The sequence below is a fragment of the Actinoplanes derwentensis genome (genome assembly GCF_900104725.1).
Lineage (GTDB): Bacteria > Actinomycetota > Actinomycetes > Mycobacteriales > Micromonosporaceae > Actinoplanes > Actinoplanes derwentensis.
On sequence record NZ_LT629758.1, the window covers coordinates 4,292,501 to 4,350,171 of the forward strand.

Here is a 57,671-nt window from a genome sequence, read left to right on the forward strand (position 1 = left end):
GTTTCCGGGGGTTATCCCAAAGTCTGGGGCAGGTTACTCACGTGTTACTCACCCGTTCGCCGCTCGAGTACCCCGAAGGGCCTTTCCGCTCGACTTGCATGTGTTAAGCACGCCGCCAGCGTTCGTCCTGAGCCAGGATCAAACTCTCCAACAAAATCTTTGGAAAAGCGTCTCGGCAACAAAATGTTGCCAAAGGAATCCCAAACCCACTCTAATCAAAGAGATAGGCCGGGGTATTGCCATAATTGGCACTGGCTTATCAAGCACCCTGTTGAGTTCTCAAAGAACAACCGCACACCATCTCCGCACCGCTTTCGCGGCCCGTTGCCCGGGGCACTCGCTCTACTTTACCCGCCGTTTCCGCCGTGTCAAATCCGTGTTTCGCAACCGAATTCCACACCACAAAAACAGCAGACACCCAAAACCAACACGACCCGAAGATCGCCTGACAAAGCTTAATGGGTTTCCCCCAGGACGGCCGCGCCGGGCCCTGGATCAGGTCCCGCTCGCTCGCCCGTCTCCCTGGCGGCTCGGTAAACATTACTCGCCCCGTCCAGCAACGCCAAATCGGGGTCCCGCGACGGCGATCACACGAATAAATCGTCCAATTTCCTCAGATTCCGTAAGTGCGGAGCCGGGGAGGGCAGAGAGGAGCCGGGGAGGGCAGTAGGTAGCGGCGAGAAGAGGGAAAGCAGGATCCAGCGACAGGCAAGGCGAAGGGAGCGGGCGGGGGCGAAAAGGATCAAGCGGCGGAGGCGGCTGGCGGGATTGCCGCGACGACCGGCGGAATCAGGCCTGTCGCAGGGCTGCGCGGGCGTGCGCCCAGGGCATATAACCGACGCATGCGCACTGATGAGCTCGCCGATCTGATCGCCGAGGTTCCCGGCACCGAGGTGACCGCGGTCCCGGGCATCGTCACGGTGCACGTGCCGGCGATCGGTGACACCGCCCGGCTGCTCTTCCGGGATGTGCTGGACGCCTATGAGGTCGCGGTGCCGACGGGTGCGCCGGCCGTCCAGGTGGATATCAAGCGCGGTCGCGAGTCCCTCCCTTTGATCATCACGGTGGATGACGTCGTCTTCTCCCCGGTCTACGCGGATTCGGTGGTGGATCCGGAAGACGAGTTGCTGGTGCCGGCCATGCCGGGAATGCTCGGCTATTCGGAGATGCACCGGGACGTACGCGCGCTGGGCAAGGCGATCGATGATCCCGCGGTGGAGTTGGACCCGGAGATACTGGCTGCCACGCTGCTGGCGCATCGTTGTTTCATCGCCGGGGCGGTGCGGGTCGGGTTGTGGCCGGTGCGGGTGGCGGCCTGGTGGGAGTACACGTCGGCACGGTCGGCCAAGCAGATCCGGATGGCGCGGTTCCGCCCCGACGAGGATTGGGACCGGCTGATGGCCGACGTGACGGAGGCCCGGCGGCAGACGGAACCCGCCGAGATCTGAGTTCAGCCGGGATCTGAGCGCACCGGCCCGGAGGCGCCCGTCGGATGCCGGGACACGACATCCTGAGTGCATGACGACAGAGCTGCGCCGGATCTTCGACACCGAGGCTGATCGGTACGACCGGGTCCGGCCCACGTACCCGCCGGAGATCTTCGAAGATCTCGCGGCCGCCGGTGCCCCGCCTCCGGCGAGTGTCCTGGAGATCGGCCCCGGCACCGGTAAGGCCACGGTGCCGTTGGCGGAGCGCGGTCACCGGGTCACGGCGGTCGAGTTGGGCCCGGCGCTGGCTGAGGTGGCCCGCCGTAATCTGGCGGCGTTTCCGCGCGTGTTGGTGGAGGTCTGCGCGTTCGAGGAGTGGCCGCTGCCGGTGGAGCCCTTCGACGTGGTGCTGGCGGCGACGGCGTTCCACTGGATCGACCCGCGGGTCCGGATCGAGAAGTCCGCGGACGCGCTGCGCCCCGGTGGTCTGCTGGCGACGGTGACGACGCATCACATCGCGGGCGGTACGGCCGGGTTCTTCGCGCGGGTGCAGGAGCACTACGAGCGGTGGGATCCGAAGACCGATCCGGATCAGCGGCTGCGCCCGGCTGCGGAGATCCCGGTCGACGACGCGGAGATCCTGGAGTCGGACCGCTTCCAGGCGCCGATCTTTCATCGGTACGAGTGGGACGCCACCTACTCCACCGGCGAGTACCTGGATCTGCTGCTGACCTACTCCCCCACCCGCTCGCTGTCACCGAGCCGGCGGGCGGCCCTGCTCGCGGCGATCGGACGGCAGATCGACGAGGACCACGGCGGCCGGATAGTCAAGCGTTACCTGTCTGAGCTACGGCTAGCCCGCCGCGGGTAGACCGCCGCGGGCCGGCCGGAGACAGGGGCGTCACTGCACCTGTGGGGTGTAGTGGGTGGCCTCGTCGCCTTCCAGGATCCAGCTCTTGGTGCCGTCGGTGCTGTAGGGGACGTCGCCGGCGACGGTCACCCGGTGCAGTTTGCGGGGCAGGTCGCCGTAGTCGTCGGCGGCGTAGTGCTGGGTGCTGCGGTTGTCCCAGACGACGATGTCGCCGACCTGCCACTTGTGGCGCAGCGTGTTCTCCGGCCGAGTCACGTAGTGCTGGAGCAGGCGCAGGAGGTCGCGGCCTTCGGTCTTGGACAGGCCGATGAGGCCGACGACGAAGTTGCCGATGAACAGGTTCGGCACGCCGGAGTCCGGGTTGACGCGGACCACCGGGTGGGCGGTGCGGTAGCGGGTCGAGGTGAAGACCTTCTGGTACGCCTCGACCTCGGCGGAGAGGAATTGGGGGTGCTCCGCGTAGTCGTACTCGTTGGAGTGCTCGGCGAACAGGCGGCCGGCCAGGATGCGCAGGTGGTCGGGCAGGTCGGAGTAGGCGGCGGTGTTGGAGAAGAGGGTGTCGCCACCGTAGGGCGGGATGACCAGGCTGCGCAGGGTGGTGGCTTTCGGCGGGGCGACCACGAAGGTGACGTCGGTGTGCCAGGCGTTGGCGCGGGCACCGGGGCCGGCGGCGACTTCGAGGACGTTGGCCTGGCCGTCGACGGACGGGACGGTCGGGTGGGCGAGCGTGAGGGTGCCGAAGATCGAGGCGAACCGCTGGTGCTGGTCGTCGTCGAGGTGCTGGCCCCGGAAGACGAGCACTTTGTGGGCGACCAGGGCGTCGTGGATCTCGCGGGCGCTGGTCTCGGTGATCTCCCGGGTCAGGTCGACTCCGGAGATCTCCGCTCCGATCCGGCCACCGATGCGGGTGATGTCGATGCTCATTACGGCTCCCTACGGTTGCTTCGCCTTGCCTGCAACGTAGGTCGCGCGCGTTACACCGTCACCCATTTCCCATAGAGTGAGGGGGAAATAACCACTGATGAGGGGCCCGTGCCCCTCATCAGTGGTTCAGAACGTCACTCGTCGTCGCCCTCGAAGGCGTCACCGATCTCGTCGAAGACCTCGCCGGCCACGTAACCGGCGGCCAGACCACCGGCGACGCCCATAGCCATGCCGCCCATGCCGGAGCCGTGGTGGCCGCCGCGACGGTAGTGGCCGTGGTGCCCGGGCTGGCCGTAACCGGGCTGCTGGTGCCCATAACCCGGCTGACCGTACGGCTGGCCGTAGCCCTGCTGGGGGTGGCTGTAACCCGGCTGCGGGTGACCGAAGCCGGGCGCCGACTTGCGCCGGTCGACCGCCTGGCGCACCCAGCCGTCGACGACCTGACGCCAGTCGGTGGTGTCCGCGTCGGCGTGCGACACCGTGTACCGCCCGTAGGTGTCGTGGCCCTGGGTGAACAGGCCGCCCCGCTTGTCGAATTCGAGCACGACCTCGACCTGGTGCGGGCTGGTCACGAAGGTCAGCTCGACCTCGTTGATGCCGGCGGACGAGAACTGCTGGGGCGGGAAATACTCGATCTCCTGGTAGAACGGGAGGGTCTGGTGGACGCCGTAGATCTGCCCGTACTCCAGGTCGGCGGACTTGAAGTGGAAACCGAGCTGCGCGAACGCGTCGAGGATGCGCTGCTGGATGGGCAGCGGGTGCACGTGGACCGGGTCCAGGTCGCCCTTGTCGATGGCCCGGGCGATCGCGACCTCGGTGCGGACGCCCATCACCATGCCACGGAGGTTCTGCCCGTACACCGCGGTGATCGGGGTCTCCCAGGGCATGTCGATGCGGAACGGCAGGGCGAGACGCTGGCCCTGGGCCAGGCGCATCGGGCCGGTGACCGGGATCCGGAGGAAGTCGCTGACGGCCGAGTAGTCACCGCCGCCGCCCTCCACCTCCATCCGGGTGACGAGGCCGAGGGTGATGTGCTCGATGTCGGCGTCCTGGGTGCCGCCGATCAGGTTGACGTTGCCGGTCAGTTGAGCGCCCGGGTAGGTGCTGGGGTTGGACAGCACAGTGTCCACACTCAGCCCGCCGACTCCGAGGGCGCCGAGCAACTTCTTGAAGACCACGTTGTTCTCCCGCTACAAACTCAATGTGCCTTGGAAAACTAGCAACGACCGCTGAGGGAACGCTGAGAAATCGCAGGTACCACACGATCTCGCCCCATGAGATTACGACGATCGTGCAAGGTCACGGCTTGCGGCCGACCGCCCCGTACATCGAGACCTCGGCGGGGGCCGGGCGGGTCTGCTGCTCGGGGCGCCACTCGCTCATCGCCACCACGCCGGGATCAATCAGGTCCAGGCCGTCGAAGAAGCCGCTGAAGACCGCGTGGTCGCGGGGCCAGGCGTCGACGGCGCCGGAGGCGAGCATCGCGTCGTAGCGGGCGCCGACCTCGGGTGGGACGAAGTCCTTGGTCGAGTTGGTGGCGACCAGGTAGCTGCCGGGGGCGGCCGCGTCGAGCAGCTCGCGGACCACCTCACGGGCCTTGCCGTCGTCCGGGATGAAGTGCAGGACCGAGATCAGCAGGATGCCGACCGGGCGGGACAGGTCGACGGTCTCCTTGAGGTCGGCCGAGCCGAGGATGTCGCCGGGATCGTTGAGGTCGCCGTCGACGTAGGTGGTGACGCCGCCGATCATCAGGGCCCGGGCGTGGGCGAGGACCATCGGGTCGTTGTCGACGTAGGCGACCTTGCACTCGGCGGCGATCCGCTGGGCCACCTCGTGGGTGTTGTCCGGGGCGGGCAGGCCGGTGCCGATGTCGATGAACTGCCGGATGCCGGCCTCGGCCAGGTGCCGAACCGCCCGGTTGTGGAAGGCCCGGCCCTGACGGGCGGTGGTGCGGACCGCCGGATAGGCGGCGGCGATCATCTCACCGGAGTCACGGTCGACCTGGAAATGGTCTTTGCCGCCGAGCCAGTAGTTCCACCGGCGGGCCGGTGACACGGTCTTGGTGTCCACCTTGGGCGGGGTGTCCTCGCTGGTCACGGCGGTTGTCCTCCGGTTCCGGGAGCGCTGTCGGGCCGGACCCATGGTAACCGTACGGGCACTGTCCGGCTGCCCTGCCTGTTCCACTTAGGACCACTGCTCTTCCGCCGGGCTCCCGGTCCGGCATATTCTGCGCGGGCCATGGCCACCATCGCGCCGCCTTACCGGCCCTTCTCCCCCAGTCTTCCGCCGATCGACACGCCGCACCGTCACGGCGGTTCAGCCGTGGCGGTGACGCTGCGGTACGCGCCGCTGGCGTTCCTGTTGCGCCGCCGTACGCCGGTGCTGGAGATCGACGGGCAGGGGGTTCCGGCGCACTGGGGGCGGGTGGTGCAGTCGGTGACGATCGGTGAGCATCACGTGCATGTCCACGTACCCCGCCCGGCGAAGGTGTCGGCTCGTGGCGGTGCTGCCGAGACCACGGTGATCGCGCTGTCCGGCCGGACCGTGGAGCTGGAGTACCGGGCTCCGCTGCTGTCGTTGCTGGGCGGGGCGATCGGTGTTCCCCCGCAGCGGCATCCGGGTGTGATCGGGGCGTGGATCCTGCTGGCCACGGTGGCGGTGCTGGTGGCGTGCGGCTGTGTGGGCCTGATTATGAACGCCGGTTGACGCCGGGTTCGGGTGGTCAGCGGAACCCGGGGCGAGGCACGATGGCCGCCCCGGGCCGACGCCGGCGGGCGATGGCGATTCCGGCGTCGGCGGGACGGTCGAAACCGTCACAGCTGTCCTCCGGTTCCATCTCGATCAGGTCGAGCAGGTCGGGCCCGGAATGCCCGGTGTCGACGGTGCCACCGATCAGCCCGAGAGCGGCGGCACAGTTGCGCCCGTAACCCTGGACCATGCGATCCACCCGTGTCGGGTGCCCGCATCGCCGGCACGGGCGCATCCTGTCCGGCAGCGCTGCTTGAACCATCCCCCGATTGTCCGGCATTCCCGGGCCCGCGGCACCCCGGTCAGCTCTCGCCGACCGCCTCGGCCAGTTCCTGCTTGTTCATCCGGGAACGACCGGGGACGTCCTGTTCCCGGGCCAGATCGTAGAGTTCGCGGCGGGTCGAGGCGTGTTCCGGCAGCCCGCCGGTGGTGGCCTCGGCGAAACGACGGCCCATCTCCTCGCGCTCGGCCGTGTCCAGCCGGCCGGCGAGGACCGGGAGAAGATCTTCTTCCTCTTCCTGCACGTGGTGGCGCAGCTCGCCGGCGATCGCCGCGATCGTCCCGTCGTAACCGGGGTCGTCGCTGTCGCCGCGCAGCAGTGCGGTGAGCATCTCCTCGACCTGGTGGTGTTCGGCGGTGCCGTCCCGGACCTCCTCGCCCGCTTCGGCGGCCAGGTCGCGGATCCGTGGATAGACGAACGCCTCCTCGGCCTCGGAGTGCGGTAACAGCAGCCGGGCCACCTCCTGCATGATGGCCGCCCGGTCGGCACCGTCCTGTTCGGCGCGGGTCAGCAGGTCGTCGACCTGGCGGTGCTGTTCCTTGATGATTTCCACGATGTCCGGCACGGTTCCCCCTCGATTGATCTGTTCAGGAGTGGGATACCCAATAAATCCGGATATAACGGGTCAACCGGCTGCCAGGAAACTTTCATCTTCCCGGCCGTAACCTTCTTGCTGACCAGGTGGAGAAGGAGTCAGAGTTGGAACCGTTCCGGATCTTCAGGATCACCGCGATCGCCGAGGCCTTCTCGTGGACCGGGCTGCTCGTCGGGATGTTCCTGAAATACGTCACGGAGACCACCGAGGCCGGGGTGTGGCTGTTCGGGAGGCTGCACGGGGGCCTGTTCATCGCCTACCTGATCGCGACTCTGTGGGTGGCGCGGGCCGAGCGATGGTCCCTGTGGCGGACCCTCTTCGGCCTGGCCGCGTCGATCCCACCGCTCACCACACTGATCTTCGAGCGCTGGGTGGCCAAGCGCCGCCCAGCTGCGGAACCGGCGGCCGCCACTGCCTGAGTTCCGCCGGTGGGGGCGTGTCTACCGACGCGCCCCCACCCCCTACCTCGCCGCGCGGGCCCGTGCCTGATCTCGGCGGCGGACCGGTGGGAGATCGCCGGTGGGCGGTGCGGTGACGACGCGGTTGGTGAGGCTGCCGATGCCTTCGACGGTCAGGGTCACCACGTCGCCGTCGCGCAGGGGCAGTGGGTCCGGGCGGCCGTTGCGGCCCCAGAGTTCGGCCAGGCAGCCGCCGTTGCCCACGGTGCCGGAGCCGAGTACGTCGCCGGGCACCACCACACTGTCCCGCGCCGCGTAATCGATCATGGTCTCGAAGGTCCAGCCCATGTTGCCGAGCAGGTCACGGCCGATCTCGGTGCCGTTGACCGTGGCGGTGCACCACAGGTCGAGGAAACCGTCGGTGTCCTTGCGGTCGTCCAGTTCGTCGGCGGTCACGATCCACGGGCCGAGGCTGCTGGCGAAATCCTTGCCCTTGGCTGGGCCCAGGTTCACCTGCATCTCGCGTTTCTGCAGGTCACGGGCAGACCAGTCGTTGAGGACCGTGTAGCCGAAGACCGAACCGCCGGGACCGGCGATCACCGCTACCTCGAGTTCGAAGTCGCGGGCCACCGAGCGGGCCGGGAACGCCACGTCGTCGTCCGGGCCGAGGATGCGGTGCGGGTTGGTGAAGTAGAAGGTCGGTGCGTCGTACCAGGCTTCGGGCACCCCGCCGGAGCCGTCGATGCTGCGCCGGACGCCGTCGACGTGCTCCTCGAACGCGACGAAGTCCCGCAGTGAGGCCGGCCGCAGCGGCGCGACGAGGCGCACATCGCTCAGCGACACCGGATCGGTGGTGTCCGGCAGTTCGCCGCTCTCGATGATCGCCCGCATGCCGGGGCCGCCCGCGAACGGCAGCACCCGGCGGTCCTCCAGGAGAACGATCCCGGTCCGCTCACGGCCGCCGTGCCGAAAGGTCGCCAACTTCATACCGGCAGCGCCGTACGGTGGGCGGGGACGGTGGTCGTACTGTGCCTCCGGCCTGGTGTTGATGTCGAGCCTCGTGCTGGCATCGCGGTCCCCTTCCGCAGCGGGTGTGGCTGGGGATCACTGTTCCGGCCGGACCGGCGTCAGGGAACGTCGCATCGGTGATCGCTGCCATCGGTGCGGCTAATGGTGGGCGCCGTCGTCACACCGGGCCGTCATCACACCGGGACTCCCGGCAGGGCGCGGCCGGAGCCGTACGACGAGCCGGCCCGGTCTCGTTCCAGCCAGCCGGACTCGACCAGCATGCGGCGCACCGCGGCCACGTCGTCGGCGGCCGCCGCGATCCGGGTGTTGACCTCGGTCTCGGTGAGGACGCCGTCGACGGCCACGAACCGGGCGAACAGCTCGGCCATCTGCCGGGCCTTCTCGCTCAGCGTCGGGGGCAGACTGCTCAGCCGGCCGTGCGAGAAGTAGGCGCGGAGCTTCGGGTACTCCGCCAGCAGCGGTGCGATCGGCTGTCCCCGGTCCAGGGCCTCGGCCGCCTCGCGCAGCACGCCGTCACGTGCCCGGTAGTAGCCGTTGCCGGTGCCGGTGGCCACGCCCGCGCCGACCAGGCGGCCGAGCAGCTCGGCGACCTCCGGTTTCGGCAGGTCCAGGTGGATCGACATCTCGAAGATGGTGCAGCCGTCCTTCGCGTGCCGGGCCAACTCGGCGAAGGCCCGCAGCCGGACCGGGTGGGACAGCAGCATCAGGAGGCCGGCGGCGTGCGCGGTGTCAACGGACATCCCCTCACCGTAGGCATCCGCCCGCCGCGGGGCACGCCAATTTCGCATTGACTTAGTTCGATCGATGGGTGAAGCTGTGGCCACAGCACTGCCTTCGGGGTCACGCGGTGCGCGCGAGCACGGGCAGCTTGCGCGCAGTCCACCGCAGCCGGCCGTCCATGTCGACGGCCTTCGCTCAGGAGTGCTGAGTTCATGCGCATCAAGTTTCTGATCTCCGCGGTGGTCGCCGCGCTCGCCGCGACCTTCGCACTCGTCTTCGTGCCGTCCGGCCCGGCCGCCGCGCACGGCAACGTCGTCAGTCCCGCCTCCCGCAACTACGGCTGTTTCGAGCGCTGGGGCTCCGACTTCCAGAACCCGGCCATGGCCACCCAGGACCCGATGTGCTGGCAGGCGTGGCAGGCCAACCCGAACGCCATGTGGAACTGGAACGGCCTCTACCGGGAAGGTGTCGCCGGCCAGCACGAGACAGTCATCCCCGACGGGCAGCTGTGCAGCGCGGGCCACACCGAGAGCGGCCGGTACAACGCCATGGACGCCATCGGCGACTGGAAGGCCACGTCGATCGGCAACTCGTTCACGGTGTCGCTGTTCGACGGGGCCCGGCACGGGGCCGACTACATCCGGGTGTACGTCAGCAAGGCCGGATACAACCCGGTGACCACGGCTCTGAAGTGGTCGGACCTGCAACTTCTCACCACGGTGCCGAACACCCCGGCGGCACAGTGGACCCAGCAGCTGGCCAACGGCGTGCAGCAGGACATCCCGGTGAGCACGAGCGGGCGGTCCGGGCGGGCCGTCGTCTACACGATCTGGCAGGCCAGCCACTCGGACCAGTCGTACTACTTCTGCAGCGACGTGAACTTCGGCGGCACCACCTCACCGTCGCCGAGCACGTCGACTTCCCCGTCGTCGTCGCCGTCCACGTCGCCCTCGGCGTCTGCGTCTGCGTCTGCGTCGCCGTCCACCTCCACTCCGCCGGTCAACGGCTCCTGCGCGGGCACCCACGCGGTGACGTCACAGTGGTCGGGCGGCTATCAGGGCGAAATCAAGATCACTGCGGGGAGTACGGCGATCAAGAGCTGGATCGTCACCCTCACCTACCCCGGCACGCCTTCGATCGCGCAGGCGTGGAACGCGACCATCACCACCAACGGGAACTCGGTCCAGGCGACGAATGTGTCGTACAACGGCAGTGTGGCGGCCGGGGCCAGTACCAGTTTCGGGTTCCTCGGCTCGGGAAGCCCGGTCGCGCCGACGGTGGCCTGCGCGGCCACCACGTAACTCTTCCCCCTCCCGGTTCATCTTTGTTACAGTGCGGTTAATGGGAGCGCTCCCAGGTCTAGCCGTCCCCCGAGTCCAGAACGGAGGCCAGCCACCACCCGCGTGACCACCCCCGAAGGCCACGCAGTGCTGAACCTCAACCGGGACCGAGGCAGCCCCACCTCGCCCCGTCTCTCCGGCGGCCCGCCAACGCCCGCCGGAGACCCCGGCCATGGTCCCCGCCGTGACCGAGCGCATGCAGCGGCACCGGCAGCCCGGTGCCGCTGCACCGCGTTCCCCGCACCGGACCCACCGCGGTCACCGGATTCGCGTCACTGACACTCCGGGGACAGGGTCCCGCCGCGGCCGGGGATTCATGACAATGCATCTGTGCACATTCACGGGGAACTCCGGAACACCCTTGATGTCATCGCCGAACCCCGGGAGCGGCTGCCTGCCCGGCGAGCCGTCACGGCCGGGTGGGTGGCGGCGCTGGCGGCCGGCGGGTTCCTGCCGTTGCATCTGGTGTGGGCCGCCGGGATTCCGTTGTTCGCTGACCCGGAACGATTCGCGCGGTGGTACGCGAACGGCGGCGCGGCCTACCTGTGGGTGCTGAACGGGCTCGCCGTGCTGCCGGTGATTCTGGCGTTCGCACTGATTCAGCCGCGGGGGCTGGTGTTTCCGGGATGGGTTCCGGGGGTGGCAGGGCGGCGGGTGCCACGGTTGTTGCTCATCGTTGCGGGATACGCGCTGGTGGCTGCACTGAGCGGATACACGCTGTTCGCGTTCGTGCTCACCTTCGTTCAGCTGGGCGCGCCGGAGGAGATCTTCAACCCGTGGACCGGGGTCTACGAGTTCGTCCAGTTCACGGTGTGGATCGTCGCTCTGACGGTGGCCGTCCACTCCTACGACATCCGGACACGCTGCGACAGCCGGTGACGGGCGGCCCGGCAGCGGGCGTGGGAGACGGGGCGGGGCTATCTCAGTGCCAGGGTGCTGGTTCGGGGTAGCAGGCCGGAGTTGGCGACCCGGGCCGCCAAGGGGCCGGCCAACTGGGCGAACCGGGCGGCGGCCGGACCCAGGGACAGCCATGGGGCGACGGCCAGTTCGTCGGTTCGGGTTTCCAAGGCGGCTCGGGCCTCCGCGCCGGCGGGCGTCGCGGTGCCGCCAGAGGTCGTCCAGCCCCGGGCGGTCAGGCGGTCCAGGGCGGCCTGCCATTCGTCGGCGGTCCAGCCCCGGCTCGCGAGGACCTCGGGGGCGACGGCGCCTATCGAGGCGAACGACACCAGCAACTCGCAGGGGTCGAAACCCGCGGTCAGGGCGGCGGCCATGTGGCCGTCGCCGCGGTGCTCGCGCAGGATGGTCGCCGCCTGCCAGAGGATCAGGTGCGGTTCGTCGGGCCAACCCAGGTCCAGGTTCGCGGCGGCTAACTGCAGTGGCTCGATCACACGCCACATCGAACGAGATGGATTCATGGTCGCGATCCGACCATGTGCCGGGTCAGGATGTGATCCACCCTCGCTCAGGCGCTCTCCAGGACCACGGCCAAGGCCTGGCCGACGCCGATGCAGATGGCGGCCACGCCCCAGCGCTGGTCGCGTTCGCGCAGGACGTGGGCGAGGGTGCCGAGGATGCGGGCGCCGGACGCGCCGAGCGGGTGGCCGATGGCCAGGGCGCCGCCGCGGGTGTTGACGATCTCCGGGTCGATGCCCCAGGCGTCGATGCAGGCCAGGGACTGTACGGCGAACGCCTCGTTGAGTTCGACGGCGCCGACGTCGGACCAGGTGATACCGGCCCGCTGCAGGGCCTTCTCGGCCGCCTGGACCGGGGCGAACCCGAAGTCCTGCGGGTCGAGGGCGTGCGCGGCCCGGCCGGCGATCCGCGCGATCGGGTCGTAGCCGATCTGGAACGCCGCCGCGGCGGTGCCGAGCAGGACGGCCGCCGCGCCGTCGTTCAAGGGCGACGCGTTACCGGCGGTGATCGTGCCGTCGGGACGGAACGACGGTTTCAAGCCGGCCAGCTTCGCGGTGCTGCTGTCGGCCCGGATGCTCTCGTCCCGGTCGCCGAGGTCGCCGGCCGGCACCGTCAGATCCTGGTAGAAGCCGTCGGTCCAGGCCTTGTCGGCGAGGACATGCGATCGTACGGCGAACTCGTCCTGTCGTTCCCGCGAGATCCCGTACCGGTCGGCGAGCTGCTCGTTGCACTCCCCCAGCGACACCGTCCACTCGGCCGGCATCCGCGGGTTGACCATCCGCCAGCCGAGGGTGCTGGAGACCGCTTCGAGGTTGCCGGCCGGGAATCCGCCCGACGGTTTCGGCAGCACCCACGGGGCCCGGCTCATCGACTCGGAACCGCCGATCACCACGATCTCGGCCTCCCCGGCGGCGATGGCACGGGAACCGATGATCGCGGCGTCGAGGCTGGAGCCGCAGAGCCGGTTGACGGTGTTCGCGGGCACGCTGGTCGGCAGCCCGGCGAGCAGGACCGCCATCCGGCCGACGTTGCGGTTGTCCTCGCCGGCTCCGTTGGCGGTGCCCCAGTGCACGTCGTCGATGTTGGCGGGGTCGAGTTCGGAGGCCTTCGCGAGCAGGCCGGTCAGGGCGGTGGCGGCCAGGTCGTCGGGGCGCACACCGGCGAGCGCGCCGGAGTAGCGGCCGAACGGGGTACGGGCGGCGGCGTAGACGAACGAGTCGGTCACGGTGATTCCCCCAGAACCCGTTGAGCGATACGGAAAGCGGTGTTGGCGGCCGGTACACCGCAGTAGATCGCGGTCTGCAGGATCAGCTCCTTGATCTCGTCGTCGGAGAGCCCGTTGGTGCGGGCGGCCCGGACGTGCATCGCCAGCTCCTCATCATGCCCGAGAGCGATCAGGGCCGTCAGGGTGATCAGCGAACGGTCCCGGCGCTGCAGGCCGGGGCGGGTCCAGATCTCGTTCCAGGCGTACCGGGTGATCATGTCCTGGAAGTCGCGGGTGAACGGCGTGGTCGCGGCGGTGGCCCGGTCCACGTGCGCCGGGCCGAGCACCTCCCGGCGGACCGTGATACCGGCCGCCCGCTGCTCGTCGAAGTGCTGGTCCAGCAGGAACGCGACGACCTCGGGGCTCTCCGCCGGGGCCAGGTGGGCGACATCGTCGAGCACCACCAGGCGCCCGGTCAGAACACCATCGGCGATCTCCCGGAGGCTGTCCGGCGGGGTCGGCTTGTCGTGCGCCCCGGCAACGGCCAGCACCGGGGCGGCGATCTCGGCGAGCCGGTCCCGCACGTCGAACCCGGCGAGGGCCTCGCAGGCGCGCGCGTAGCTCTCGGCATCGGTCGCGCGCAGCGCCGCGATCAGCGGTTCCGTGCCGTTGAACCCCGGAGCGAACCAGCGCTCCCGCGATCCGGCGACCACCGCCTCGATGCCTTCGGCCCGTACCAGTTCCGCCCGGTCGTGCCAGGCGGGCGCCGCGCCGATCTTCGCGCCGGTACAGAGCAGCACCGCACCGGTGACCCGCTCGGGCGCGTCGAGCAGCAACTGCAGGCCGACCGCGCCGCTCAGCGAGTCCCCGGCGAAGCCGAACGACTCCCCCGGCCGGATCCGATCGGCCAGGGCGAGCACCTCGCGGGCCAGGTCGGCGACGGTGAACGCCCCGGTCGCCGGGGCGCTGCGCCCGTGGCCGGGCAGGTCCCAGCCGACCACGTGGTAGCGCCCGTAGAGCCGCCCGGCAGCGGCTGACCAGAGCGTTTGCGCGGTGGTCCCGATCGAGGGCCCGAGCAGCAGCAACGGGCGCCCTGGGGCGTCGGTGAAGGTGGTCGCGGTCAGCAAATCGGTCCCTCTCGGCGGGTTTTCCCGGCTCGGGCCAGGGCGGCGTCGATGATCTCGTCGGTCGCGCCCCGGTAGGGCTCGCCGGGGTCGGTGCCGACCGACCGTTGTTCGGCGTCGATTCCGGGGCGGGCGGCGGCCAGGTTGGCGGTCATCCAGGACTTCTCCACCTGGAGACCGGCCAGTAGTTCGGCGGTCTGCGAGCCGGCCGTGACGGTACGGCGGGCCACCGTCCGCAGAGTGGCCCACTCGATGTGCCAGCCGCCGTCGGGACGTTCGTCGACGGCCGCCGCCGCCCCCGCGTGCATGGTCGCGGCCAGGAACGGGGCGGCCAGGGCGGCCCGGCGGATCAGGATCGACAGGACCGGGTTCTGCTTGTTCGGCATCGCCGACGAGCCACCCCGCCCGGCGACGGTTCCCTCGGCCAGTTCGTGCACCTCGGGACGGGCGCCGACGAGCACGTCGTTGGCGATCCGGCCCCACGCGTCGGTGCAGGTCACCAGGGCGTCGGTGACGCCGGTCAGCGGGGCCCGGGCAGTGTGCCACGGGTCGCGGACCGGCAGGCCGAGAGTGCCGGCGGCGGTCTCGATCAGGCCGCGGACCGCGATCGGGGTGCCGGCCAGCGCGACCGGCGCGGCCAGGCTGCCGGCCGCACCGCCGACCTGCACGGGCAGGTGATCGGCGAGGGCGAGGCGGTCCCGGGCGTCCAGGATGCTGTTGAGCCAGGTCGCTGCTTTAAGACCGAAACTGATCGGTACGGCGTACTGGGTCAGAGTCCGGCCCGGCATCAGGGTGTGACGGTGCTCGGCGGCCAGACGTACCAAAGCCTCGATCTGGATCTTGCAGTCGTCCTGGATCTTCGCCACCGCGTCGCGCACACACAGGACCAGCCCGGTGTCGATGACGTCCTGGCTGGTCAGGCCCTTGTGCAGCCAGGACGCGGCGGCCGGGTTGCGGGCCTTCAGGCGTTCCCGGAGCAACCTGAGCAGCGGGATCAGCGGGTTGCCGCCGGCTTCGGCACCGGCGGCCACCAGCGGGACGTCGTCCGGGCCGATCAGGCCGGACAGGTCGTCGTGGGCGGCCGGTTCGGCGACCCCGTGCCGTACGAGCGCGTCCAGCCAGGCGGCCTCGGCCCGGACCATGGCCGCCAGCACTGCCGCGTCGGTGAAGATGTCACCGGCGCGGTCGTCGCCGGGCCACAGGAGGTCGGTCACCACACACCCCGTCGTCAGGCCCAGGCGTCGCGCAGGCGCGGATAGGTCAGGAAGACCGTCTCATCCTCACCCTGCAGGCGCACGTCGAAGACCAGGCCGCCGGGCTCACGGCTGGTGATCAGCGTCTGGCGGCGGTCCGGTTCGACCGCGCCGAGCAGCGGATCGGACAGCAGTTCCGGCAGGTCCGGCAGGTAGGCGCGGGTGAACAACCGGTCCATCAGTCCGCGGGCGAAGACGGTGACCGCGAAGAACGGGGCGGTGCCGGGTTCGGTGGCGCCCGGTTCCAGGGTGAAGAACTGGTAGTGGCCGTCCCGGTCGGTGGCGGCCCGCCCCCAGCCGGTGAAGGTCCAGCCGTCGCGGCGCATCGAACCGGGCTGCCGCAGGATGGCGCCCTGCGGGTCGGCCTGCCAGATCTCCAGGACCGCGTCCGGAACCGGATCACCGTTGCCGTCGCGGACGTGGCCGTGCAGCCGGACCGCCTTCGGGTTGCCCGGCGGCACCAGCTCGTTCATCGCGTCGTATTCCAGGCCCAGGTGGAAGAAGGGGCCGACCGTCTGACCAGGGACCGCGCTCATCAGTTGATTTCCTCGGTGTCGGATTCCAGCGGGGTGCGGTGGGTGCCGGTGAGCACCACGTCCCAGCGGTAACCGGTGCTCCACTCCGGTGTGGTCACCTCGTGGTCGTACTGGGCGACCAGCAGTTCCCGGGCTTTCGGGTCGGTGATCGACTGGTAGATCGGGTCCAGCGCGAAGAGCGGGTCGCCGGGGAAGTACATCTGGGTGACCAGGCGCTGGGTGAAGTCGGTGCCGAACAGCGAGAAGTGGATGTGCGCCGGGCGCCACGCGTTGAGGTGGTTGCGCCACGGGTACGGTCCCGGCTTGATCGTCTGGAACCGGTAGGTGCCGTCCGGGCCGGTCAGCATCCGCCCGACACCGGTGAAGTTCGGGTCGTGCGGGGCCGGATGCTGGTCCCGCTGATGCCGGTACCGGCCGGCGGCGTTGGCCTGCCACACCTCGACCAGCTGGTTCACGACCGGATGACCGTCGCCGTCCAGGACCCGGCCGGTGACCACGATGCGCTCGCCGATCGGGGTGCCGGCGTGCTGGATGGTCAGGTCGGCCTCGTCGACGGCGACGTCCCGGTGACCGAAGGCGGGCGCCCACAATTCGACCGACTCCGGGTCGATCAGGTACGCCGGCTGCTTGGGGTGCCGCAGGACGCTGCTGCGGTAGGACGGGTAGTCGAGTCGCGGCTGCGGTCCGCCCGGCTGCTGGGCCGCCGCCTCGATCTCCCGGTTGATGTCAGCTTGTGACGACTCCATGTTCACGCTCCGGACGCTAGGCGGTCGCCGGGAACTCGGCGATAAAGTTCTTCCGTTGAACGGAAGGAGGCCGGGTTGGGTGTCACCGTGACCTCCCGTGCGCTGGATCTGCTGGGCGCCTTCGACGGCGAGCACCGCAGCCTCAGTCTGACCGATCTGGCGCGCCGTGCCGGCCTGCCGCTCGCCACCGCGCATCGCCTGGTCGCTGAGCTGCACCGGTGGGGTGCGCTGGCCCGCGAGCCGAACGGTGAATACGTGATCGGCCGCCGGATCTGGCAACTCGGCCTGCTGGCGCCGGTGCAGAGCGGTCTCCGCCAGGCGGCTTCGCCATTTTTGCATGATTTGTACGGGACCACCCTCGCCACCGTGCACCTGGCCGTCCGCGACGGTCTCGAAGTGCTGTACGTGGAACGACTCGCCGGGCACGTGTCGGTGCCGGTGGTCAGCCGGGTCGGGTCACGGCTGCCGATGCACGCCACCGGAGTCGGCAAGGTGCTGCTGGCACACGCGCCCGAGGAGGTCCGCGCGGAGGCGCTCCGGCATCTGACCAGGGTCACCGCGTACACCGTCACCCAGCCGGCCCGTCTGCTCGAACAGTTGCGCCGGGTCCGGGCCGAGGGTTACGCCACCACCGGTGAGGAGATGAGCCTCGGCGCGTGTTCGGTGGCGGTTCCGGTGCGCAACGGTGACGTCGTGGTCGCCGCCCTGGGCATGGTGGTGCCGGATCTGCGCCGTCAACTACCCCGTCTGGTGTCGGCTCTGCAGGTGGCGGCGCACGGGATCGGCCGGACGCTGGCTTCCGTTCAATGGAATCAGGGTCTTGTGCCCCGGCCTTCCGGTGACCAACGCTGAGGGCATGCGAACCCAGGTCGCCATCATCGGCGCCGGCCCGGCCGGACTGCTCCTCGCCCATCTCCTCGCCCAGGGCGGCGTCGAGTCGGTGGTCGTCGAGACACGCTCGGAGGAGTACGTCTCGGCGCGGATCCGGGCCGGGATCCTGGAGCACTCCAGTGTCGAACTGCTGGAGTCGGTGGGGCTGGGCGCTCGGCTGCGGGCCGAAGGTGATCAGCATCGGGGCATCTACCTGCAGTGGCCCGGCGAGCGTCACCATCTGGACTTCGTCGACCTGACCGGCCGGAGCGTGTGGGTCTACGGTCAGACCGAGCTGCAGAAGGATCTGGTCGCGGCGCGGACCGCCGAGGTCTACTACGAAGTCTCGGACGTCGAACTGGATGCCGCGACCGGGCGGGTGCAGTTCACCGACAAAGCTGGACACGACATCGTCCTGGATGCTTTGCATATCGCCGGCTGCGATGGTTCGTTCGGGCCGAGCCGGAACGCCGTACCGGCGGCTCAGAGGTTCGAAAAGGTCTATCCCTACTCCTGGTTCGGGATCCTCGCCGATGTCGCGCCGTCGACCGATGAACTGATCTACGCCTGGCATCCGGAGGGGTTCGCGCTGCATTCGATGCGGTCGTCATCGGTCAGCCGGTTCTATCTGCAGGTCCCGAACGGAACCGATCCGGCGTCGTGGTCGGACGACCGGATCTGGTCCGCACTGGCGACCCGGCTGGGGCACGGGCAGGACGGGTGGAAACTCAATCCGGGGCCGATCACCGACAAGAGTGTGCTGCCGATGCGCAGTTACGTGCAGACGCCGATGCGGCACGACAAGCTCTTCCTCGCCGGGGACGCCGCGCACATCGTGCCGCCGACCGGAGCGAAAGGGCTCAATCTGGCGATCGCCGATGTGGCGCTGCTCAGTAGAGCGCTGATCTCCGGTGATGAACGGCTTCTCGCCAGCTATTCCGACGACGCGCAGCGCCGGGTCTGGCGGTGCACGCATTTCTCCTGGTGGATGACGACGATGCTGCACACCTCCGGGGATCCGTTCGACGCGGAACTCCAGCTATCGCAGCTACGCTGGGTCACCGGAAGCCGGGCGGGGTCCACCGGGCTCGCCGAGAACTACGCCGGTCTGCCCATCGGCTACTGACCTTTCCACTGCTTCCCGGTACGTACCCAGCGGCAGCGTGGACGGGCTGGCACCGGGCGGGACCTGACCGTTCGCCACCGCCGGTTCGCGAGCCAGCAGCCCCTTGCCCAAGGCGGCGACGGTCGCCAGGAGCGCCACGTTCAGGGCGCTCTCCCAGTCGAACGTGGTCACGTCGAAGACGCCCGCCACCATCGACCCGGCCAGCGACGCCAGGAACGTCTTCGCCAGCCGGGCCAGCAGATCCGGCCAGAACGCCAGATCCGTCACCCGCGACAGGTACTGCACCGCGGTCAGCACCAGTGAGAAGACGAACGCGCTCACCGCCAGCGTCAGCGAATACCGCCACGGCAGGTCGATGACCGTACCGACCCCGCCGGCCAGGAGCGTCGCGAAGAACACCTGACCGGCCGACCATCCGGCCCGCTCCACAAAATCAAGGACAACAGCACGCCATCGGGGTACGACCTCAGTCACCGCATCGACATTCCTCGCTCCGGCGAGCGTCAAACATCAGCCGATCGGATCAGTTCCCGGATCGCGTCCCCGATCCCCGCCGCAACCGCGTACCGCTGCGCCAGCCAGTCCAGAGTGAACCGGGCCGCCGCCACGTTCCCGCCGTACCCCGGCACCATCAGGTCCAGCGGCAGGTTGCGCGGCGAATAGGCCCGCTCCACACGGCGCGACGGGTCGAACGGATCCCGGTACGGAAAATCACCGCCGTCCAGCCGCAACAGGGCGATCACGTCGTCGACCGCCCGCCCCTGAATCAGCCGCGACGCCGCCAGCCGTTCCCCGCGCCGCTCCCAGTGCAGTCCGACGTAGAGGCTGACCAGCGCGTTGTTGAGGTGGAACTCCTCGGTGTGGAACGGCTCCCGCGGCACCGCGTGCCCCGACTCGGCGAGATCCTTCGGCGCGTCGTCACGCCGCCACACCACCCGTGCCCCGGAGAACGCCGTCTTCGCCAGCTCGGCGAGGGTGAAGACCCGGAAGTCGGCGAGCATGCCGTCCTCGAACAGCGCTTTGCGGCCGTTGCGGTCGTGCGAGAACAGGTAGGTGACCGGCGCCGGCAGCCAGTCCACCCGGTCCAGGTAACGCCACTTCGCCCCGTCGTCGACGACCACGAAGAAGTCCAGCCCGGAATGCTCGTCCAGCCGCCCCCGCTGCGCCCCACACGACCCGAGCCCCAACAGCCCGACCACATCCGTCCGAGCCGCGAGCGTGCCGGCGACCTCATCGAGCCTGCGCAGAACCGGTCCCATGAAACCTCCGCCGTCGATGTCGGTGAATCCCTGACGAGCATCACCGATCCACGGCCCCCACCCAAGCCCTGATGTCAGCGGGGACCCGGGAACCGCCCTCCCCGATCGGTACCACCCGATCTTGGCGACGCTCCGCTATGTTGCGGTGATGTCACTGTGACCGGAGGGTGTGGACGTGCGGCAACCTGGCGACACCACGATCGACATCGCGCTGGGCGTTCTGCTGGAGGAGAGCGCACTGCCCGAGCCGGATGATCTCGACGAGCCCGACGAGACCGGGCACGTTCCGGCGGCCGGCTACCGCGGGCGGCACACCATCTCCACCGGCCGGCAGGTCGCGCAGATCGGCAACGACGTGCTGCGCGCCGCCGCCGAAGCGGTCGGCTCCGAGGTGGCGCTCGTCGTCGGGGGCATCGTGGCCGGCATCGAGAGCCGTGTCCCGGCCGGAGCCATCGGGACCGATCCACAGTCGTACGAGATCGGCGATGTGGAACTGAAATTCGGCGTCAAGGCCACCCTCGGAGCGGGCAAGGCGGTGCAGGCCTTCTTGACGGCGACCGGCGAGGCCACGGTCGAGGTGACACTCAAGCTCCGACGACCACAGCCGAACCCCGGGTGAGCACCGTCGAGTGGGGGGTCGGCCGGCTGCTGACCCCGGCGGAACGGGCCACCTGGCCGGACGGGGTGCTGCGCAGCGCGTTCGCCGTCGGCGGTGGGCGGGTGCTCACCGCCTGGCACTGCGTCCGCGACATCGGCGGGACCGACGCGCGAATCTGGGTACGCCTCCAGCCCCAAGCCTCGGACCAGCGGTTCCTCGACGTCCCGGTCCGCTACCTCCGACACCACGCGGCGCTGGACGCGGCACTGCTCGTGCTGGACGAGACACGTGCCGCCGAACCCGGCCTCCGCGCCCGCCTCGACCGGGTCGCGTTGCCACTGGGCGCCGAGCCACCCGCGTACGCACCGGTCCGGGTCGTCGGATTCCCGGAACTCGACCCCTCACTGCACGCGGTGGCGATGACCGGGACGGTGGAATCCGGGGACCAACTGGTCGGCAGCCATCGGGTGATCCGGGTGTTCGTGGCGGCGCTCGGCGCCCGATTCGCCGAAAAACCCGCCGGGATGTCCGGCGGGCCGTTGATGTGGCAGGTCGACGGGGCCGAGCGGGTGGCCGGATATGTGACCGCCTACCCCAGCACGGCGGACCGGAAAGGGGCCCTCGGCGGGGCGGTGCTCTGCCGGCACGTCAGCGACCTCCGGGCCGTCTTCCCCGAACTGGCGGCCTCCCTCCCCGCACTGGCCACCCCGGCCGCCGAAAAGCCGATGCCACGTACGCGGATGTCGAAGCCGGACGAGATCACGTTCCGGGACGCGGCGATCGACGCGTTCCGTGGGGAACGAGACCTGGAACTGATGCTCTCCGACCTGGGCCTGCATCGAAAGGACTGGCCGGATCGCGGGCTGGGGCCGGTGGAAGCCTGGGATCGCGCGTTGCACGCGCTCGCGGACAGTGCGGTTGACGGGGGTCAGCTCGCGTTGTTGCGGCGGGCGCTCGATGCACGGCCGCGCAATCCGGGCTTCCGGGAGTTGGCCGCTCGATACTTCGAGCTGGTGTGACGGGGCATCCGGGTGACTGCTGTGGGAAATTCGACCGTCAAGAGGTGGGCCGCTGCCCACTTGGCCACGATCCGGGGCGGTCTACGGGGTGACCCCCAGGCCGTCGAGGCGGGAAGAAGCACGTCAGGCGAGATCGGCGCGGCCACGCTCACCCCGAGCAGCGGCACGAACGTGCTGGTCGGCCACACCGACTACGTGAACTCCATCGACTGGACCACCACCGGCACCGGGCAGGTTCTCCTCGCCACCGGAAGCGACGACACGACGGCCAGGGTCTGGGACCCCGACACCGGCGAAACTCTCACCACACTCACCGGGCACGCCAATATCGTCTGGTCTGTTGCCTGGGCAACCACCGGCACCGGACAACTCCTCCTCGCCACCGCCAGCGGAGACCGCACCGCCCGAATCTGGAACCCACACACGGGCGAAACCATCACCACCCTCGACGGGCACACCGGCACGGTCTGGTCCGCCGCGTGGGCGACCACCGACACCGGACAGCTCCTCCTCGCCACCGGAAGCGACGACGGCACAGCACGGATCTGGAACCCACACACGGGCGAAACCATCACCACCCTCGACGGGCACACCGGCACGGTCTGGTCCGCCGCGTGGGCGACCACCGACGCCAGAGAACTCCTCCTCGCCACCGCCAGCGGAGACAACACCGCCCGAATCTGGAACCCACACACCGGCGACACCATCACCACACTCACCGGACACACCAGCGCGGTGAACTCCGTCGCGTGGGCAACCACCGACACCGGACAACCCCTCCTCGCCACCGCCAGCGAAGACAACACCGCCCGAATCTGGAACCCACACACCGGCGACACCATCACCACACTCACCGGACACACCAGCGCGGTGAACTCCGTCGCGTGGGCAACCACCGACACCGGACAACCCCTCCTCGCCACCGCCAGCAGCGACGACACCGCACGCATCTGGAGCCCCCACACCGGAAACGTTCTGGCCACGGCTGAGCATCTGACGGCTGTCTGGAGCGTCGCGCCGCAACCCGGTAGAGGGGGCATGATCCGGCTCGCCACCGGCACTCAGGACGGCCAGGTATGCCTATTCGACCTGACATATGAGTTGAGCGCTTCGGTCCGCGGCGAAGAGGGCGGCCGCACGGCAGGCCCGATGGCAGTCATGCCCTACGGGCGACTCGGCCCGGTGCCGGCATCGAGCATTCGCGTCGGTGCGGGTGCAGAGAGCGTCCTGACCGGTCACACCAGCTTTGTGAACTCCGTCGCCTGGACCACCACCGACTCCGGACAACCCCTCCTCGCCACCGCCAGCAGCGACGGCACCACACGGATCTGGAACCCCCACACCGGCGAAACCATCACCACACTCACCGGACACACCGGCCGCGTCTGGTGCGTCGCCTGGGCCACCACCGACACCGGACAACTCCTCATCGCCACCGCCAGCGACGACAACACCGCACGGATCTGGAACCCCCACACCGGCGAAACCATCACCACACTCACCGAACACACCGACCCCGTCTGGTCCGTCGCCTGGGCCACCACCGACACCGGACAACTCCTCATCGCCACCGCCAGTGGTGACGACACCGCACGGATCTGGAACCCCCACACCGGCCACACCATCACCACACTCACCGGACACACCAACATCGTGCGGTCCGTCGCCTGGGCCACCACCGACACCGGACAACCCCTCATCGCCACCGGAAGCGAAGACCACACCGCACGCATCTGGAACCCCCACACCGGCCACACCATCACCACACTCACCGGACACACCAACACTGTGCGGTCCGTCGCCTGGGCCACCACCGACACCGGACAACCCCTCATCGCCACCGCCAGCGACGACCACACGGCACGCATCTGGAACCCACACACCGGCCACACCATCACCACACTCACCGAACACACCGGCCTCGTGCGGTCCGTCGCCTGGGCCACCACCAACACCGGACAACTCCTCATCGCCACCGCAAGCAGAGATAACACCGCACGCATCTGGAACCCACACACCGGCCACACCATCACCACACTCACCGAACACACCAACAGCTTTTGGTCCGTTGCATGGGCCACCCGGCCTGGTAGAAGCGATCAACGCCACCTGGCTGAGAGGGGCACCTTCCTAGCGGTCGGGTGTAGAGACGGCACCGTCTACCTTCACGAGATCATCGGGGTCGCCCCGGTCGCCGTTCGGCCGTTCGACGTCATGTCCGAAGCCCACGCCGATCGGGCACCAGCTCCCAGGGACGCGATCGCCGGTCTTGTCGGGCTGGGGCGTGGTGGGCTCTGGCCTCCGTTGGGGCTGGTGGCGGATCTGCTCGCGATGACCGGTGATCCGTCGTCGCGTGGGATGCTCAACGACTCCGGGCTGGCGGAGCTGGACGGGCATCCGTTCCTGCGCCGGGCCGCCGGCCTGAAGTGGCCGCCGGCCGCGCGGGCCGCTGTCGTCGGCCTGATCACCGCCCAGTTCGAGCACCCGGAGCGGTTTGCCCTGCCGGCAGCACATCTCGATGCCGCGGCCCCGGCGTTGCGGGCGGGTCGCGCGGTCGGTGGAGACCCGGGCCGGAAGCCGCGTATGGGGTCGGCCGAGGTGCGGGCGGCGCTCGACGCGATGCCGGAGCGGATTCTCGACCTGCTGATCATTCTCGGTCCGGAGGCGCTCTCGGCGGATCCGGCCATGGCGTTGCGGCTGTCGTCGCTCAGTGATCGGCTGCCCGAGCTGCCGCCGGAGGCGCTCACGGTGCTGGGTGGCGCCGCCGCCGGCGCGAATCCGGCGACGAACCGTGCGGTGCTCGCCGTCGCCGGGCGGCCCGCGGCCGGGGATGTCGCGCGCACCGATCCGCTGCTGGACCGGCACGGGCCGCCGCACCGGCTGATCCACTCGCATCTCGGCCTGCCCGGCCCGGTGCATCAGGCGCTCGCGGTCACCGAAGGGCTGTTGTACCGGCGGATTCCCGGGATCCCGCCGTCGGAGTGCGAGCCGACGGCGCTGGTCCTGGACGTGTCGCCGGCCACCTACGGACCGGTGGAGGTGGTGCTGCGGTCCCTCGTACACCTGGTGGTCAATGCTCTGTGGAAGGCCGGGGCCGAGCCGCTCTTCCTGACCGCGGATCCGTCGCTCCCGGCCGTCGTGCTGACGCGCCCGGGTCAGCTGGCTCATGTCTGGACGGCGCGTTCGCTCGCTCCGCCGGATCTGCACGCGGCCACGGCCGAGGCGCACGCCACCGGCCGGTCCGTGGTGCTGCTCACGCACCTGCAGACGGCGCTGGCCCAGCGGCTCCCGGGGACGGCCGAGCCGCACCTGACCGTTGTCACCACCCAGACACCGGGGATGCCGGTCACGCCGGTGCCGACCCATCCCCGGCACCACCATCTCGGTGCTCTCCCCACGGCGGACGAGCTGGTGGCGCTGGCGGCCGTCCTGCTGACCGGCGACCGGGGGACGACATGAGCGCCGCCGGGCCGACCTGGACTCCCGCGCTGCTCGCCGCGCCCGCCGGTAGCGGTGTGGTGTGCCGGCTGTGCCCGTTCCGTTGTGTCCTGCCGGACGGGCGTACCGGCGTCTGCGGGGTCCGCCGCAACCACGGCGGCCAGCTGCAGACCGCCACCCGGTCGGTCGCGGTGGCACATGTCGACGCGGTCGAGCGCAAACCGTTCTTCCACGTTCTGCCGGGCAGCCCGGTGCTGACCGTGGCCGGGCCCGGTTGCACCTTCCGGTGCACCTACTGCATCAACCACCGGCTCTCCCAGTACGGCCGGGACGACGCGAGTGGATGGCGCGGCGAGCCGGCGGATCCGGTGGCCATCGTGGCACGGGCGCGTTCGGCCGGAGCGGTGATCGGTATGTCGTACACGGAACCGTCTCTCGCTCTGGAATTGGCCTTGGAACTGGTCGAGGCGGCGGGGCCAGAGGGGATCCGGCTGCTGTGGAAGAGCAACGGGTTCCTCACGCCGGAGGCGGCGGACCTGGTCGCGCCGATCCTGACGGCGGTGAACATCGACGTGAAGGCGGACGACGAGCAGGCGCACCGCCGGCTCACCGGGGCGTCGCTCGGGCCGGTGCTCGACACCGTCGAACGGCTGCACGCGGCGGGTGTGTGGATCGAGGTCACCACCCCGTTGATCCCGGGCACGTCGGACAGCGCGGACCAGCTGGCCGGGATCGCCCGCCGGATCGCCCGGATCGACCGTGACATCCCGTGGCATCTGGCCCGGTTCTCCCCCGACTACCGGCTGACCGGACAGCCGCCCACCTCGCCGGAGGCGCTGGCCCGGGCCGTGGACGTCGGCCGGGACGCCGGTCTACGGTACGTCTACGTGGAACGCGCCCTGGGCGCGCCCGGACGGCACACGTCGTGCCTCACCTGTGGACACGTGCTCATCGAACGGGACGTCTGGGCGCTGGCCGGCATGACCTTGACCGACGGCGCCTGCCCGGAGTGCGGGGCGGGCGTCCCAGGCATCTGGAGATGATCATGTCCAACGAGGAACCGGAGTTCGTCTTCGTCCCGCATCTGCCCGATCTCATCGACGCGTCCGAGTACCCGGACCACCCCGACGGCCGGCTGGTCCGGATCGAGATCCGCAGCGACGGGACCGGGGTCGAGGTGCTCGCCGACGGGTTCCGCCCGGCCTGGGTGGAGCAACTGCTGGCCGAGGTCGGCGGCGGTCCCATCGACGAGATGCTCTGCGGATGACCGACGACGAGGTGCTCGCCTTCGAACTGGGGCACGAGGTCGGGATGCATCCGCTGTTCGGCGACGGGCGGACGGCCGGCGCCGGCATCACCACCACGCTGTCCCGGTGGCTGGGGCTGACCTGCACCACCTGCCGGCACACGTTCCGGGTCGGTGACCGGGTCGAGACGTCCGGCTGGGACGTGCGGCACCTGGATCCGGTGCTGAACTGCGGCACGCCCGCGGACCACGGTACCGGGGACGGCGAGAACGCCGCCGCGTTCGCTCGCGGGCTGCTGGAGGCATGGCCTGCCGCCTCGGGTGAGCCGGTCCGGCTGTCGGACGGGGACTGGCGGCTGCCGCGACGTGGCCCGGGCGGGGCCGGACCCACCTGCCCGGTCTGCGCGCATACCTTCCGCCCCGGCGACATGGTGATCGTCTGCCCGTGTGCCCGCCCGGTCGGCGCGTCCGGCCTGCCACCCTGCGAGCTCGCCGTCCACCGTGACCCGGTGAGCGGGCTGACCTGCTGGGACGACTGGCGACCGGACGGCCGGCTGGTCCGGTGCCCGATCACGCACGAGGTACCCGGGTGACCGACCGCTTCGCCCGGCACGCCGGTTTGCCCGGCTGGCGCCAGGATCTGCTCGGCGACGCAACCGCCGTGGTGTGCGGTGCCGGTGCGCTCGGCAACGAGGTCGCGAAGAATCTCGGCATGGCCGGAATCGGCCGGTTGATCATCTGCGATCCGGACACCGTGAGCCGTTCCAACCTCAGCCGCACCGTGCTGTTCCGGGAGAAGGACGTCGGCCGGCCCAAGGTCGAGGCCGCCGCCGAGGCTCTCGCCGGGCTCGCCCCGCAGTGTGCGGTGCAACCCCGGGCCGCCGGTCTCACCGCCGGGGTGGGGCTGGCCGAACTTCGGGACAGCTCGATCGTCCTGGGCTGTCTGGACTCCCGGCGGGCCCGGCTGGAGCTGCTCGGCCGGTGTGCTCTCGCCGACGCCCGGCTGGTCGACGGGGGCACCGGGCCGTGGAGCGGCGAGGTGCGGATGCGCGTCGACGCCGCCGAGCCGTGTTACGGGTGCACCCTGACCGCGCGGGAGCGGGCCGTGGGTGATCTGCCCACCGCGTACACCGATCTCTATCCAGAACGGGAGATGGCCGCGTCGATCGCTCTCACCGCGCTCGTCGGCGCCTGGATGACGACGGCGGCTCTGCAGATCGTTTTCGGGCAACCGCCGGACTATCGCATGCTCCGGATCGAAGGGCTGACCGGAACCACCGGGCCCGTCGCGCCACGGCTCGCGCCGGACTGCCCGCACCATCGTCCACTGGGGCCGGTTGATCTTCGCGTCCCGATCTCACCGGACGACACGGTCGAGGACCTGCTCAGCCACTTGCCGGACGGGTACACCCTGAACGTGTGGGCAGCATTCCCCGTCCGAACGACCTGTAGCGTCCGCGATGGCCAAACCCGTTACCATCGTGCCGCGAACGGGACACAAAGGAGGCACTGCATGCAGTGTGGAGCCGTGATCCGACCGGCATCGAGCTACCGGTTGTCCGACGCCGACCGCTCCGATCGGCTGTCCGGCCTCGGCGTCGCCCCGGGTGAGATCCTGCCCGCCCGGGGGCCGGACGGCGCCGTCCTCCTCGTGGAACTGGGCTCCGGCCGTGACGCTGAGTCCTAAGGAGCAGGGTCAGCTCCGTGGGGCGCTCATCAACGCCTACGGGTCACCACCGGCTGTCGTCCTGGCCGACATCGGCCTGCCCCCGGCAGTCATTCCGGCCGGCAACCTCGATCCGGTCACCGCCTGGCTGCAGATCATCCAGAACATCGCCGCGGGCGGCCCCGTCGACTTCCCGACGCTGATCGGCCGCGCCCTCGAGGACTTCCCGGTGAATCCGGTCCTGGTGGAGCTGCAGGGCCGATGCGCACCGCCGACGCCACCGCCCGAACCCGCCGCTGGGCCCGGTGAACCCCGCCGCGATCCCTACGGCGTCAGCACCAACGTCCAAGCGTTCTTCCTGGCCAGTGGCGAGGAGGAACGTCACGTCATCATGGCCAAACTCGGGGACCTGGAACCACGGTTACGGTCCGGAACCAACTCCACGATTCTGCTGGAGTTCGCCTCCACCGATGTGGAACGCGTGATGGCCATCCTGGATCCGCTCCCCCTGGAGTGGACCTTGGTGGCGCCCGGGGAGCCAGCATACCTGATCTCCCATCTGATCGGTGTCGGACCCGACGGCCGCCGTTTCCGGCTCGGGGACCTGCCCGCGGCGATGCGGGTCGAGGACGTCACGGCGTCGGTGCTGTCGGAGTACCCGTCGGCGGGTGGCTCCCGCCGGGCGGTGGCCGACCGGGTGTTGTCGAACGGACAGGGCGAACGGATGCGGCCGGATCAGACCCTGCACGAGGCCGGTGTCCGCGACGGCGAGCAGGTCCGGGTGGGTTACGAGACCAACGCCGGCGCGGTGAACCCGGCGCTGCGGTTCGAGGCACTGACCCGGGCCCGCAATCAGCTGCTGGAGTTCACCGCGGCCAACGGCTGGGGTCTGGCCGCGGAGTCCGCCGAGGCCGCCACCGCGTACGAGGTGACCTTCACCAGGGCCAGCTTCGGGCCGCCGCCACCGCCCGCCGGGCCGGTGCTCGTGCACGAGCACCACGTGCTGATCGAATTCGGGCCGGACTTCCCGCAGTCGGCGCCCACGGTGTTCTGGCTGTCCCCGATCTTCCATCCCAACGTCTTCCCGAACTACGACAGCGACCGCGCCCAGGCACGCCCGCAACTGCGGGGTTACGTGTGCCTCGGCGAGCTGGAGGAGGCCTATCAGCCCGGCTTCGATCTCGGGGACCTGTGCCTGACCCTGCTGGACATCGCCGGGTTCGGCAACTACAGCCTCCAGGTCCCGACCGGTGACGTGGTCCGCACCGATTCGGGACTGGTCGTGATGGGTTCCGGCAACGCCCTGGACGTGGCGGCGGCGGCGTGGGTCCGGGACAACCAGGGCGAGCTCGCGGCGATCGGCGGGCGGCTTCTCGATCCACCCGGGCCGGATCCGGCCCGGCGAGGGTACCGACCACGGATGGAGCCGTTCCACGGATGAGCGTCGAGGTGGAGCTGTTCACCGCTCCGGACTACACCTACGGGGAGCGGCACGCCCTCGTGCCACTGCTCCGCGATGCGCTGCGGCCCGTGCTCGGGGCGGTCGTCGACCGGGCCGGCTTCCGCCTCAGTCTCCAGCCGGTGGACGACGAGGGAACCCTCGACGGCACGCCCAGCCTGGTCAATCTCCGGCCCGGGCACGGCTACGTGATCGTGACCGCCGTCGCGGACGGCCGGATCGTCTACCGCCATCCGCACACCGTCCGCGAACTCGTCGGGCGGCCTCTGCAGCGGCACCTGGCCCGTTCCCACCCGGACGTGGCGCACTGGGGTTACGGCCTGGCCGGTCCCGGGCTGGAGAAGCTGGCCTTCGTGAAGCCGGTTCCGGCGGTCGAGGGCCAGGTGGAGATCACCGCGGGCCGCCGCCGGGGCATCACCCGGCTGGAGGAACTGCCCGAGCCCGAACCCGATCCGATCGATCTGGCCGGCCTGGGGCTGTCCGGCGTCCAGGAGGACGGGCCGGTGGTGCTCATCGGGCCGGACACCCTGGATCAGTTCCTGACCCAGGGTTTCTCGATGGACGTCGAGGAGGGCGGCTTCGTGATCGGGCACCGGCGCCGTGACCCGGCCGGTCCCGGGCGGGACGTCCTGGAGATCACCGACGTGGTGCCGGCCCGCAGCACCGGTGCCTCGCTGCTGCGGTTCACCTTCACCGGAGAGAGCTTCCTGGAGCTGGCCAATCTCCTGGCCAGTCGCGGCCGGCAGGAGGAGGTCCTCGGCTGGTACCACACGCATCTGTTCGCCGCCACCGACGAGTTCGGGTTGTCCAGCATCGACGTGACCCTGCACTGCTCGACCTTCCGGCGGCCCTGGCAGGTCGCGGCCCTGGTCAATCTGGGCCGCTCGGGCCGGACGCTGCGCTTCTACCACGCGCTCCCCACCGGCAAGGGGGCCGACGGGACGATGGCGCCGGTGCCCTACCGGGTCACCGGCGGCCGGCCGGGCGCGGACGGGACCTCCGAGTGACCGCGGCCGGACCGATCCCGGGCCTGGCCACCACCAGCCGGTGGGGCGAGACCGCCGCGGCGACCACCGTTCAGGTGCTGACGTGGGCGGCGGCACCGTCCGGCCCACCGCCGCTGGGCACCCTGCGCCGGGTGGGCGACCTGGTGTCCGTGCCCGCCGTCGGGGAGCGGTTGCGGGCCCTGACCCGGGTCACCGCGGCCCGCTCCGGCGCCGGGAACCCGCCGCTCGGCGACGCCTCGGCGGTCGGCGCTGGGGCGGTACTGCTGGCGGCCTCGATCGGCGGGCGGACCCGGCCGGATCTGTCGACCAGGCTGGCGGCCGCCCTGCCGGCTCCGCGACTGGACCAGGCGGCGGCCACCGGCTGGGCCGACGCCCTGGCCCGGCACGCGGTGGCCGGGGCGGCCCTGTCCGCTCCGGACCACGGCCCGGACGACCTGGCCGGTGCCTGGCTGGACGCTTCGCCGTTGACGGCGGTGCTGCTGGCCCCGCATCCGTCGGGCCGGCAGACCGCGGTACGGACGGCGCTGGCCCTGGCCCGGCGCCCGGGCGGTCCCGGTGTGCTCACCCATGTGCTGGCCGGCTGCCATCCGGACGTCGCGGTCCTCCAGTGGCGCGGCGACGTCCTGCTGCGGCTCGCCGCCGAGCATCCCGGTCTGGTGCTGGACGTCTACCTGGCCGCGCGGAACTGGCACGCGGCGGCCTGGGACGCCCGGATGGCCTCGGCCACACGGCGGATCGCCGCGTCCGCCGCCGCTGGGAGACCGGATGCCGACGCGCTTCGGGTGGTGCGCTTCTGGGCCGGTCTCACCGCCCGGCCGGTGGCCGCTCTCCTCGCCCGGGGACGGTTCCCGGCCGCGCTGCGGGACCTGTACCTGCTGGTCCGCCGGCACCCCGCCGCGGGGGTGAGCGACCTGTGACCAGACGCCGGCTGACGTTCATGACCGACAACGACGACGTGCAGTCGTTCGAGGATCGTGTGCTCCTCGACGAGGGCGATCCCACTCTGGGTGATCTGCTGGCCGATTTCCCCGTCCTGTGCACTGTTCCGCTCAGCGCCGACCATCTCCAGATGCGGCTCGCGGAGCTGCGGATCGACGTGATCCCGATCCGGCCGGACCAGCCCGGTTACCTGCCGCCCGGAGCCCGGCTCGGCAGCGCGCCCGGCGGGGATCCGGCCACCGCGGGCACGGACGGTGCGACGGCCGGCCCGGCTGTCCCGGCCGGTGATCAGGATCGGCCGGGAGAGGTCACGGCCGACGGGCAGCACCCGCGGCGGATCAACGATCGGGAAGCGGTCCTCCTGGCGCATCAGCTGGACATCGAACGTGCCGCCTCCTATCTGGAGAGTGGGCTGTCGGTACTCGTACGCGCGGAGAAGATCCTGGTCAGTCATCTGGCCGAGGAGATCGCCGCGCGCAGCGGACGGGTCACCAGGACGATCCGCCTGGACCGCGCGAACGGCCAGGACGCTCCGGCGGCCGGACTGCCCGGTCTGCCGTCGAGCCGGCGCAGCGAACTGCTGGACGTGCTGATCGAGGGGCTGAGCACGGCCCGTCCGGGTGACCTGGTGGTGGTTCCGCACCTGGACCTGCTCGCCGGCGGCAACGACGCGACGCTGAACGCCGAGGCACGCGAGCTGGCGGACGCCGTCTACGAGGCGGCGGACTGCGTACTGCTGGCGTTCTTCGATCCTTCGCTCATTCTGCCGGAGGTGCTGGCCAGCCGTTTCGCGGTCCGGCTGCCGGTCGACATCCTCCCCCGGCAGGTGATCACCCTGGCCGGCCCGGTGCCGACCGGCCGGGCGCTGGTCACCCGGGACGAGGCGGACCTGTTCGTGGGCTTCGACGAGATCGGCCTGTACAAACACGTCGCCGGCCTGAACGCGGTCCGGCTGCGGCACGCCCTGCGATACGCGGCCCACCAGCACCGTACGCCGCCCGGACCGGACGCCGAGCGGCCCACCTTCGGCAAACTGGTGGCCGAACTGCAGACCTTCAAAGCGAAGACGTCGAGCTCGTTCGAGGTGCCGAACGTGGACTTCGACGACATCGGCGGCTACCAGCTGGTCAAGGACGAGCTGCGGGACGCCCTGGACATCGTCGGTGGCGCCGCCCACATCCCGGAAGGGCTGCGCACCGAACTGGTCCCGGCGGGATTCATCTTCCATGGGCCACCCGGCACCGGAAAGACGCTGTTCGCCAAGGCGGCGGCCACCGCGATGGGCGCGACCATCCTGGTCGTGTCCGGGCCGGAGATCACCGACAAGTACGTGGGCGAGAGCGAGCGCAAGCTCCGTGACATCTTCGCCGAGGCCCGGCGCAACGCCCCGAGTGTCATCGTCTTCGACGAGTTCGACTCGATAGCGGCCCGGCGCACCGGCCAGCCGGACGGCGGCAACCGCGCCGGGAACGCCGTCGTCGCTCAGCTGCTCACCGAGCTGGACGGCTTCCGCCCGGAGGTTCCGGTCCTGATCATCGGGACCACGAACCGGCTGGACATCATCGACGAGGCCCTGCTGCGGCCCAGCCGGTTCCGGCCGATCGAGATCGGACAACCTGATCTCGGCGCCCGGCGGCAGATCGCGAAGTATCACGCCGGCCACTTCGGCGTCGAGGCGAGCGAGCGGCTGCTGGACCACATCGCCGCCAGCACCGAGGGGTGCAGCGGCGACGACATCCGGTCGCTGTTCCGGGACGCGCGAGCCGGTGAACTGGTCGGCAGCCGCCGGCCCGCCGACGCGTACCGGCTGGGCCAGATCCTCGGCGAACTGCGCCGGTCACGCCGGCAACGAGAGGCGGGGCGCACCGGCGCCGGCACCACCGCCGCCGACGGCTCCCGCCGGGCGATGACGACACCGGTGGTCCTGACCACCCGAACCCGATCCATCACCCCAGCCGACACAGGAGAGGGGAACCGGTGACCGACCCCGCCGCCCGTGCCCGCAGGATCCGCATGCAGGCCCGCGCCTTCCGGACCCGGCTGGACAGCGTGGCCGACGACTTCGTGGGCCGGGACGAGGTGGTCCGCGTGGTCGGGCTGGCCCTGCTGAGCCAGGAGCACGTGCTGCTCGTCGGCCCGCCGGGCACCGCCAAGACGTCCCTGCTGGACAGCTTCGCCCGGATACTCGACGTGCGGTACTTCCCGTATCTGCTGACCCGGTTCACCGAGCCCGCCGAGTTGTTCGGGCCGATGGACGTGCACGCCTTCCAGGAGGAGCGCCGGTTCCGCCTGAACACCGAGGGCATGCTGCCGCAGGCACACCTGGCGTTTCTGGACGAGGTCTTCCAGGGCAGCTCCGCGATCCTGAACAGCCTGCTCATGCTGATGAACGAGCGGCGGTTCCACAACGGGTCACTGACCGAGCCGGCCGACCTGCTCAGCCTGCTCGGCTCCACCAACGACCTGCCCGACGACCCGGTCCTGGCCGGGTTCAGCGACCGGTTCCTGCTCCGCGTCGCCGTCGGCTACGTCGACCCGGACCAGATCGACGACCTGCTGATCACCGGATGGCGCCGGGAGCAACACGCGATGACCGGAACGAGCGTGCCGGATGACGCCGGCCCGGCCCGCTTCTCGCTGGACGAACTGCGGAAACTGCAGACCGAGGTCGCGCACGTCGACGTCGCGGCCGTCCGTGGCGAGTTCGGCGACATCGTCCGGACCCTGCGGCGGGAAGGGGTGGCCTTCTCCGACCGGCGCGCCGTCAAGGCCCAGCGCCTCATCGCCGCGTCCGCGCTGCTCGACGCCCGTGCCGTGGCCGAGACGAAGGACTTGGGAGTGCTCGCGCACCTGTGGACCAGGCCGGGTGACGACAGCACGATCCGGCGGATCCTCGGCGACCACGACATCGCCGCACCCGACGGGCTGTCCCGCGCGCGGTCGGCCGCCGCCCTGCGCCTGGACCTGACCGAACTCACCGCCCCGGACGACGGCCGGCCGTCCCGGGAACAGCTGCGCGAGCGGGTCCGCCTGCTGCACCGGCTCGGCCGGGAAGCCCATGAGGACCACCCGGACGACACCGAACTGCACGCCCGGATCGACGCCGCCCACACCACCGCCATCGACACGTTGCGCCACCATGAACAGCAGGAGAGCTGACATGTGCAACCCGCGCCGTATCCGCGTACAGGCCAGCCGCCGACTGGCGGAATCGTGGAACCATGAGGTCCGCCGGCAGGTGACGTTGCACGGCGAGGCGGTCGGCCGGGCCGAGAGCCGCCAGGAGCTCGGTTCCCTGCTCGGCAGGCCGGTGCTGGCCGCCTTGGAACGCATCCTCTCGGCCCACGACGGGTGGCGCGAGATCCCGGAGGGCTTCCGGTACGACGTCGACGGCGGCTACGTCGTCTACCACCTCGACTCCCGCTCGCTGCAGACCGTCGCCGAGGCGCGCACCGAGGTCTCCGCGGGCCGGGAGGCCGCCGCCCGGGTCAGCGGCGTCGTCGAGGAGGAGGTCCAGGTCGAGGGCGAGGGCCGCTACTACGACGACGGCTGGGGCGGCCTGACCGAGGAGACTGCCCGCCGGGACGCCGGCCTCGACGCCGACCGTCTCCTCGACCGGGCCGCGGCCGCCCGGATCGACGCCGCCCGGGCCGCAGCCGAAGCGAACACCCAGGCGGAGATCGAGGCCCGGGCACACGCCGAGGCGCAGGCAGCGCTGGCCGAGGCGACGGCGGCCGCCGAGGCGGACCTCGAACGCACCGCGGGCGGACAGTTGGCGGCGGTCGGGGCACGGGTTCAGGAGGCGTTCAACGTCGTCTTGGCATCGGCCTATCGGGACGCCATCCTGGCCTACGCCCGCAGCCGCCGGGCACAGGGCCTGCGGGTCTCGGAAGGCGACGGCGTCGTGCGGATCGAGTTCGAGATGGAGCGGTGAGATGCGCTTCCAGGTCCGGTTCGAGTACGACGAGGCCACCGGTGAGGTGTCGGTCTTCCAGGTCGACGCCGTCCCCGAGAGCGGGCGCGCGGGCGACCACGATCGCCTCCACGACCAGGTCAGCGCCGAACTGGCGGGACTGCTGGAGGTCAACGCCGAGGTCGTCGAGCAGGAGGAGCCGGGCATTCCCGGCAGGCGGCGCGGCTGGCACACCGACCCCGGCGAGACCTCCCGCGAGCAGCGGCCCGAAGCCCAGGAGGAGTCCGGTGGCTGACCGCGATCTGCTGCAGCGGGCGGCCACCTGTTACCGGCGGGCGGGCCGGCTCGACGACGCGGCCCGCTGCTACCGCGGCGCCGCCCTGCATCGTGAGGCCGCGGCCGTCTGGGAATCCCTCGGCGCCCTCGCGGAGGCCGCTGTCGACCTGGCCCGGGCCGGCCGGCCGGAACAGGCGGCCTGGCTGCTCGTGCACCGTCTCGGCGCGCCCGGCCCGGCCCGGGAACTGATGGAGTCCCACCGGCCGGAACCGGAGAGCGACGACGGCCACCGCCGGGGGCTGCTACGGAGCCTGGTGCTGGCCCGCTGCGATGTCGCCGACGACACCGGCGCCGCCTCCCCGGCCACGCTCGCGGTGCTGGACACCATGCTGGCGGAGCTCGAACGGCCGGTTCCGGCCGCTCTGGAACACGACGTCGAGGAATGGGCGGTCGCGCTCGCTGAGACGGTGCACCGCCCGGACCTGGTGGCCCTGCTGTTCGCGGCGGCCCTCCGCGGTGGCCGGCACGGTGCCGCCCAGCGCTGGAACTCCTGGTCGGTCCGGGTACTGGGGGTTCCGTTGGTGCTCCCGGCGGGTAGCCCGGCCGGTGGTCGATGAGATCACCGCAGCAGCCGCCGGGCCGCCGGGCCTACGTCGGCACCCGCCAGGAACTCGGCCCCGAACCCGTCGCCCCGGCCGGCGACCCCGCGCCGTCTCCACCGGCCGATCCTTCCCGGCCGGACGGCGACTGGCTGCGGCCGGACGGCGCAGGCAACCCCGTCGTGGTCGTGGCGGGGCGGTTCGCCGAGCCGAACGCCGCCGCCGGATACCTCGGCCACCTGCTGGACGTGTCCGCTGTCCGGCCCAGTGTGCGCCGCGGGGACGCCGCCTGGTGGGTGCTCGGCGACATGCCCCTGACCACGGCCCGAGAACTGGTCGAACTGTCCGGCGGGGACCCGTACGTCGTCGACGGCGACCGGCTCCGGCTCGACCACGGCTGGGGTCCGCCGCCCGCCGGCCCGCCCCGGCCCGAGGACCCGCACCTACCGGAACTCGCCGAGACGCCGATCGCGGATCTCGTCATGGCGGCCGGCCTGCGCCGCCGGCCCGCCGCACCGCACCCGTCCGTCGTCGTGCTGACCCGCGCCGCCCGGGCGTCGGCCCTGCTGCATCGAGCCGCCGACCTGCGGCTCTCCGCGGCCTTCCGGGTGGTTCGGTTACGCCCGCTGTTCGCCGGCGGGCCCGATGACGGCACCGCCGGCGGAAGCCTCGTCCAGATCCGGATACGAGGCGGCGGCACGGATCACGGGCAGGTGCCGTCCCACCTGCTCAGCGCCCTCGACGGCGATGGCCAGACACTGGTGCTCCGGGAGATCGGCGAAGAGCTGCTGATCCAGTACGACCGGCAGGCCCCGCTCAGTGACCGGCAGATCAGCGCCGTCGTGACCGGTGGCACCCTGGTGATCGCCGACCGGCCGTTCGGATGCTGGTCGCTGGAGCCGCTCGGCGAGTTCACCGACGCCGCCTCGTTGATGACGCTCGGCCCGGCCCATCGGCTGGAACCCGGCGACCCGGCCGTCACCGACACCGGGCCGGCCGGGGCCCTGCCGAAGCCGATCCCGGTCACCGTGGTGCGCGCGCCGCGCCGGAACGCTCCCGTCGACGCGCTGCTGCTACGGGATCGCGACCTGGACGCCGTACGGCTGATCCTGGAAGGGCATCCTCTCGCCGACGTGGCCTTCATCGTCCCCGGACGGGACCATCACCTGCTGATCGCCGGCGGGGGCGTGGTGGACCGGATCCCGCTGGGACGTTACCTGGCGAGCGCAGCGCCCCAGCCGGTCTATCTGCCGCACGGGTGGCGTACCGATCCGGTGCTGCCGCCGTCGGTCTACGCCGAACTGGCCGCCCGTGTCCCCGGGCACGCCCTCGTCCTGGAGGCCGACCGCACCCTCGTCTTCGACCTGCAGTTGCGACGGCCGGTGTGGGAACTGTGGGCCGGGGCGCTGCCTGCCCTGGACCTGCAGCTCCCGGACGAGGCCGGTGCGGTGCTCGCCGAGGTGGACAAGGCCGCCGACCCGTGGGGGCAGAACGGCCCGCGGCCGCTGGTTCCGGCACAGCCCGCGCCGGCTGACGGTGGCCGCCTCCGCAACATCCTGAACCGGCTCCGAAATATCGGCGACCCCGCGGCGCGCCGGCCGGTGACCTGGCAGCAACGGGCGCTCGACGCGGAGATCGCCGGCGAACTGCGGCAGGCCGCCCGCCTGCACGAGGACAACGGAAGCCCACTGAAGGCCGCCCGCCTGTACGAACGTGCGGCCTTCGGCGAAGCGGACGAGCCGAGCCGCTGAAAGGGGGGACCGGCATGACGAACGTTCGCCCTGACACGATGGCCGTCCCCGGTCCACGACGGCTGGCGGTGACGGTCTCCCTCACCGGGGCGGCGGTGCACGGCGCCCCGGCTCGCCCGCTCCTGGAACCGCACCGGCCGCTGCCGTTCGGGGTGGCGCGCTGTGATGAATTCGCCGGCGTCATGCGGGCCCTCGGGTTCACCGTCAACGACCGTCGCTGGCTCGACGGCCCGGACGAGCCGGACGGGCAGCCGGCCTGGTTCGGCCCGGCCCTGCTGACTGCGGTCCAGGTCAACGCTGTCGTGGAGGGTGCGTTCGACAGTCTGAAAGAGGCGGACGACCTGCTCGTCGTACATGTCCTCGGCGACTGCGAGGTCGAGGGCGGCACGCACGAGCCGCTGCGGCGGGTGTGGTTGCGAGGGCCGGACGGGCACCGGCTCCCCGCGGATGTGGCCTCCTGGCGGGAACGGGCCGCGCAGGCGCCCGGGCGTACCCTCCTGATCCTGGACGTCGGGGCGGCCGTCGACACCGTCGCCCCGGAGGCCTATCGCAACTTCACCCCGCACCTCGGGTACTGGATCATCGGGGCGGCGGACGGTGACGGCCAGACCCGGGGCGGGGAGCTCACCGGCGCCGTCACCGCGGAACTGGCCGCCCTGAACCAGGAGCACGACGCGACGGTCGGCCCGTTCGCCCTGGATGTCGCGACGCTGCTGGAACGGGTGCACCGTCGGGTACCGAACACGTGCTGGGAGCCGCGCACACGGCCGGTTCCCGCCGGGACCGCGCGGACCGACGCCGGACCGGCCCGGACGGCCACGGCCGACGTGCGGGCTCATCTGCAGCACTTCCTCACCACCGAGGCGATCGAACCGACCAGCGGTCAGCTCCTGGTGGCCTCCGCCGTCAAGGAGTTCCTCCAGGGTGACACGATGAATCTCCTGGTGGTGACCGGCAAGCCGGGATCCGGCAAGTCCGCCTTGATCAACAATGCCGTCCGGCCGCATCTGCCCCGTGTGGTCATCGTGGACTCGCGCAACCAGTCCTTACTGGACCTCATCCGGATCATCAGCGGTCAGCTCGACCCCGGTGGCGACTTCGACTATTCCCAGATGGCTCCGGTGCGCCCGGTCCTCGACGCGATCATGCGGAGGCGGCTACGGGACGGCGACCCGGCAGCGGTACCGATCATCGTGGTCGACGGTTTCGACCGGGCCATGAACCGGCGGCAGCTCGTGGACCAGCTGCTCCACCCGCTCGCCTGGTGGGAGGAGGACGGCCTGCGGTGGTGCCGGCTGCTGGTACTCGCCCGCCCCGACGTAACCGAACTCGATGATCTTCGGCCTCGTGACAGACGACACGAGGCCTGGATCGATCTCGGCGCCGTTCGCCCACCGATGGCCAAGCTCAACGGGGAACTTCGGGCCCACCTGCGCGAACAGTTCCATCGGCGGCCACTGGCCGGCCGGCACGGTCCGGCCGTGGCCGACGCGCTGGCAGCTGGCATGGCCGACCTGCTGGCCCCGGCCGGTGACACGGCCGCCGTCGAGCCACTGCCCTGGGGCGAACATCTGGTGGCCGAGCTGTGGCTGCACGAACTGCACCGGGCCGGTGCGGGACCGCGCGACATCGCGGCGGCGAAGGCCTTCGTGGCCGGGCTTCCCCGGGACGTGAGTGGCCTCGTACGGCTTGATCTCCGGCGCCTGAACCCGCGGTCCCTCGCCATCGCCTGGACGATGGCGTTCGCTCAGGGGGAAGGCTGGTCGCTCGATCACATCGACCTCATCGTCGCCATCGCTCAACGGATGGCGCCGCGAGCGGGTTGCGACCGCACGGCCATCACCGAGGAATCGCTGCGAGCCGCGCTCGACGGCGACCTCGCCTTTTATGTCCGCCGCTATCCACAACGCGGTGGCGGCGTCGTGGTCCGGCTGTTCCACGACGCCGTGGCCGAGGAGATCCAGCGCGACAGCCGTCGGAGCTGGACCGCCACTCCCGAGGAGGCGCCATGACCGGCGACCCGGCAGGGACTCCCGATCAGGCCGTCTGGGAGGAACTACGACGGCTGGTATACGGCAGCGGCACGGCCCACGGGCGGACCCCCGACGGCAAGAGTCGCTGGGCGGGCGCCCCGGACTACCTGAAACGACACGCCGCGCGGCACGCCATGCTCGCCGGAGACCTCACCGGACTCCTCGGCGACCCGGAATTCCTCGTCCATGCGGACGCCGGCGCTCTCGGCGGTGTCCTCGCCCAGATGACCGAGGCGAGTGACGAACAGTCGCCCGAACTGGTGTACCGCGCCTGCTTCCCGGCCCACCGGGGCGCCGAGCCGGAGGTGCGGCGACAGATCCTGCTCATCGACGCCGCCCGGCACGGGCAGCGTGACCTGGCGGACCGGCTCCACCACGACGGAACCCGCGCCGTTCGCTGGGCGACCGGCGTCGGTCGCTCGGCCCGGCTGCGGCACTGCCTGATGCCCCAGGAGAACGAGGGCGGGCCGGTCACGATCCGTGCCGCCGGCACCGTGAACGGCCGGACCGTGGTGGTCACGACGTACTCGGGCCCAGGGCACGGCCCCGAGGCCGTGCTCTGGGACCTGACCAGTGGCCGCATCCTGACCGAGGTCGGCAGAACCACCCGCCAGGAGACCCCTGCTCCGGGATCCGCGCGGTCCGAACCCACCTGCGCCGCCATCACCACGGTGGCAGACGGCACGCTGCTGATCATGGGTTACGACGATGGCACCGTGCATGCCTGGGACGCCGCCACCGGCCGGTCCCGCGACGGCTACACGTTCCGGGCACACCCGGCGGGCGCCGGCCGGGTCGCCGGAGTCACCGCTCTGACCGTGCTGTCCGGCGCCCGCGGGCCGCTGCTGGTCACCGGGGGCCGCGACGGCGCCGTCCGGATCTGGGAGGCTGGCGACCCGTCCACGACAGGGATGATGAGCAGCTACGAAGAGGCCCACATCGGTGGGGTGTCGGTGCTCTCGGCCGCGCCGGACGGCGGCTCCCCCTGGCACATCGTCTCGGCCGGTGTCGACGGCACGGTCCGCACCTGGAGTCTGTCGCCTGACGATGGCATCAGTCCGCTGCAGAAGATCCGGGGCGTGCCGGGTGTGACCGCGCTGGGGATTTCCCGGACGCCCGAGATGCACGAGCCGCTCTGCCTTGCCGGTGGCGAGGACGGCTCGGTGACCGTGGTCGACCTCGGGCAGGGCCGCATCCACTCAGCGATCATGACCGACGGCCACGGCGCCGTCGACGTCGTGTCGTGGCGCGGACAACCACACGCCGTGACCGGAAACCGGGACGGCATGGTCACCGTGTGGGACCTCCGGACCGGCGAGGCTGTCTGCCGGCTCGCCGGCCACGGCGAAGGACTGACCACCGTCGTCGCCGTCGATCTCGGCGGACGGCCACACATGGTGAGCGGTTCCTCCGACGGCGCCGTCCGGGTCTGGGATCCCTCGGCGAGCTCAGCCGGTGCGGACGACCCCGGCGGCCTCGGCCGGATCCAGGCGACCGTGATCTCCCCGGACGGCCGGCTGGTCGCGGCCGCCGATCCCCGGGGCACCGTCGTCGTCCGCCACATGACTGACGGAACACCGTCCGAGACCCCGGTCTCCATTCCCACCGCCGGCGACGGCTGTCCGCCGGCACTCGGCTGGACGGCGGGCGAAGGCCCGCTTCTCGCCACCGCAGACCATCGGACGCTCGCCGTCCACGGCCCGTTCACCGCCGATCGGATCGGGCCCGAACAGCGGTTTCCGATGGATGGCCTGAACGCCATCGCCGTGAACGACACAGCCGGGCATCGCCTTCTGGCCGCGAGCCGGGCCGCCGAGCCGCTGCAGATCTGGAGCGCCGGTGACCGCCGGCAGTCCTGGACGGCTCCCGGCGATCTGATCGGCCCCGGTGACCAACTGTGCGCGCTCGCACTCGCTCCCTCTCACCGGCGTCTGGTCGCCGGCGCCACCCTGGGCGGCCAGTTGCTCCTGTGGGACTACTCCCGCGAATGGGCGGTCCGGTTCCGTGGCGAGTTGACCGGGATCATCTCGCTCGGCTTCGGGCAGGTCCCCTACCACAACGGGGGCAGCGACGTCGCCTGGTGCCTCGCGGCCGGGCTGGACAGCGGCGACGTCGTGCTGTGGTTCCTCGACGATCAACGGCTCGACGACAGCTTCCTCTACGGCAGCGGGTCAGGACAGACCGGCGACATCCCGGACACCCCGCATGTCGAGGTCATTCGCTGCCCTGATCCGGTCCACGCGCTGGCCGTGGCGCCGGACGGCTCGATCGTCGTGGCGCAGGGCCCGGACCTCGTCATCCTGGAGCGCCGGTGACCGGCAGATTCGAAGCCAGAGTCCTGGGCGTCCACGGCATCCGCAACCGGCCGGACAGCCTGACGACGGTCGAGGCTGCGGACAACTGGCTGGCGGAAGCGTGGTACCAACAGCTCTGTTTCACCATCGGTGACCGGCCGCTCGGCCGAGGCCTGACAGTCGAGGTCCCCTACTTCGCGCATCTGCTCAACGAGGACCGGACCATCGAACACGGTCGGCAGCCGCTCGAGGGGCAATGGCTCAAACCGGACCGGGACACCTGGGACTTCTTCCACGACCTGGCGGTCACCTGGCGGAGGGGAGAACCCACATCGGACGCCCAGGCCGTCGCCGTCATACAGGACAAGTGCGGCATCGGCCTGCGCGAGCTGTCGCTTCTGGCCCGGCGCCACTGGCGCGAACTCACCACCTATCTGGTGGACGCGCCGATACGGGACGCGGTGACCGACCTGGTCCGGGAGCGGATGATCCGGTTCGAGCCCGAGGTGGTGATCGGCCATGATCTCGGTGCTCTGGTCGCCTACGAGGCGCTCGCCAGGGCCGGGACACCCGCTACGAAGCTGATCACCCTCGGTGCGCCGTGGGGCTCGCACTGGGTGCGCAGGCGTCTGTCGGCGGACAACCGCTCGCTGCCACGCCCGCCGGGCGCGGCCACCTGGACCGACCTTTACTGCCGCGGCGACGTCTTCTGCGCGGGACGGCCCGGAAGCGGCGTGGTCAGCGGCCCGTGGCGGCAGCACTCCACGTCCGACCCCGGTATCGTCCGGCACGGCACCGACGAGACCCGGTACCTGGCTGATCCTCACCTGGGCGAGCAACTGCTGGATCACCTGGAGCACGAGCCGGACCCGAAGAGCAGACCGACCTTCTTCATCTCGTACGCCGAGACTCAGCTCGATCGGAGCTGGGCGGAATGGATCGCCTGGGAGCTGGAGGCCGCCAAGTACCAGGTGATGCTCAAATCCTGGGATCTCGTCCCGGGCATGAATCCGGTCAATCACACTCATAACGGATTACAGACGGCGGAGCGGATGATTCTCGTCCTGTCCCGGGCCTACCTGCGGTCCACTCCCCAGACGGCCGATTGGCAGGCCATGTTCCGCCGTGACGTGCCCGGCGAGGAACGCCGGCTGATCCCGGTACGCATCGAGGACTGCGACGCCCCCGGACTCCTCGATCGTCGCGGGATCGACCTGTTCGGGCTGAACGAGGACACCGCACGACACACACTGCGGAAAGGTGTCGCTGCGGCGGTGACCGGTGACAACCGGCCGGACGGCGGCAACCGGCCGCCCTTCCCCGGCGGGGCGGGGCAACGATGACGGGAGGACTCTCGCGACGATGAAGATGTCCAAACAGGACGAGACGAGGTTTCGGGACGCGGCGATCGACGCGTTCCGTGGTGACGGGGACCTGGAGCTGATGCTCTCGGACATCGGCCTGCACCCGAGACACTGGCCGGCTCGCCGCGGCCTGTCGCCGGCGGAAGGGTGGAACCAGGCGCTGCACGTGCTGGCGGACAGTGACGTCGACGGCGGGCAACTGGCGCTGGTCCGGCGCGCCTACCAGGACCGGCCACGTAACCCGGTCTTCAGCTCTCTGATCACCCGGTACGACAGCCCGGATCCGGTGGACCCGGCGGACCCGGTGGGTTCGTCGGAACCGGCGGCCGCGGCCGGTGGCGTGAAGTGGGACTTCTTCATCTCCTACACCCAGAAGGACCGGTCCTGGGCCGAGTGGGCCGCCTGGACGCTGGAGAAGAACGGGTACCGGGTGCTGATCCAGGCATGGGACTTCGTCGCCGGGAGCAGCTGGACCAACAAGATGCAGGACGGGGTGGTGCACGCGACCCGGATGATCGCCGTGCTCTCGGCCGCCTACATCGAGTCCGCGTACGGGACCGCCGAATGGCAGGCCATGTTCCGCCGCGACCCGCTCGGTGCGGAACGCCGGCTGATCCCGGTCCGAGTCGAGGAATGCGAGCGGCCGGGACTGCTCGACGCCACCGGGTGCGATCTGTTCGGGGTCGAGGAGCAGATCGCCGTACGCCGCCTGCTGAGGTGTGCCGAAGGGGCGGTCCGCGGGCGGCTCAAGCCGGACCTCCCACCGCCGTTTCCCACGACGTCCGCGGTGCCCGCGCCGGTCGGGTTCCCGGGCGGGACCTAGGCGAGGGGCCACCGATGAGCGAACCGGTTGAGGAACTGCGGCGGTGGGCGATGGCCCATGCCGGGTCGGTCCGGAACCGGCGGGTGCCGCCCCCTGCCGGGGCGGTCTCGGCCGGCCCGAAGACACCGATCCGGCTCGACGTCAGTGAACGGGCGACGCGGATCCGGGTGGCGGAACCGGGAGTATATGCGGCAGCGGCCGTCGCTTGGGCCACCACCGACACCGGACAACCCCTCCTCGCCACCGCCAGCAACGACGGCACCGCACGCATCTGGAACCCCCACACCGGCCACACCATCACCACACTCACCGGACACACCAACACCGTGCGGTCCGTCGCCTGGGCCACCACCAACACCGGACAACTCCTCCTCGCCACCGGCAGTAGTGACCGCACAGCACGGATCTGGAACCCCCACACCGGCGACACCATCACCACACTCACCGGACACACCGGCCTCGTCTGGTCCGTCGCCTGGGCCACCACCGACACCGGACAACTCCTCCTCGCCACCGCCAGCAGCGACAACACCGCACGCATCTGGAACCCCCACACCGGCCACACCATCACCACACTCACCGGACACACCGACACCGTGCTGTCCGTCGCCTGGGCCACCACCGACACCGGACAACTCCTCCTCGCCACCGCCAGCTGGGACGGGACTGTCCGCATCTGGAACCCCCACACCGGCCACACCATCACCACACTCACTGAACACACCGACACCGTGCTGTCCGTCGCCTGGGCCACCACCAACACCGGACAACCCCTCCTCGCCACCGCCAGCAACGACGGCACCGCACGCATCTGGAACCCCCACACCGGCCACACCATCACCACACTCACCGGACACACCAACACCGTGCAGTCCGTCGCCTGGGCCACCACCAACACCGGACAACTCCTCCTCGCCACCGCCAGCTGGGACGGGACTGTCCGCATCTGGGATCACGGGACGGGCGAATCGCTGGCGGTCGTCGAACGACCCCAACAGGCTTCCCTGAGGGACATCAACGGCTTGGCCTGGCATGTGCCGAGTGTGCGCGAACTCGTAGCCAGCTCGTCCGGCGACGGTCGACTCGTCGAGACGTTGCTCCTGGCTACAGCCGGGGACGACGGGGGGGTCTGGATCCACGAGATCTCCCACACGCTGCCGGCTCCTCCCGCTGGAGCCGTGGCAGCCGCTTCCCTGGACCCACCTGCGGGTGCCCTCGCTGCCATCGCCCCGGGCACGATCCACGTCCCCGAAGCAGATCCCGTCGAGCTGGCAGGACACACCGGGCTCGTCTGGTCCTTAGCGTGGGCCACCACCAACACCGGACAACCCCTCCTCGCCACCGCCAGCAGCGACAACACCGCACGCATCTGGAACCCCTACACCGGCGACACCATCACCACACTCACCGGACACACCGACACCGTGCGGTCCGTCGCCTGGGGCACCACCGACACCGGACAACTCCTCCTCGCCACCGCCAGTGGTGACAACACCGCACGCATCTGGAACCCACACACCGGCGACACCATCACCACACTCACCGGACACACCGGCCTCGTGCAGTCCGTCGCCTGGGCAACCACCGACACCGGACAACCCCTCATCGCCACCACCAGCCACGACAACACCACACGCATCTGGAACCCACACACCGGCCACACCATCACCACACTCACCGAACACACCAACACCGTCTGGTCCGTCGCCTGGGCCACCACCGACACCGGACAACTCCTCATCGCCACCGCAAGCACCGACGGCACCACACGCATCTGGAACCCACACACCGGCCACACCATCACCACACTCACCGAACACACCGGCGCGGTGCTGTCCGTTGCCTGGGCCACCACCGACACCGGACAACTCCTCATCGCCACCACAAGCAACGACAACACAGCACGCATCTGGAACCCACACACCGGCCACACCATCACCACACTCACCGGACACACCGACACCGTCTGGTCCGTCGCCTGGTCCACCACCGGCGGGCGCCTCCTCCTGGCCACCGCGAGCGAGGACGGCAGCGCCCGGGTCTGGGACCCCTACACCGGCACCACCCTCGCCGACATGGTTCACCCCTCACCTGTCAACGCGGTGGCGTGGCGGACCACCCCGACCGGCGCGCTGACCCTGACTACCGGCTGTGATGACTCCAAGATCCGTGAGTTCGTCGTGGTCCCGGCGTCCGTCCACATCGCCTCTCGACCCGTACCGCGTACCCCGGCGGGAAAGCCGCCCAAGTCGGTTCCGGGGCTGCTCGCCCTGGGCCGCCGAGGCCTGTGGCCGCCGTTGGGGCTGGTCGAGGATCTGGTTGAGCTCACCGGAGCCGACCGGAACGGCGAGCTCAACGATCCGGAACTGGACTGGCTGACCCGGCACCCATTAGTGCTGGCGATGCGGGAACTGGGCTGGCCGGCCGCTTCCCGGGTGGCGATGGCCGCACTGCTGACGGCCGACCACAAGCACAATCCGGGATACGCCGCGCCCGTCGCAGCGGATCCGGTGGCGCTCACGAACGCCCTGTCCGGCGCTCTCGCGGCTCGGCACGCCACACCGCCGCCACCGGCGATGCCGGCCGCCGCCGTGCACGCCGCGGCGGATGCCGTCCCACCGGCCGCCGTCGACCTGCTGGCGATTCTGGGCCCGGAGGTGTCCGCGGAGGATCCGAGCCTGGTGTTACGCCTGGCCGGTTCGATGGCCCGGCTCCCGGCCCTCGACTCGCGGATCCGCGGCCTGCTGTGTGTCAGCGCCGCGGACGGTTCGGTGACCGAGACCGCGTCCACCGTGCCGGTCGACGCGCGGGTGGAACGGCTCGGGGATCCGCTGCTGGCCCGGCACGGCGACCCGCATCGGATGGTCGCCACCCACCTGGCGCTTCCGGAGCGGCCGCGCGCGGTCCTGGCGGCGGGCGGGAACCTGCTGTATCGGCGCAGGTCCGCCGAGCCGCACCGGCGCCCCACCGACCGGGTGCTGGTCCTCGACACGTCGCCGCCGACCTACGGTCCGGTCGAGTCGGTGCTGCGCCTGGTCGCGCACCTGGTCACGACGGCACTCTGGCGGGCGGGCGCCGCCACGACCCTGCTGACGGCGGAACGTCCCGACAGTCTGATCCCGCTGACCCGTCCCCGGGATCTGCTGCATCTGTGGACCGGCCGCACCCTGGTCCGGCCGGACCTGGCCGCGCTCGCCGGGACGGCCGGCGGACATGGCCAACCGGTCATCGTGCTGACCCACTACGAGACGGCCCGGTGGGCGGGCCTGATCCGCGACACGGACCACCGTGTCGTTCTGCTGACCAGCCACACACCGACGACGGCCGAACCGCGCCCCACCGCCGCCAATCACCACCACCTCGCCGCCACGGCCACCGCCGAGCAGATCGACGCGACGGTCCGCGCGCTTCTCGGAGACCCGGCCTGACGGGTGAGGTGATCCGGGCCCTTCCGTCTCCCTGATTCAGGACGCAAACTCAGGATGCTATCCACCGGTAACAATAAATTCACGACGTTCTTTTTCTCACCCCTGAGTTCTAGCCTCCGGTATCCCCCAGCTACTCCCCCGGAGGCCCTCGGTGAGCAAGGCAACCGTCCTCGCCAGTCTCGTCAGCACGTCCGTTCTCTCTCTTGGGCTCGCCGGTCCGGCCCAAGCCGTCAGCGCCGTCGACTACGCCGCACTCGGTGACTCCTACTCGTCCGGTGTCGGTGCCAGCGGGCAGTCCGGTTCCTGCCTGCGCAGCACCAACGCCTACGGGCCGCTGTGGGCCGCGCAGAACAGTCCGGCGTCCTTCCAGTTCCTGGCATGCAGCGGCGCCACCACCGACGACGTCCGCAACACGCAGATCCCGGCGCTGAACAGTGGTGCCGATCTGATCAGCATCACCATCGGCGGCAACGACGCCGGGTTCGCGTCCACCCTGATCACCTGCTGGACCACCACCGACGCGAACTGCGCCGCCAAGGTCAACACGGGGAAGGCATACGTGGCGAACACGCTGCCGGGGAGACTAGACGCCACCTATGCCGCGATCAAGGCGAAGGCGCCGGGGGCACGGGTCGTGGTGCTGTCGTACCCGCTGATCTACGCCTCTCCGGCGACCGGGTGTGCGCTGAGCACGGCCAAGCAGGTCGCGATCAACGATGGGGCGCGGGTGCTGGACGAGAAGATCAAGGAGCGGGCGCAGGCGGCCGGGTTCGTCTACTCCGAGGTGCGGGACGACTTCTCGGGGCACGAGATCTGCTCGCCGGATCCCTACCTCAACGGGGTGACCCTGATTCCGGCGCAGAACTCCTACCACCCGAACAACAAGGGTTACGCCAACGGCTATCTCCCGGCGTTCCGCGGCTCGGCGGGATAGAACGTGGTGATCTTTCCACTGTAGAGTCGCCTTCCACGTCACGGGGAAGGCGGCTTGCCGTGGGAGAGATCTCGGTTCGGTTCCTTGAGGGAGAGTCGGACACCGGCATCCTGCGCAGGCTGTACGACACGGTGTTCACGCCGAGTTTCGTGGCCGCCGAGCGGGAGCCCTTCGAGCGGCTGACACGGGTGCTGTCCGCCGGTGAGCTGCGCGGCGCGGTGGCGGTGACGCCGGACGGCGAGCCGGTGGGCGCGCTGTTCCTGGAGTGGTTCTCCGACATCCGGGCCGCCCTGCTCTGCTACTTCGCCGTCCGGCCCGATCTTCGCGACCAGGGCATCGGCCGCCGTCTCGTCGCCGAGGCTGCGCCGCACTGGCGGACCGGACTCCGGCCACACGTCGTGTTCGCCGAGGCTGGCGACCCGCTCGTGCACGGCGGTGACGACGATCAGACCGGTGACGGCGACGCGCGGTTGCGGATGTACGCCGGGTTCGGCGCCCGCCGCCTGCCGATCCGCTACCTGATGCCCGAGCTGTCACCGGGCACCGGTCGCGCCTCCGACCTGCTGCTCCTGGTCGTCGAGTCGGACACCGAGGTGAGCCCGGCACCGGACCGGATCCGCGGCGGAGTCGTCGAGGGCTTCCTGGTGCGCTACTTCGCCCGGCAGGAGGGCCACGTCGCCCCCGGTGACGACAGCCGGCTCGCACAGCTCCTCGCGGAGTGCCGGGAAACCGAGTTCCTGCCGTTGCTGCCACTCGCCAGCCGATGACCAGCTAGCCGAGGCTATCGATGTTCTTCTATCATCGGAAAGCGCTTACCCACAGGTCGCATCCCCCTTGTCGCGACCTCGCGCTCTCCGAGAGGAAGTCCCCCATGGTGCGAACCGCTGCCGCCGCCGTGCTGGTCACGGCCGGACTGCTCGCCGTCCCCGAACCGGCGTTCGCCGCCACCTCGTTCACCGTGGCCACCGACGGGTCCGGGAACTACACCACCATCCAGGCCGCCGTCGCCGCGTCGTCGGCCAGCGGGGTGATCACCATCAAGGCCGGCACCTACTACGGGCAGGTGCAGATCCCGGCCAGCAAGTCCGGCATCACCCTGCAGGGCGCGACCGGCACCTCCGGCGACGTGATCATCACCGGGAACGTGCCGCAGTCGACCGGCGGGGTCACCGGCAGCGCCACCGTCTACAACCTGGCGCCGAACAGCACGATCAAAGGCTTGACCATGCAAAATACGTACGGCGCGGGCAGTCAGGCTCTTGCTCTCTACGCCGCCGGCGACCGGCAGGTCTACCGCAACGTCCAGATGAAGGGCTATCAGGACACCTTCCTGTCCTGGGGCGGCACCGGAACGTCGCAGATCCGGCAGTACGTCTACAAGTCCTATATCTCCGGCGCGGTCGACTTCATCTACGGCAACGGCGCGGTGGTCATCGACAGCACCACCATCGAATCGCTGAACATCGGCAGCAGCTCCAACAACGGCTACGTCACGGCGGCCGCCACCGACGACAGCAACCCCTACGGTTTCCTGATCACCCGTTCGGTGTTGAAGAGTGCGGCCGCCGCGCAGACCGTCGCCCTGGGCCGCTGCTGGCACGCCGGTAACGCCGCCGACGCCATCGGCCAGGTCCTGGTCCGTGACTCGACGATCGGCGGGCACATCCGGCAGGCCGGCGCCTGGCAGGACATGAGCGGCTGGTCGTGGCGTACCTGCCGGTTCAACGAGTACAACAACACCGGGGCCGGCGCGACCACCGGCACCTCGGACCGCCCGCAGATGAGCGCGTCGACGGCCGCGAACTACACCGCTCAGAAGTACCTGGCCGGCTCGGACGGATGGAATCCGGTGCAGTGACGCGATGATTTCCCGGGCCTCGGCTGGTCCATAAGCAGAGGAGGCATCATGGGACTGATTCACATCGATCTTTTCAGCACGCTCGACCTGGTCGCTCAGGCGCCGGGCAGGCCCGGTGAGGATCCGGAGGGCGGCTTCACCTTCGGCGGCTGGCAGGCGCCCCTGATGGACGAGGCGGTCGGCCGGTCCGTCATGGAGGGCATGCAGGGGCTGGACGCACTGTTGCTGGGCCGTAAGACGTACGACATCTGGGCCGCCTACTGGCCTCATCAGAACGACTCGATCGGGAAGCTCTTCAACAGTGTTCCGAAGTATGTGGCCTCGCGCGGCAACCCCGAGCTGAACTGGGCCGGTTCGACACTGCTCAAGGATGTGCGCGAGGTCCGGGACAGTCACGAGAACGTGCACGTGATCGGCAGTCTCGACTTCGCGCAGACGCTTCTCCGGGAGCGGCTCTTCGACCGGCTCACGCTGTGGCTCTACCCGATCATGCTCGGGGCCGGGAAGAAGGTGTTCGACGGTGGCGCGGTGCCGTCGAACCTGAGGCTGCTGGAGCCGCCGGTCGCCGGGTCCACCGGCGCGGTGATCCTGAAGTACGCGCTGGCCGACGGCGTGCCGGGCACCGGTGACATGACGGAGCAGTAGACCGCGGTGGTGCCCCGGGCCGTGCGGACGGCTCGGGGCACCGTACTCACCTGCGCGTCTTGGGCAGGTCGAACTGGTCGGCGGCGCGACAGTCCTTCTGGTTGCCGATCGACCCCGGCGGCAGCTTCGCCAGGGCGTCGCGGGCCTGCTGACGGCCGAGGTTCCACGCGTACCACGGGTCGGGGTCCTTGAGGTCCGCGGCGATCCAGCTCAGTGTGCACCGGCGTACCGGATCGGGCAGGTCGGCCAGTGCCGGGGTCGCGTCCGCGGACAGGGCCCGCAGGTACCAGGCGTCGATCTTGCCGGAACCCTGGTAACGGAGCGCGTTGCGACTGGCCACGTAGCCCTCCGGGTTGAGGACGGCGAGGCCGAGCAGCATCAGCACGGCGAGGCCCACGGTGGTTCCGGGGATCCATCTGCCCTGCCACTTGAGCCCGGCGAGCGCGATCATCACGAAGATCACGCCGAGCAGCAACTCCGAGGCCATCACGAAGATCCGCTCGCCGGTGAAGCTGTACACCCGCTGGTACGTCCACATCCGGGACAGCGCGGACGCCACGATGACGACACTCAGACCGCAGAGCAGACCCAGCAGTACACGCAGCAGCACCCGGTCTACCGGCTGATCCCGCTTCGCCCAGCGGGCCAGCCCGGCGATCAGCGCCAGCGACAGCAGCGTGACCGCCACCAACTGCCAGAAGCCGCTGCGGGCGTACTCCGCGTAGCTGAGCTTGGCTGTCTCCAGCACGTGCGTGCGGCCACCGAACAGCACGGTGAACTGCACCGCCACGAAACCGGCGAACAGCAGCACCAGGGCCGCTCCGGCCGGCGCCCATTCGAGCAGGCCGAACCGGCCCTTACCTTCGGTGTCCATGCTGGACAGTCTCGGCGGCGCGGTGAGTGTGTAGATGCCGGAGACGGCGAGCAGGCCACCGGTCACCGCCAGGAAGATCCACTGGAAGATCGAGCCGACCGCGAAATCGGGTACGGCGTCGTCCAGCAGCTTCGAGAACGCGACGTCGGCCGACGACAGCAGCGCGCCGAAGACCAGCAGCACCACGGCCGTCAATCCGGCCGAGAAGAGGATCCGGCCGGCGATACCCGGGGTGCGGCCCGCCTTCAAGTGCCTGCGGATCCACGGGATCCCGGCGAGCGCCGCCCACGGGGCCGCGAACAGGCTGAACAGGATCGACCTGACCCGGCGGCCGCCGACGATGGCCAGCGCGGTACAGCCGATCGCCCCGATCACACTGAACGTGACCAGCCACCACGCGTTCCGGAACGCCGGAATCAGCAGCAGTGCGAGCGCCGCCGTGGCCCAGCCGGCCCGGAACAGCCGCTCAGACCGTGGCAGGTCCGCAGACTTGCCGACACCGAACACGACACCGAGAGTCACCGTCAGCCAGGCGAGGAACCAGCCGATACCCACCCGGTCCAGCGGCAGGAAGACCAGGAAGCCGAGGGCGGCGGCCAGTACACCGGCCGGTGCCGCCCAGCCCTTGGCCTCTTTCGGGCCGGGCCAGTGCTTCTTGCGGAACGTCTGCCAGGTGGTGGGCGGTTGCTCGTAGGTGCCGAACGGGCGCGCCGGGTACTGCGGCGGCCCCTGTTGCGGCCCCTGCGGTTTCAAGGCCTGCGGGTTCAGCGGCGGGACGGCCGTGGCCGGTGCGGGCTTCGGGGTCGCGGCGACCGGAGCCGGAGTGGGGTCGGCCGGGACCGGCTCGGGATCGGCCGAAGCCGGCGGCTTGGCAACGGCGGCGGCCGGGTTGGCGACGGCGGCGGCCGACTTGGATTCGGCGGCGGCCGGCGTCGCGGTGGCCGGCTTGGGGTCGGCGGCCGGCTGGGTGACCGCCGGGACCATCGGTACGAACAGGGCGTATCCCCGCGTACCGGATGGGATCTGGACCGGGATCGCCCATGCCGTCTCACCGTCGGTGCCCGGCCAGACCATCGACGGGATCGCGTCGGTGGGCGGCATGACCAGCAGTTGGGGCACCGGCACGGGGATGTCTTTGTTCGTGTCCGGCGTGGTCTCCGCCGGCTCAGGCCGCTCGGGTGGCTGGTCAGCCACTGCACCCTCCTAGGTTGCTCGGTCCGCACACTGTAGGGCGTGCGCACGGCAATTTCTACGCTGGAACGGGTCCGTATCGCCGCGACGGCCGGAGGGATTGGCACGGATGCGGGAGGTCACCCCGACCGGCATCTCCTACCGATTTCCAAGAGATAGTGGGATTTGAGACCTGGGTCACCAGCGAAAACGCCTCGCGGTCCCTAAGCTCGCCTTCACTGTATGCAGCAGAAGCCGCCTCGGACTGGATCACCAGTTCCCGGCCCGGGCCAGCGCGGTGTGGATCAGCACGGCCGCGCTGATGAGCAGTGACGAGGAGTCGATCCGCACCGTCGCCCGGACCGCGCACGAGGCCGGCACGCCCTGGGTACTCGACCCGGTCGCGGTCGGCGCCGGAGCTTCCGGTTATGACGACTTCGTGCGCTCACTGCTGGAGTTCCGGCCGGCCGCGATCCGGGGCAACGCCAGTGAGCTGATCGCCCTGGCCGGTGGCGAGGCGACCGGCACGGGCGTGGAGACCACCGTCGACTCGTCCGAGGCGGTCGCCGGGTTCGCCGCCCGGATCGGCACGGTCGTCGCGGTCAGCGGGCCGGTCGACTACATCTCGGACGGGCAGCGGACCGTCGAGGTGCCGGGTGGGGACGTGCGGCTGACGCAGGTCACCGGTGCCGGTTGCGCCCTCGGTTCGCTCACCGCCGCCGTGATCTTCGCGGCGAGCACTTCCGGGTGCGGGGACCGCTCAGTGTGCCCCGGCCGCCGCAGGGCTATCCGGTGATCATCCAGGCCGGGGCCAGCGAGTCCGGCCGGAGTTTCGCCGGCCGCTGGGCCGACGTCGTCTTCTGCAGTCACGCGTCCCTCGAATCGGCGGTCGCGTTCTACACCGACGTGAAGGCCCGCGCCGCCGCCCACGGCCGCGACCCGGACCAGCTGAAGATCCTGCCGGCCGCGACCCCGGTGATCGGCCGGGACACCGCCGACGCGCTCGCCAAGCACGAGGCGTTCGCCGATCTGGTGTCGGTGGAGGCGGGACTGTCACGTCTTGCGTACCACGTCAATGTTGATCTGACTCAATACGACCTGGACGGGCCGTTGCCCCCGCTGGAGGAGGTCGGCGTCGAGGGCCATTATCGGGAGGTGGTCGAATACGCCGAGAAACATGACCTGACGGTCGGGCAGATCGGCCGGTGGTACGGCGCCCGCACCGAAGGCAGCATGGTCGGCTCGGCGAGCGGCATCGCCGACACCATCGAGCACTGGGTCGACGCCGGAGCCGCCGACGGTTTCGTCATCCAGGCCACCCACGTGCCCGGCTCGTTCGACGAGTTCGTCGCCGCAGTGGTGCCCGAACTGCAGCGGCGCGGCCGGTTCCGCACCGACTACGAGGGCACGACACTGCGCGACAACCTCGGACTGAAACGTCCCGGACGCGGCGAGCGGAAGGCCCGGCGCGCATGACCGGCCCGCTGGTCAGCGTGGCGTGGCTGCGGGACCACCGCGGTGAGGTGGTGCTGCTGGACGCTTCGATCGATCGTACGGCCGACGGCTTTGGCTCTGGATTTGCGGTCTTCACCGGGTCGCACCTGCCCGGAGCCCGCTTCGCGGACCTCTTCACCGGGTTCTCCGACCCGGACGCGCCGTTTCCCTTCACCATGCCGGCGGTGGGCGCGCTCCGGAAAACCGCAAGATCATTGGGGGTACGGGACGGCGCGCACGTGGTCGTCTACGACCGCAACGGCGGCGCGTGGGCGGCCCGGGTCTGGTGGCTTTTGCGGGTCCACGGCTTCGCGAGCGTCAGCGTGCTCGACGGCGGCCTGGCCGCGTGGACCGGTCCGATCGAAACCGGACTCCCGGCGGCACCGGCGGTCACCGGGGACTTGACTCTGCACGCGCCCGGACCGGTCACCGCCGACCTCACCGAAGTGGAACGGACCCCCGGCGACCGGCTGGTCTGCGCGCTGCGTACCGAACGGTTCGACGCCGGCCACATCCCCGGCAGTGTCAGCCTTCCGTACAACGGCCTGTTGTCCCCCGACGGCACCCTCGACCTGGACGCGGTCCGGTCCCGGGCCGCCGCGCTGTCGGTGGACGCCACCACCGTCGTCTACTGCGGCGGCGGCATCAACGCGGCCGGGCTGATCCTGGCCCTGGACACGGCGGGGCTGCCACTGCCCCGCCTCTACGACGGATCCCTCAGCGAATGGCGCGCCCACCGAGACATAGCATCCAGCTGATGAACGCACGGGACACCGTCTACCGGGAGCTGCTGGAACGGCTGACGCACGGCCGCTACCAGGGCGGTGAGCCGCTCATCCCGCAGGCACTGAGTGGGGAGTTCGACTTCTCGCGGACCCCGGTCCGCGAGACGCTCGCCCTGCTCGAACAGGACGGGCCGCTGGTCTCCGGCCGCCGCGGTTTCGAGATCCGGCGGCGCAGCGACGAGGAGATCATGGAGATCTTCGAGACGCGCGCCATCCTGGAGTCGTCCGCCGCCTACGCCGCCGCGACCCGCGCCACCCCCATCGACCTGGCCCGCCTGCAGGACCTGCACGACCGATCGCAGGCCACCACGGATCCGGCCGAGGTCCGCCGTCTCTTCAACCACTTCCACGAAGCGGTCCGCAACGCCGCCCACAACCGGACCATCAACACCCTGCTGCGTACGATCGAAGCCCAGGTCAAAGTGTCCGCCCCGTGGACCACACCGGGCGGCCCGCGAGAGTTCGGCCCCAGCTACCTCGAACACGCCGCGATCCTGCACGCCATCCGCACCGGCGACGCCCCCGCCGCCCGAACCGCGACCCTGACCCACAGCGCCCACGACCGCGACGTCCGGGTGAGCCAGCTGATCGTCCGGATGGCCGAGGACTTGAAGTCCCCCGACGCCACCGCCGCCGGCTGGCACTGACCCCGGCCCCTCGGCCGCTGGCCGTCTGCTTCTGCTTCTGCTTCTGCTTCTGCTTCTGCTTCTGCTTCTGCTTCTGCTTCTGCTTCTGCTTCTGCTTCTGCTTCTGCTTCTTGACATGATTGTTTCGGCAGGGCCTGGCTGCTTTCGTGATTGGCGGGTTCGGCATTTTGGCATGATCAGGTACTTACACTTTTCTGCCGGGGTTCGGGAGAATTCATGTATGAGCCAGCCAGCGCTTTTCAGCGTTGCCGGAATGCGCGACCGGACCAAGTCGCGGAACTATTCTCCGGAGCGCGATGAGTTTCGTCGTGATCATGAGAGGCGGCGCGCGTGGGGGCTTCAGCGCCGCCACGCGGAGAAACTTCGCCAGATCCGGGAACGTGACTCCATGCCCCTCTCCCGCGAGGATCGGGAGTGGCTGGCCTCTCTCACGCCACGAACTCCACCCGCATCTGAGCCGCCACAGAATCCGCCCGCAACCGCACCACCGCCACCGCCGGCTTCACCGGAACCTGAGCCCGCGCCGCTGGAGCCGGGACCAGCACCGGAGCCGGGACCAGAAGCGGAGCCGGGACCGGGACCTGAGCCGCTGGAGCCCGGACCGGGACCGGGACCCGCACCGCTGGAGCCCAGGCCAGGACCCTCGCCGCTGAAGCCGGGATCGGAGCCTTCGGCCTATGAAGCGGCAGGTTGTCCGCCGGTGACTGTGCTGCCGGTCTCGGTGCCTCAGTCCGAGGATGCCGATCGGGGACCGGCCGGCGCGGATCGGTGGGCACGGCTCATGCTCGCGCCGAGCGGGCCGCCGCCGGGACCGTTACTGCTTCGATCGGGCCGGGGTGGGTTTTCATTGAATGATTGTGGTGCCGGTCGCGGTGACACTCGGCGAGGTTCCCGGGGGCCGTGTCTGTGGTGGTCACCGTGCGATGGCCGAGGAACAAACCTGCCGTACTTTCTTGGATTCCAGATGCCCTGTGCGGGGATTCTCCAAAATGGTATTCCCGAAAGGAACCGGACGCTGCGGCAACCGCCATGAGATGACTCGCGGTCGGGGAATCGGCGTCGCCAGTGTTCCGGATCGCATCGTCAGAATTCGTCTCCCGGCGCCAGTGAGCCGAACAAATCGTCCCCATGGCGGTCGACCTTGGGAAGTCCTGCGCCGCGCCGAAACCGAAGCCGGACCGAGGGGAAACCGATCGCCCATGCCGGTGCCAACGTCGGGCGAAGGGCCTTGACCACACGCCATTGCGCCTGGCGGTGCAGCGGGTCAGGCGGCAACGGCAGCGGGCTGGTGGGATGGGTCCGGCAACCGACGAACCCATCCCACCAGCCATGGCCGTGCCGGGAGAGCGTTGCTGTCAGGCGGCCCAGGGCGGCGGAGCGGATCAGACTGCCAGCAGGCGGCGGACCGGGTGGGCCTCGCCGACCTCGCCGGAGGCGAGCGAATAGAACGTGGGGACCACGCTGACTCGGCCGGCGGTGATGGCGCGGTCGATCAGGACTGAGCGTTCGCGCAGCAGTTCGGCCGTGTAGCTGGCGTGCTGTTCGATG

Annotated in this window: 55 protein-coding genes and 1 rRNA gene (2 of these 56 running past the window's edge); 37 read left to right on the plus strand and 19 right to left on the minus strand. The window is 70.4% G+C overall.

All coding sequences use genetic code 11. The features are described from left to right. Window positions 1-154, minus strand: a 16S ribosomal RNA gene (locus BLU81_RS19005) (it extends 1,363 nt beyond the left edge of the window). Window positions 155-842: 688 nt separating this feature from the next. On the opposite strand from BLU81_RS19005, the gene BLU81_RS19010 reads away from it, so the two are divergent. Together BLU81_RS19010 and BLU81_RS19015 are read left to right on the plus strand one after the other, a co-directional pair. Beyond that, window positions 843-1,448, plus strand: coding sequence for a hypothetical protein (locus BLU81_RS19010; RefSeq protein WP_092545907.1), 606 nt, complete (start codon window positions 843-845; stop codon window positions 1,446-1,448). Between the two features lie 70 nt (window positions 1,449-1,518). Further along, the gene (locus BLU81_RS19015) at window positions 1,519-2,298 is read left to right on the plus strand and encodes a class I SAM-dependent methyltransferase (RefSeq protein WP_092545908.1); all 780 of its coding nucleotides are present in this window, start codon (window positions 1,519-1,521) and stop codon (window positions 2,296-2,298) included. Between the two features lie 30 nt (window positions 2,299-2,328). Here BLU81_RS19015 and BLU81_RS19020 read toward each other — a convergent pair whose 3' ends face one another. The 3 genes from BLU81_RS19020 to BLU81_RS19030 all read right to left on the minus strand — a co-directional run bounded on the left by BLU81_RS19020 (window position 2,329) and on the right by BLU81_RS19030 (window position 5,319). After that, window positions 2,329-3,222 carry a TauD/TfdA dioxygenase family protein gene (locus tag BLU81_RS19020; RefSeq protein ID WP_092545909.1) on the minus strand — a complete coding sequence of 298 codons (894 nt, stop codon included), beginning with the start codon at window positions 3,220-3,222 and terminating at the stop codon, window positions 2,329-2,331. A 134-nt stretch (window positions 3,223-3,356) separates the two neighbouring features. Further along, the gene (locus tag BLU81_RS19025; protein ID WP_092545910.1) at window positions 3,357-4,400 is read right to left on the minus strand and encodes a sporulation protein; all 1,044 of its coding nucleotides are present in this window, start codon (window positions 4,398-4,400) and stop codon (window positions 3,357-3,359) included. 121 nt (window positions 4,401-4,521) lie between these two features. Further along, window positions 4,522-5,319 carry an SAM-dependent methyltransferase gene (locus tag BLU81_RS19030; RefSeq protein ID WP_231954643.1) on the minus strand — a complete coding sequence of 266 codons (798 nt, stop codon included), beginning with the start codon at window positions 5,317-5,319 and terminating at the stop codon, window positions 4,522-4,524. A gap of 141 nt (window positions 5,320-5,460) precedes the next feature. Between BLU81_RS19030 and BLU81_RS19035 the strand changes: the two genes are divergently transcribed. Continuing rightward, a complete protein-coding gene (locus BLU81_RS19035; protein ID WP_092545912.1) occupies window positions 5,461-5,928 on the plus strand; it encodes a hypothetical protein in 468 nt (155 codons plus the stop codon). Window positions 5,929-5,944: 16 nt separating this feature from the next. Here BLU81_RS19035 and BLU81_RS19040 read toward each other — a convergent pair whose 3' ends face one another. Beyond that, on the minus strand, window positions 5,945-6,160 hold the full coding sequence (locus tag BLU81_RS19040) for a hypothetical protein (protein WP_231954791.1): 216 nt from the start codon (window positions 6,158-6,160) through the stop codon (window positions 5,945-5,947). A 112-nt stretch (window positions 6,161-6,272) separates the two neighbouring features. After that, window positions 6,273-6,815, minus strand: a complete 543-nt coding sequence (locus BLU81_RS19045; protein WP_092545913.1) for a hemerythrin domain-containing protein — start codon at window positions 6,813-6,815, stop codon at window positions 6,273-6,275. A gap of 116 nt (window positions 6,816-6,931) precedes the next feature. Here BLU81_RS19045 and BLU81_RS19050 point away from each other — a divergent pair, with 116 nt between their 5' ends. Next, window positions 6,932-7,264, plus strand: a complete 333-nt coding sequence (locus BLU81_RS19050) for a DUF3817 domain-containing protein (RefSeq protein WP_231954644.1) — start codon at window positions 6,932-6,934, stop codon at window positions 7,262-7,264. A gap of 42 nt (window positions 7,265-7,306) precedes the next feature. On the opposite strand, the gene BLU81_RS19055 is transcribed toward BLU81_RS19050, so the two are convergent. Further along, on the minus strand, window positions 7,307-8,230 hold the full coding sequence (locus tag BLU81_RS19055; protein WP_092545914.1) for a fumarylacetoacetate hydrolase family protein: 924 nt from the start codon (window positions 8,228-8,230) through the stop codon (window positions 7,307-7,309). Between the two features lie 215 nt (window positions 8,231-8,445). Next, window positions 8,446-9,012 (minus strand): DUF2087 domain-containing protein, encoded by a 567-nt coding sequence (locus BLU81_RS19060; RefSeq protein ID WP_092545915.1) that lies wholly within the window; start codon window positions 9,010-9,012, stop codon window positions 8,446-8,448. 192 nt (window positions 9,013-9,204) lie between these two features. On the opposite strand from BLU81_RS19060, the gene BLU81_RS19065 reads away from it, so the two are divergent. Together BLU81_RS19065 and BLU81_RS19070 are read left to right on the plus strand one after the other, a co-directional pair. After that, entirely contained in the window at window positions 9,205-10,293 is a 1,089-nt protein-coding gene (locus tag BLU81_RS19065; protein ID WP_092545916.1) for a lytic polysaccharide monooxygenase, read from the plus strand. Between the two features lie 369 nt (window positions 10,294-10,662). Continuing rightward, the gene (locus BLU81_RS19070; RefSeq protein ID WP_092545917.1) at window positions 10,663-11,211 is read left to right on the plus strand and encodes a hypothetical protein; all 549 of its coding nucleotides are present in this window, start codon (window positions 10,663-10,665) and stop codon (window positions 11,209-11,211) included. A gap of 38 nt (window positions 11,212-11,249) precedes the next feature. Here the strand turns inward: BLU81_RS19070 and BLU81_RS19075 are convergent, their stop codons facing one another. The 6 genes from BLU81_RS19075 to pcaH all read right to left on the minus strand — a co-directional run bounded on the left by BLU81_RS19075 (window position 11,250) and on the right by pcaH (window position 16,608). Next, the gene (locus BLU81_RS19075) at window positions 11,250-11,720 is read right to left on the minus strand and encodes an SCO6745 family protein (RefSeq protein WP_092545918.1); all 471 of its coding nucleotides are present in this window, start codon (window positions 11,718-11,720) and stop codon (window positions 11,250-11,252) included. A gap of 74 nt (window positions 11,721-11,794) precedes the next feature. Continuing rightward, window positions 11,795-12,970, minus strand: coding sequence for a thiolase family protein (locus BLU81_RS19080; RefSeq protein WP_092545919.1), 1,176 nt, complete (start codon window positions 12,968-12,970; stop codon window positions 11,795-11,797). Beyond that, the gene (pcaDC, locus tag BLU81_RS52255) at window positions 12,967-14,076 is read right to left on the minus strand and encodes a bifunctional 3-oxoadipate enol-lactonase/4-carboxymuconolactone decarboxylase PcaDC (protein ID WP_092545920.1); all 1,110 of its coding nucleotides are present in this window, start codon (window positions 14,074-14,076) and stop codon (window positions 12,967-12,969) included. Before pcaDC ends, BLU81_RS19080 begins: the two co-directional genes overlap by 4 nt. Further along, window positions 14,070-15,287 (minus strand): lyase family protein, encoded by a 1,218-nt coding sequence (locus BLU81_RS19090; protein ID WP_092557306.1) that lies wholly within the window; start codon window positions 15,285-15,287, stop codon window positions 14,070-14,072. Before BLU81_RS19090 ends, pcaDC begins: the two co-directional genes overlap by 7 nt. A gap of 14 nt (window positions 15,288-15,301) precedes the next feature. Then, the gene (pcaG, locus tag BLU81_RS19095) at window positions 15,302-15,862 is read right to left on the minus strand and encodes a protocatechuate 3,4-dioxygenase subunit alpha (protein WP_092545921.1); all 561 of its coding nucleotides are present in this window, start codon (window positions 15,860-15,862) and stop codon (window positions 15,302-15,304) included. Continuing rightward, window positions 15,862-16,608, minus strand: coding sequence for a protocatechuate 3,4-dioxygenase subunit beta (pcaH, locus tag BLU81_RS19100; RefSeq protein WP_092545922.1), 747 nt, complete (start codon window positions 16,606-16,608; stop codon window positions 15,862-15,864). Before pcaH ends, pcaG begins: the two co-directional genes overlap by 1 nt. A 75-nt stretch (window positions 16,609-16,683) precedes the next feature. On the opposite strand from pcaH, the gene BLU81_RS19105 reads away from it, so the two are divergent. Both BLU81_RS19105 and BLU81_RS19110 read left to right on the plus strand, forming a co-directional pair. Continuing rightward, window positions 16,684-17,460, plus strand: a complete 777-nt coding sequence (locus BLU81_RS19105; protein ID WP_092545923.1) for an IclR family transcriptional regulator — start codon at window positions 16,684-16,686, stop codon at window positions 17,458-17,460. 4 nt (window positions 17,461-17,464) lie between these two features. Further along, window positions 17,465-18,604 carry a 4-hydroxybenzoate 3-monooxygenase gene (locus BLU81_RS19110; RefSeq protein ID WP_092557308.1) on the plus strand — a complete coding sequence of 380 codons (1,140 nt, stop codon included), beginning with the start codon at window positions 17,465-17,467 and terminating at the stop codon, window positions 18,602-18,604. On the opposite strand, the gene BLU81_RS19115 is transcribed toward BLU81_RS19110, so the two are convergent. Continuing rightward, complete coding sequence (locus BLU81_RS19115; protein ID WP_157751674.1) at window positions 18,527-19,078, minus strand: hypothetical protein; 552 nt, start codon at window positions 19,076-19,078, stop codon at window positions 18,527-18,529. The two genes, BLU81_RS19110 and BLU81_RS19115, sit on opposite strands and share 78 nt — an antisense overlap. Before the next feature lie 29 nt (window positions 19,079-19,107). Beyond that, the gene (locus BLU81_RS19120; protein WP_092545925.1) at window positions 19,108-19,863 is read right to left on the minus strand and encodes a hypothetical protein; all 756 of its coding nucleotides are present in this window, start codon (window positions 19,861-19,863) and stop codon (window positions 19,108-19,110) included. A gap of 175 nt (window positions 19,864-20,038) precedes the next feature. On the opposite strand from BLU81_RS19120, the gene BLU81_RS48395 reads away from it, so the two are divergent. From BLU81_RS48395 to BLU81_RS19240, 25 genes are all read left to right on the plus strand, one after another. After that, a complete protein-coding gene (locus BLU81_RS48395) occupies window positions 20,039-20,482 on the plus strand; it encodes a hypothetical protein (RefSeq protein WP_157751675.1) in 444 nt (147 codons plus the stop codon). Then, window positions 20,479-21,480, plus strand: coding sequence for an effector-associated domain EAD1-containing protein (locus tag BLU81_RS19125; protein WP_157751676.1), 1,002 nt, complete (start codon window positions 20,479-20,481; stop codon window positions 21,478-21,480). The genes BLU81_RS48395 and BLU81_RS19125 overlap by 4 nt, the downstream gene beginning before the upstream one ends. Before the next feature lie 60 nt (window positions 21,481-21,540). Further along, complete coding sequence (locus BLU81_RS51570) at window positions 21,541-24,939, plus strand: WD40 repeat domain-containing protein (RefSeq protein ID WP_157751677.1); 3,399 nt, start codon at window positions 21,541-21,543, stop codon at window positions 24,937-24,939. After that, window positions 24,936-25,961 carry an AmmeMemoRadiSam system radical SAM enzyme gene (gene amrS / locus BLU81_RS19135; protein ID WP_092545928.1) on the plus strand — a complete coding sequence of 342 codons (1,026 nt, stop codon included), beginning with the start codon at window positions 24,936-24,938 and terminating at the stop codon, window positions 25,959-25,961. Before BLU81_RS51570 ends, amrS begins: the two co-directional genes overlap by 4 nt. 2 nt (window positions 25,962-25,963) lie before the next feature. Continuing rightward, a complete protein-coding gene (locus BLU81_RS19140; RefSeq protein ID WP_092545929.1) occupies window positions 25,964-26,185 on the plus strand; it encodes a radical SAM-modified peptide, FtsH ternary system-associated in 222 nt (73 codons plus the stop codon). Further along, window positions 26,182-26,757, plus strand: coding sequence for a hypothetical protein (locus BLU81_RS19145; RefSeq protein WP_092545930.1), 576 nt, complete (start codon window positions 26,182-26,184; stop codon window positions 26,755-26,757). The genes BLU81_RS19140 and BLU81_RS19145 overlap by 4 nt, the downstream gene beginning before the upstream one ends. Continuing rightward, window positions 26,754-27,851, plus strand: a complete 1,098-nt coding sequence (locus BLU81_RS19150; protein WP_157751678.1) for a HesA/MoeB/ThiF family protein — start codon at window positions 26,754-26,756, stop codon at window positions 27,849-27,851. The genes BLU81_RS19145 and BLU81_RS19150 overlap by 4 nt, the downstream gene beginning before the upstream one ends. After that, window positions 27,835-29,271 carry an effector-associated domain EAD1-containing protein gene (locus tag BLU81_RS19155; RefSeq protein ID WP_092545932.1) on the plus strand — a complete coding sequence of 479 codons (1,437 nt, stop codon included), beginning with the start codon at window positions 27,835-27,837 and terminating at the stop codon, window positions 29,269-29,271. The genes BLU81_RS19150 and BLU81_RS19155 overlap by 17 nt, the downstream gene beginning before the upstream one ends. Further along, complete coding sequence (locus BLU81_RS19160) at window positions 29,268-30,296, plus strand: JAB N-terminal domain-containing protein (protein ID WP_092545933.1); 1,029 nt, start codon at window positions 29,268-29,270, stop codon at window positions 30,294-30,296. The genes BLU81_RS19155 and BLU81_RS19160 overlap by 4 nt, the downstream gene beginning before the upstream one ends. Beyond that, complete coding sequence (locus tag BLU81_RS19165; protein ID WP_092545934.1) at window positions 30,293-31,213, plus strand: hypothetical protein; 921 nt, start codon at window positions 30,293-30,295, stop codon at window positions 31,211-31,213. The genes BLU81_RS19160 and BLU81_RS19165 overlap by 4 nt, the downstream gene beginning before the upstream one ends. Next, the gene (locus tag BLU81_RS19170; RefSeq protein ID WP_197686284.1) at window positions 31,210-33,216 is read left to right on the plus strand and encodes an ATP-binding protein; all 2,007 of its coding nucleotides are present in this window, start codon (window positions 31,210-31,212) and stop codon (window positions 33,214-33,216) included. The genes BLU81_RS19165 and BLU81_RS19170 overlap by 4 nt, the downstream gene beginning before the upstream one ends. After that, a complete protein-coding gene (locus BLU81_RS19175; RefSeq protein ID WP_231954645.1) occupies window positions 33,213-34,394 on the plus strand; it encodes an AAA family ATPase in 1,182 nt (393 codons plus the stop codon). Before BLU81_RS19170 ends, BLU81_RS19175 begins: the two co-directional genes overlap by 4 nt. Before the next feature lies 1 nt (window position 34,395). Beyond that, complete coding sequence (locus tag BLU81_RS19180; RefSeq protein WP_092545935.1) at window positions 34,396-35,169, plus strand: hypothetical protein; 774 nt, start codon at window positions 34,396-34,398, stop codon at window positions 35,167-35,169. 1 nt (window position 35,170) lies between these two features. Continuing rightward, window positions 35,171-35,443 carry a hypothetical protein gene (locus tag BLU81_RS19185; RefSeq protein WP_092545936.1) on the plus strand — a complete coding sequence of 91 codons (273 nt, stop codon included), beginning with the start codon at window positions 35,171-35,173 and terminating at the stop codon, window positions 35,441-35,443. Next, a complete protein-coding gene (locus BLU81_RS19190) occupies window positions 35,436-36,041 on the plus strand; it encodes a soluble NSF attachment family protein (protein WP_092545937.1) in 606 nt (201 codons plus the stop codon). Before BLU81_RS19185 ends, BLU81_RS19190 begins: the two co-directional genes overlap by 8 nt. Beyond that, complete coding sequence (locus BLU81_RS19195; RefSeq protein WP_092545938.1) at window positions 36,038-37,774, plus strand: hypothetical protein; 1,737 nt, start codon at window positions 36,038-36,040, stop codon at window positions 37,772-37,774. The genes BLU81_RS19190 and BLU81_RS19195 overlap by 4 nt, the downstream gene beginning before the upstream one ends. Window positions 37,775-37,788: 14 nt before the next feature. After that, on the plus strand, window positions 37,789-39,786 hold the full coding sequence (locus tag BLU81_RS19200; protein WP_157751679.1) for a P-loop NTPase family protein: 1,998 nt from the start codon (window positions 37,789-37,791) through the stop codon (window positions 39,784-39,786). Further along, window positions 39,783-42,122, plus strand: a complete 2,340-nt coding sequence (locus tag BLU81_RS19205; protein ID WP_092545940.1) for a WD40 repeat domain-containing protein — start codon at window positions 39,783-39,785, stop codon at window positions 42,120-42,122. The genes BLU81_RS19200 and BLU81_RS19205 overlap by 4 nt, the downstream gene beginning before the upstream one ends. Further along, window positions 42,119-43,444 (plus strand): toll/interleukin-1 receptor domain-containing protein, encoded by a 1,326-nt coding sequence (locus tag BLU81_RS19210; RefSeq protein WP_092545941.1) that lies wholly within the window; start codon window positions 42,119-42,121, stop codon window positions 43,442-43,444. The genes BLU81_RS19205 and BLU81_RS19210 overlap by 4 nt, the downstream gene beginning before the upstream one ends. 19 nt (window positions 43,445-43,463) lie before the next feature. After that, on the plus strand, window positions 43,464-44,288 hold the full coding sequence (locus BLU81_RS19215; protein WP_197686285.1) for a toll/interleukin-1 receptor domain-containing protein: 825 nt from the start codon (window positions 43,464-43,466) through the stop codon (window positions 44,286-44,288). Window positions 44,289-44,302: 14 nt separating this feature from the next. After that, complete coding sequence (locus BLU81_RS19220) at window positions 44,303-47,716, plus strand: WD40 repeat domain-containing protein (protein ID WP_092545942.1); 3,414 nt, start codon at window positions 44,303-44,305, stop codon at window positions 47,714-47,716. A 151-nt stretch (window positions 47,717-47,867) separates the two neighbouring features. Then, window positions 47,868-48,650 carry an SGNH/GDSL hydrolase family protein gene (locus tag BLU81_RS19225; RefSeq protein ID WP_092545943.1) on the plus strand — a complete coding sequence of 261 codons (783 nt, stop codon included), beginning with the start codon at window positions 47,868-47,870 and terminating at the stop codon, window positions 48,648-48,650. Window positions 48,651-48,709: 59 nt separating this feature from the next. Continuing rightward, window positions 48,710-49,417, plus strand: coding sequence for a GNAT family N-acetyltransferase (locus tag BLU81_RS19230; protein ID WP_092545944.1), 708 nt, complete (start codon window positions 48,710-48,712; stop codon window positions 49,415-49,417). 104 nt (window positions 49,418-49,521) lie between these two features. Further along, window positions 49,522-50,508: a pectinesterase family protein gene (locus BLU81_RS19235; protein WP_092545945.1), complete on the plus strand. Its 987-nt coding sequence runs from the start codon at window positions 49,522-49,524 to the stop codon at window positions 50,506-50,508. Window positions 50,509-50,556: 48 nt separating this feature from the next. Next, window positions 50,557-51,153, plus strand: coding sequence for a dihydrofolate reductase family protein (locus tag BLU81_RS19240; RefSeq protein WP_092545946.1), 597 nt, complete (start codon window positions 50,557-50,559; stop codon window positions 51,151-51,153). A gap of 46 nt (window positions 51,154-51,199) precedes the next feature. Here BLU81_RS19240 and BLU81_RS19245 read toward each other — a convergent pair whose 3' ends face one another. Beyond that, window positions 51,200-53,221, minus strand: coding sequence for a DUF4153 domain-containing protein (locus BLU81_RS19245; RefSeq protein ID WP_231954646.1), 2,022 nt, complete (start codon window positions 53,219-53,221; stop codon window positions 51,200-51,202). Window positions 53,222-53,462: 241 nt separating this feature from the next. On the opposite strand from BLU81_RS19245, the gene BLU81_RS19250 reads away from it, so the two are divergent. Genes BLU81_RS19250 through BLU81_RS19265 form a run of 4 tightly spaced genes read left to right on the plus strand, consistent with a single transcriptional unit; the run spans window position 53,463 to window position 56,123 of the window. Further along, window positions 53,463-53,993 carry a hydroxyethylthiazole kinase gene (locus BLU81_RS19250; protein WP_269461108.1) on the plus strand — a complete coding sequence of 177 codons (531 nt, stop codon included), beginning with the start codon at window positions 53,463-53,465 and terminating at the stop codon, window positions 53,991-53,993. Beyond that, a complete protein-coding gene (locus BLU81_RS19255; protein WP_197686288.1) occupies window positions 53,945-54,673 on the plus strand; it encodes an LLM class flavin-dependent oxidoreductase in 729 nt (242 codons plus the stop codon). Before BLU81_RS19250 ends, BLU81_RS19255 begins: the two co-directional genes overlap by 49 nt. Further along, complete coding sequence (locus tag BLU81_RS19260; RefSeq protein WP_092545948.1) at window positions 54,670-55,449, plus strand: sulfurtransferase; 780 nt, start codon at window positions 54,670-54,672, stop codon at window positions 55,447-55,449. The genes BLU81_RS19255 and BLU81_RS19260 overlap by 4 nt, the downstream gene beginning before the upstream one ends. Next, complete coding sequence (locus tag BLU81_RS19265; RefSeq protein ID WP_197686290.1) at window positions 55,449-56,123, plus strand: GntR family transcriptional regulator; 675 nt, start codon at window positions 55,449-55,451, stop codon at window positions 56,121-56,123. Before BLU81_RS19260 ends, BLU81_RS19265 begins: the two co-directional genes overlap by 1 nt. 428 nt (window positions 56,124-56,551) lie before the next feature. On the opposite strand, the gene BLU81_RS19270 is transcribed toward BLU81_RS19265, so the two are convergent. Together BLU81_RS19270 and BLU81_RS19275 are read right to left on the minus strand one after the other, a co-directional pair. Continuing rightward, window positions 56,552-56,743, minus strand: coding sequence for a hypothetical protein (locus BLU81_RS19270; protein WP_092545949.1), 192 nt, complete (start codon window positions 56,741-56,743; stop codon window positions 56,552-56,554). A gap of 762 nt (window positions 56,744-57,505) precedes the next feature. Beyond that, a protein-coding gene (locus tag BLU81_RS19275) for a carbonic anhydrase (protein WP_092545950.1) crosses the window boundary here: on the minus strand, window positions 57,506-57,671 show its 3' end. 467 nt of this gene lie beyond the right edge of the window; 166 of the gene's 633 nt are visible here — the last part of the coding sequence; its start codon lies off the right edge, out of view; it ends in the stop codon at window positions 57,506-57,508.

Coding starts and splice junctions, on each gene's coding strand:
- BLU81_RS19185 (WP_092545936.1), top strand. CDS start 35,171: ATGCGCTTCCAGGTCCGGTTCGAGTACGACGAGGCCACCGGTGAGGTG.
- BLU81_RS19065 (WP_092545916.1), top strand. CDS start 9,205: ATGCGCATCAAGTTTCTGATCTCCGCGGTGGTCGCCGCGCTCGCCGCG.
- amrS (WP_092545928.1), top strand. CDS start 24,936: ATGAGCGCCGCCGGGCCGACCTGGACTCCCGCGCTGCTCGCCGCGCCC.
- BLU81_RS19145 (WP_092545930.1), top strand. CDS start 26,182: ATGACCGACGACGAGGTGCTCGCCTTCGAACTGGGGCACGAGGTCGGG.
- BLU81_RS19260 (WP_092545948.1), top strand. CDS start 54,670: ATGACCGGCCCGCTGGTCAGCGTGGCGTGGCTGCGGGACCACCGCGGT.
- BLU81_RS19140 (WP_092545929.1), top strand. CDS start 25,964: ATGTCCAACGAGGAACCGGAGTTCGTCTTCGTCCCGCATCTGCCCGAT.
- BLU81_RS19060 (WP_092545915.1), bottom strand. CDS start 9,012: ATGTCCGTTGACACCGCGCACGCCGCCGGCCTCCTGATGCTGCTGTCC.
- BLU81_RS19035 (WP_092545912.1), top strand. CDS start 5,461: ATGGCCACCATCGCGCCGCCTTACCGGCCCTTCTCCCCCAGTCTTCCG.
- BLU81_RS19215 (WP_197686285.1), top strand. CDS start 43,464: ATGAAGATGTCCAAACAGGACGAGACGAGGTTTCGGGACGCGGCGATC.
- BLU81_RS19235 (WP_092545945.1), top strand. CDS start 49,522: ATGGTGCGAACCGCTGCCGCCGCCGTGCTGGTCACGGCCGGACTGCTC.
- BLU81_RS19240 (WP_092545946.1), top strand. CDS start 50,557: ATGGGACTGATTCACATCGATCTTTTCAGCACGCTCGACCTGGTCGCT.
- BLU81_RS19265 (WP_197686290.1), top strand. CDS start 55,449: ATGAACGCACGGGACACCGTCTACCGGGAGCTGCTGGAACGGCTGACG.
- pcaH (WP_092545922.1), bottom strand. CDS start 16,608: ATGGAGTCGTCACAAGCTGACATCAACCGGGAGATCGAGGCGGCGGCC.
- BLU81_RS19180 (WP_092545935.1), top strand. CDS start 34,396: ATGTGCAACCCGCGCCGTATCCGCGTACAGGCCAGCCGCCGACTGGCG.
- BLU81_RS19010 (WP_092545907.1), top strand. CDS start 843: ATGCGCACTGATGAGCTCGCCGATCTGATCGCCGAGGTTCCCGGCACC.
- BLU81_RS19205 (WP_092545940.1), top strand. CDS start 39,783: ATGACCGGCGACCCGGCAGGGACTCCCGATCAGGCCGTCTGGGAGGAA.
- pcaG (WP_092545921.1), bottom strand. CDS start 15,862: ATGAGCGCGGTCCCTGGTCAGACGGTCGGCCCCTTCTTCCACCTGGGC.
- BLU81_RS19020 (WP_092545909.1), bottom strand. CDS start 3,222: ATGAGCATCGACATCACCCGCATCGGTGGCCGGATCGGAGCGGAGATC.
- BLU81_RS19015 (WP_092545908.1), top strand. CDS start 1,519: ATGACGACAGAGCTGCGCCGGATCTTCGACACCGAGGCTGATCGGTAC.
- BLU81_RS19195 (WP_092545938.1), top strand. CDS start 36,038: ATGAGATCACCGCAGCAGCCGCCGGGCCGCCGGGCCTACGTCGGCACC.
- BLU81_RS19160 (WP_092545933.1), top strand. CDS start 29,268: ATGAGCGTCGAGGTGGAGCTGTTCACCGCTCCGGACTACACCTACGGG.
- BLU81_RS19110 (WP_092557308.1), top strand. CDS start 17,465: ATGCGAACCCAGGTCGCCATCATCGGCGCCGGCCCGGCCGGACTGCTC.
- BLU81_RS19055 (WP_092545914.1), bottom strand. CDS start 8,230: ATGAAGTTGGCGACCTTTCGGCACGGCGGCCGTGAGCGGACCGGGATC.
- BLU81_RS19220 (WP_092545942.1), top strand. CDS start 44,303: ATGAGCGAACCGGTTGAGGAACTGCGGCGGTGGGCGATGGCCCATGCC.
- BLU81_RS19200 (WP_157751679.1), top strand. CDS start 37,789: ATGACGAACGTTCGCCCTGACACGATGGCCGTCCCCGGTCCACGACGG.
- BLU81_RS19040 (WP_231954791.1), bottom strand. CDS start 6,160: ATGGTCCAGGGTTACGGGCGCAACTGTGCCGCCGCTCTCGGGCTGATC.
- BLU81_RS19120 (WP_092545925.1), bottom strand. CDS start 19,863: ATGGGACCGGTTCTGCGCAGGCTCGATGAGGTCGCCGGCACGCTCGCG.